Origin of the sequence: Rhodohalobacter sp. 8-1 (assembly GCF_038150125.1) — a bacterium.
Classification (GTDB): domain Bacteria; phylum Bacteroidota; class Rhodothermia; order Balneolales; family Balneolaceae; genus SW132.
Window position 1 is genome coordinate 1 of sequence record NZ_JBBVMF010000025.1, and the last position, 57,671, is coordinate 57,671.

Consider the following 57,671-nt stretch of genomic DNA (forward strand, 5'->3'; position numbering starts at 1 on the left):
ACCGATCGTACCGATATTCACGTGTGGCTTGGTACGTTGAAATGTCTCCTTTGCCATGACTATATATAATTAAATATTAAAATTTTTATTACCCTTGCTCTTCAATAATCTCTTTCGCTTTCGACTCTGGTACTTCAACATATTCGCTGAATTCCATTGAGTAAGAAGCTCGTCCCTGGGTAAGAGACCTGAGTTCTGTTGAATACCCAAACATTTCAGACAGCGGCACATTAGCTTTTACAAGAGCGCCATCATTTTGGTTATCCATTTTTGAGATGATTCCACGTCGTCCGTTCAAATCGCCAATAACATCACCCATGTGTTCTTCAGGCGTAATGACTTCTACTTTCATCACAGGCTCAAGAATTTTCGGGTTTGCTTTACGAGCGGACTGACGAAATGCGATTTTAGCACATAATTCAAAGCTAAAGGCATCGGAATCAACGTCGTGATACGATCCGTCAAAAAGTCTTACACCAATATTTTGCACGGGATAATTTGCCTGGATACCGCCTTTCATTGCTTCACGGAATCCTTTTTCAACTGAAGGGATAAATTCACGAGGAATATTACCACCTACAATTTCATTCACAAATTTGAAACCTTCACTAACGGTTACTTTTTTGTCGTCATCAGCATACTCTTCGAAGTGCTCAATCGGACCGATCTCAAACTCCATGTCCGCAAACTTACCACGCCCACCGGTCTGTTTCTTGTAAATTTCCCGGTGATCAATAGGTTTCGAAATTGTTTCTCGGTACGATACCTGAGGCTGACCTACATTAGCTTCAACCTTAAACTCACGCTTGAGACGATCCACAATAATTTCGAGGTGAAGTTCTCCCATACCGGCAATAGTCGTCTGGCCGGTCTCTTCATCCGTTTTGACCTGAAAAGTAGGATCTTCTTCAGCAAGCTTGATAAGTCCTGTCGTCAGCTTTTCAGCATCCGCTTTAGACTTAGGCTCAACTGCAAGTTTAATTACCGGCTCTGGGAATGTAATCTTCTCAAGTAAAATTGGGCTTTCAAGATCACAAAATGTATCACCCGTATTTACTTTCTTCACACCTACTGCTGCCGCAATATCACCTGCGCGAACAATGTCGATATCTTTTTTGTCATTGGCGTGCATCTCAAGGATTCGGCCAATTCGTTCTTTATCTCCGGTTGTGGAGTTCAGAATGTAAGATCCTTTTTCAAGCGTTCCGGAATACACGCGGAAAAATGTCAATTTACCGACATAAGGGTCGGTCATAATCTTAAATGCAAGAGCAGAAAACGGCTCGTCTACATCGGGACTACGCTTCATTTTTGTGGTCTCATCTTTGGGATCAACACCGTTTACCGCTTCAACTTCAAGCGGGCTTGGGAGATATTCAATCACTTTATCAAGCAGGATTTGAACACCTTTATTTTTGAGTGCTGTACCACAAAGAACCGGCGTTATGTCGCGTGCAAGTGTCGCCATGCGGATAGCATTGTTAATTTCTTCTTCAGAAATTTCTTCTTCCATCAGGTATTTCTCCATCAGGGCATCGTCATGATCAGCGATGTTTTCAAGCATAAGCTTGCGGTATTCCTGCGCTTTCTCTTTCAAATCTTCAGGAATCTCAACAACATCATATTTGGCACCCAGAGATTCATCATCCCATATTATGCCATTCATGTTAATCAGGTCAACAACACCCTGGAAATTCTCTTCAGCCCCGATTGGAATCTGAATAGGAATTGGGTTAGCGCTTAACTTCTCGCGCATCTGTTCAACAACATTGTAAAAGTCAGCACCGGTACGGTCCATCTTATTTACGAATGCCATACGAGGCACTTTATATTTATTGGCCTGACGCCAAACTGTTTCTGACTGAGGCTGAACGGCGCCTACTGAACAAAATACGCCAATTGCACCATCAAGTACGCGCAACGAGCGCTCTACTTCCACGGTAAAATCAACGTGGCCGGGTGTATCGATAATATTAATACGGTGATCGTTCCAGATACAGTGAGTTGCAGCAGACTGAATTGTTATTCCTCTCTCCTGCTCTTGCTCCATCCAGTCCATGGTAGCTGCGCCATCATGAACTTCGCCCATTCGGTGACTTCGCCCTGTGTAGAACAAAATCCGTTCAGTAACGGTTGTCTTGCCCGCGTCAATGTGGGCCATAATACCGATGTTTCGCGTTCTGCGAATACGGTCTATAATTTTTGGGTCTGCTTTTGTCGTCGCTTCTGACATTTTCTTGTGTGTTTAAAATATTTTTTAGAATCGGAAATGAGCGAAAGCTTTGTTTGCTTCAGCCATTCGGTGGGTTTCATCTTTCTTTCGGACCGCCCCACCTTCATTTTTAGCGGCATCCATCAATTCCCTGCCCAAACGCAGTGCCATTGATTTGTCATTTCGCTGAGTAGACGCCTTGATTATCCACCTCATACCCAGCGCAGTTCCCCGTGCTGATCGCACTTCTATAGGAACCTGGTAAGTAGCGCCACCTACACGGCGACTCTTAACTTCAACAACCGGGGTCGCATTTGAAAGTGCGCTTTTAAACACTTCAATTGGCTCTTCACCGGTCTTTTCTTCAATAATTTCAAATGCCTGATACAAAATCTTTCGTGCAACGCCTTTTTTTCCGTCACGCATCAGGCTATTCACAAATCTGGTAACCGTTTTATCCTGAAATATAGGATCTGGTTGTACTTCTCTTTTTTCTGCCGTTTTTCTTCGCATAATATCAACTATTAAAAGATCTCAGTGTTACCCTTTTGGCTTCTTAGTACCATAATGACTTCTGCCCTGCTTGCGGTCATCCACACCGGCAGTATCTAAAGTACCCCTCACAATGTGATATCGCACACCGGGAAGATCCTTTACTCGCCCACCCCTGATCAGCACAATACTATGTTCCTGGAGGTTATGGCCTTCACCCGGGATGTAAGCAGAAACTTCCATTCCGTTGGTCAAACGAACCCTTGCTACTTTCCGCAATGCCGAGTTTGGCTTTTTGGGAGTTGTTGTATAAACTCGTACGCAAACTCCGCGCTTTTGCGGGCAGTTCTGAAGAGCAGGCGCTGTGGTTTTGCTCTTCTTGCTTTTTCTTCCTTTACGGATTAATTGGTTTATTGTAGGCACGTATTCACTGTTTGTTTTTTCGTATAATCAAGAGCTGACTAAGATAGGATTTTTAATATTTTATTACCAACTTTTTTGACAAATTATTTCTTGAATATATGGGGACCATCCCTGATTTGTGTTAAATGCAGCATGAGTATAGAAATAAATTCAAATTCTGAATCAATTGTTATATATCATTATATCAGATGAAGCTGACTGATCTTTCAAAACTAAACACAAAACGACGTGATGCCTTGAATTCATTCGGAATATCATCTGTAATGGATCTCCTCTACCTGTTTCCCCGGCGTTATATCGATAAATCAAACATCAAACCCATTCAAATGGTGACCGAATCGGCCGACCCGGTTTCTATCGTGGGAAAAGTAGATTCTAAAGAGGTGCAGGGTTATGGCCATAAACGCAGGCTTGAGGTGTATGTGTCTGATCAAACCGGAACGTTAAAAGTAGTTTGGTTTAAAGGCTGGAAATATTTTATGTCTAAGTTTAAAGAGGGGCAGCTCGTTTCGCTGTTTGGGAAACCAAAACGCTTTGGCCGTTCCATTAGCATGGCGCATCCCGATGTTGAAGTGCTCCAGAGCAGAGATGATATCGAAAAGTATAATACACTCCTGCCTATCTATCCATCCGGCAAGCCGCTCTCCAAAGCGTATATCACCCACAAGATGATTGCAGAGTGGGTTGATGAAGCCCTCAATAAACTTGATGTCCCTGAATTTCTACCTCAGGCTATCATCGAACAACACACATTCAAACCACGCCACGAGGCGCTTCAGTCCATCCACCGCCCGGAATCACAACAGGAGGCATCCCACGCTCTTGAGCGTTTTAAATACGAAGAGCTGTTTTTGTTTGAGCTGAGCATGGCCAAGATCAAGCAGATGCAACGAGCCAAAGCGGAAGGGCCCGCTCTAAAACCCGGGCCACTTACCTCTGCTTTTTTTAAAAAAATCCTTCCTTTTGAACTTACCAAGGGACAGATTTCAGCCCTGTCTGATATTCGCAGTGATGTTGAAAGCCAGACCCAAATGAACCGTCTGCTGCAGGGAGATGTGGGAGCAGGAAAAACGGTAGTGGCAATTGGAGCCGCATTGATGGCGATCGATTCCGGTTACCAGGCCACGCTGATGGCACCCACTGAAATATTGGCTGAACAACACTTTCATACCATCAAAAAGTACCTTGAGCCGCTGGGCATCAATTATCGGCTGCTGGTCGGCGGGCAGAAAAAATCACTTCGGGATGATGTGCTGTCTGATATCGCCGGCGGAACCTGCAATATGGTTGTTGGAACCCACGCCATTATCCAGGACCAGGTTCAGTTTCATAAACTCGGCCTTGCGATCATTGATGAGCAGCACCGCTTTGGTGTGAAACAGCGAACCGAAATGCTTCAGAAAGGCGATCATCCGCACCTGTTAGTCATGTCGGCTACGCCTATTCCCCGCTCTCTCGCTATGACGGTCTATAGCGATCTTGATATTTCACTCATCAAAGAACTGCCCGGCGGACGAAAACCGGTCAAAACCGCGGTCCGCACGGATAAAGACCAGGAGACCATCCACAATTTTATGGCAGAAACAGTTGCTGACGGCGGCCAGATTTACGTGGTATATCCTTTAATTGAAGAATCGGAAGCACTCGATCTGAAAGATGCCACTATGGGATTCGAGAAACTGAAGCGCCGGTTTCCGGACATCCCGATGGGTTTGCTGCACGGGCAGATGAAAAGCGAGGAGAAAGAGTCCATCATGAGTTCGTTTGCCGATGGAAAACTTAAAATACTTGTTTCAACGACTGTGATCGAAGTTGGCGTGGATGTGCCCAATGCCAACGTGATGATAATTGAGCACGCCGAGCGATTTGGGCTGTCACAGCTACATCAGCTACGCGGACGTATCGGGCGGGGATCGCGGCAAAGTTACTGTATATTGAAACCGGGACAAAAACTTAGTGAATCCGGGCGATACAGGCTCAAGAAAATGGTAGAAACCACTGACGGTTTTGAGATTGCGGAAGCAGATTTAAAACTGCGCGGTCCAGGAGATTTCCTGGGAACCAAACAGAGCGGTCTCCCTGAATTTCAGTACGCCGATATCGTGGAAGACAGATTGCTTTTAGAGCAGGCAAAGTCTGATGCCTGGAAAATCATCTCGCGTGATCCACAATTGAAACTGAGCGAACACGAGTCATTGAAGAAGATATTTACTCCTTATTTCAAACAGCGAGCGGAGTATTTTGGAATTGGGTGATAGTTGATTAGCTATTTTGGGAATTTGAGAATTAGGTGACGCTATCAATACCATCCCGCACTTGATGCGGGATCTCCCATTTCTGCAACGGGAAATGATCACCAATGGCTAAATCTACTCATCGAACAAAAATGGGAGTTCTCGGCTCGATGGCCGTGATGACTTAAAAAGTGACCTACTGACTAAAACAAAGTCATGAACATGCTTTTTGTTGTTACTAAAACAACCCTATCCCCCAATTCTCAAATCAACCAATCAACTAATTACCTTCGGCAAGTTTCAGGATTTTTTTATACTCCGACTCCCTAACCTCGGTAATGGACAAGCGATTTCGCTTAAATAGCTGCATTTCAAGGAGGTCATCGTGTTTTTTGAGTTCATCGCGCGTCACCGGGGTATCGAATTTCTGAATGAATTTCACATCAACCAGCTGCCACCGGGGATCGCTCTCGCTGCTTTTTTCATCAAAGTACTTGCTGTCAGGATCAAATTGCAGCGGATCGGGATAGGGTTCTGAGCAGACTTCCATCACACCTACTATGGCCGGCGGTTTTACATTGGAGTGATAAAACAGGGCCCGGTCGCCGATGTTCATATCGTCGCGCATGGTATTGCGGGCTTCATAATTTCGGATGCCACTCCAGCGAATTTGCCCGTCGCGTTCCAGGTCATCAATGCTATAGGCGTCCGGTTCCGATTTCATCAGCCAGTATTGTCGCTCACTCATAATAAGATATGTTTAATTTATTACTTTAAGATTAATGCAGCTCAAACGGCTGCACTCTTTTTTCCATTCCAAAAAGATACAAATTCATGGCGCAATCAACAGAAAAACCAAGCCGCGATATCCTCTTCTGGAGCGGCGGAAAAGATTCGTTTCTTGCGCTCCGCTATTTGCAGGATGATGGATACAATGATCCTGTCCTGCTCACAACATTTGATGATGAAAGCGGCCGTGTTCCCCACCAAAACATTCCAATTGAAGCGGTTCGGCAACAAGCTGTAGATCTTGGCCTCATATCTTACACAATCTCGTTGTCCTATCCTGCCTCAAACAGGAAATACCTTAATACACTTAAGGCTCATCTTGAAGAATTTCCATTTGGTGTGAATCAGCTTGTCTTTGGTGATCTCCATCTGCAGGACATCCGGGAGTGGCGTGAGGAGCAGTTTGGTGCGATGGGATTCGATCTTGCCTTTCCAATCTGGCAGAAATCGTACGATGAACTGTTTAATTGTCTGGAACAAGAAAAAGTGTCCATTAGAATATCTGCCGTAATGGATGCATATAAGAATATTATTCAGCCTGGCCTACAATTCAATCGTGCATTTACAGAGTCGCTTCCCGAAGAGATCGACAGAATGGGTGAGAATGGAGAGTTTCATACGGAGATTACTGTTGTGTCGTAGATGAGGCATTTAATTTTAGTTCGATTCTTTGCACTGAAAATTAAATGTCTCCTTTCCTAAAAGGATGGTACGGAGAGAAACGGGGATAAAGTAAGTTGTTCATAATATATTGAAAAACTCCGATGGACCCCCTCTTTGTCTACCCTTGTTGTGGGTGAATTTAAAAAAAAATTCAGTTTATAAACTAAGGTTAAGAAGAACGCTTCTGCGAATACCGATCAACATACCACTCCACCGTCTGAGACAGCAGCGCATCAAAATCCTGAGTCGGGCTCCAGCCAAGTTCGGTTTTAATTTTTGATGCATCTACGGAATAGCGGAAATCATGGCCCGGACGATCGGTGACAAAAGAGATGAGATTTTTGTAGTCGCCATCGGGCCCGTTACCAACTTTTTCGTTCAGGATATCACAAATATTATGAACAAGCTCAAGGTTTTTCCACTCATTATCACCGCCAATGTTATACTGCTCACCAGTTGATCCATCATAAAAAACGGTGGCCAGCGCACGGCAATGATCATCAACGTGCAGCCAGTCGCGCACGTTGTCTCCTTTTCCATAAACAGGGATTGGCTCGTACTTCAGCGCTTTCCGAATTACGGTGGGAATCAGTTTTTCATCGTGCTGATGACGGCCGTAATTGTTGGAGCAGTTGGTAATTACGGTATTCAAACCATACGTATGAAAGTAGGACCGTACCAGCATATCGCTGCCTGCCTTTGTTGCGGAGTAGGGAGAGTTTGGCGCATAGGGTGTCTGTTCTGTAAAAGATCCGGTCTCACCCAGCGTACCATACACTTCATCGGTAGACACGTGCAAAAACCGATGGTGATGAATGGGCTCTTGTTCATCAAACCAAAGCTGCCGGCACTCCTCAATCAGGTTAAATGTGCCGATTACATTCGACAGTACGAATGGCTCCGGCCCTTTGATGGAATTATCCACGTGCGATTCAGCCGCCAAATGAAACACTCCTTCCGGCTTCCAGTTTTGAACGGCTTTCCGTACATCCTTTCGATCCACCAAGTCCATCTTTTTGAAATGGTAACGACGGTCGAGCTTTAGGGAATCCAGGTGAGAAATATCCGACGCGTATGTTAGTTTGTCGATATTCAGGATCTCTGCATCCGGGTAGTGGTTGTGCAGGTGCAATATTAAATTTGAGCCTATAAATCCGGCACCACCGGTGACTATTAATCGCATGATGTCAATGTTTAGAACAAGTTTTTTTCGTCTATATCTTTAAGCAGCGGCAGTTCGCTGTCTTTATCAGACAGCACCGGGTCAGATAAGTTCCAGTCTATATCCAATTCCGGATCATCCCACCGCACACCGCGCTCAAGATCCTTGCTATAATAATCGTTGCACTTATAGTAAACGGTGGCTTCATCAGACAGCACAGAGAACCCGTGAGCAAACCCAGTGGGTACGTACAGCATATGGCGGTTCTCATCACTTAGTATGGTGGAGTAATGCTGTTTAAATGTCGGTGAATTCTGGCGTATATCAACGACTACATCCATAATGGTGCCATGTGGAACCATCACGAGTTTTACCTGCGACGATGGAGGAAGCTGATAGTGCAAGCCGCGCAGGGAATTTTTCTTAGAACGTGAAATATTATCCTGTACAAAAGACACATAGATGCCTGCCTCTCTGAAAATGTGCTCCCTGAAAACTTCTACAAACTCGCCGCGTTCATCTCGATGAGGAGTAGGTTTAATTAATAGTACCGGTTCAAGTTCAGTTTTTTTAATGATCATGATTCAGTTCATTTAATTGATTCATTAATCGCTTAAGTCCATCTTTCCAGCTGATTGGTTCAAGCCCCAGGTTCTCAATTTTTTGTGTATTCAGCAACGAATAGGCGGGGCGCTCTGCCTTCATCGGATAGTCTGCAGAAGTTACGGCTTCCAAAGCCGTATTGCTTCCTGACAAGCGAATTATTTCTTGTGTTAAGTTATACCAGGTTATTGCGCCTTTTGAACTTACGTGAAAAATTCCGGTCTGATCCAACTCCACCAGCTTCATTGTTTTTTCTACTACATCGAAGCAGTAGCTGGGCGATCCAGTTTGATCATCAACTATCTGAAGTCGGTCTTTTTCCTGTGAAAGGCGCAGCATTGTTTTTATAAAGTTTTCCCCAAACTGCCCGCAAAGCCACGAAACTCGTATAATCATCCAGCGATCGGCAAATTTTTCAATGGCGATTTCTCCACCGCGCTTCGACTTTCCATACACATTGTTGGGCGACGGTGGAAACTCTTCATCGTAGCCATCCGGTAGTTTCTTCTTATCCTCAACACTCCCGGCAAATACGTAATCCGTGCTGTAATGTATCAGAAGCACCTGGTGCCGATTGCATGCGTGAGCCAGGTTTTGAACGCCAATTTCATTTACACTATAAGCCATTTCAGGATTATCCTCAGCCCCATCTACATCGGTATAAGCCGCACAGTTAATCAGCATGTCCGGTTCTTCTGTTTGTAAGACGCTGTGAACGGCTTCACGATCGGTAATGTCGAGTGCGGTAGAATCGCACGCCGAAACCTCGTGGTCTGAATCCTCTAAATAACGAACCCATTCCCGGCCAAGCTGTCCGCTTGCACCGGTGATTAAAATCTTCATATATCACTCCAGTTTATATGCCAGCCGGTTTGCTATTTTGTACGATTCGGGAGTTCCCGCATCCGTCCACCAGCCATCCAGGACCGAGAATCTCATTTTCCCATTGTTAATATAGTGATTGTTTACATCGGTAATTTCGAGCTCTCCCCTTCCCGATGGTTTGAGTGTTTTGATGAGATCGAACACGGCGGCATCAAACATGTAGATGCCGGTAACCGCGTACTCCGATTTGGGGTGATCCGGTTTCTCTTCAATGCCTACAATTTTGTCGTCTTCCAGCTCCGCGACGCCAAACCGCTCGGGATCTTCAACTTTTTGTAGCATAATCTGTCCGCCGGAACCCGGATAACTTTTAAGTGCCTTCTCCAGAGAGGCTTCAAAAATGTTGTCTGCAAGAATGACGGTCATGGTGTCGCTGCCGACAAAATTTTCAGCCAGGCCGAGCGCCTGTGCGATTCCGCCGGCTTCATCCTGAACTTTATAGGTGAACCGGCATCCAAAATCTTTACCGGACCCCAGCAAATTCACCACGTCTCCCATGTGATCCGTTCCCGTTACAATTAAAATCTCTTCAATGCCTGCATCAATCAGCTTTCCAATAGGATAGTAGATCATCGGTTTATTACCCACCGGAAGCAGATGTTTATTTGTGACTTTCGTGAGCGGGAACAGGCGTGAACCGGTTCCGCCTGCAAGTATGATACCTTTCATTTTTTATAAAATTGATTTAGCCATGATCATTATCAGACATTGATCAAAATATAAAAAATACACCAGATCCTAAGGAAGTTTCTCCACATACCTACAAGGTTTCAGAAACCTTGTAGGTCCTCATTAAAGCCATTGCCTCACTGCATTCAATTCTGCAGTCGTTCATACGAAGAAGAGTGAGAGGGATCTACATCACGCAAGATATTGTACGCTTCCAGGCGGGTTTGGATATCAGCTGCCTGCAACATAGCAACAATCTCGGTGTATTTTGTGTCGAAGAAGATATCGAACAGGTAATTATTACTGGTTCGGCGTTTAGCCTCTTCCATGGTACTCAGCGCATCGATCACCTCGCTGATGGCACTTTGGGAATCAAGCGTGAACTGGTCCAGGCCATAGCGGTGATACCTGTAATAAGCTTCCCTCAACGGCTGGTAGTTGGGATTTGTGAGGTCTGATATCAAGCCGTTGCGGTTTCTCTGAGCACCGATGGAACGCCCCCAGCCTGAGGCTCCGCTGTTTCGACCGAGTTCGAAAATGTCCTGCGCCTGGCTGTAAAACCTGCTACCGCCAAGCTCTTCAAAACTGTCGTAATCATATCCCAAAATAACATATATATAAAAGTCGATTAAGCTGGTGAGATCATCAAACTGAAGTTCATCGAACACCAGGTTTTTATTTCTCGGGTATCCAAACGCCCAGTTGTTGTCGCTGAGCACAAGCGCAGCCGACTCCTGGATTGTATTATAAATAGGGCGCCTGACGCTAAAAACTGCCTCCGCTGTATAATTAAACTGGTCGTCCACACTGGTGAGTGCAATCTGAATCTGGCATTTAATTCGTTCAAACTCTTCAAACGTATCGTCTGTCCAGCGGTTTCTGTTGATGTAGTTTTCAAGCTCGTCCTCTAAATCAGAAACGTACTCGTAAGCCGATCCGCTGATCTGCCTTGAGTTCACGGTTACCTCACAATTAAATTCCTGCGCCGATGACCATTCAGGCAGTAAAGCCAAAACTATCAAGCCAAAAACAAGAATAGACTTCAATTTTTGAATTTTATTCCACATATTAGTTCTAAATCCAAGAGAAAATTCAGGGGAGTTGTCATGATACAAAGGAATTTATTCTTTTGCGTAGTCGTGATTTCTTGTGTTTGTTTATTTGAAATCTCATACTGCCAAACCACAATCGGTGCACGATCTATTGGCATCGGACAAACGGGAGTTGCCCTTCCCGGTCATCAATGGGCCATCTTTTCTAACAGTTCGCTTATATCAACGAATGAACGCCGCATTTCATTTTATGGCTTTCGTTACGTTGGCATCAGTGAAATTTCGGATCTCGCCGCATCGGTACAGGTTCCCGCACAATTTGGTTCAATCGGCGCCGGATTTCACCGGTATGGGTTCGATTTGTTCAGTCAAACGCAACTAAGGCTGGGATATAAAAAACAGTTTAAACAGTTTCATGCCGGGCTTTCTATAAACTATTCGCATGTTCAGCAGGGCGGCGGATATGGCTCAGCGGGTGCATTAGGCCTGAATTTAGGCCTTGCTGCCCAAATACTGGAGTCACTTTGGTTTGGAGCCCGAGCTACTAACATCAATCAGCCTGCATACGGACCCACCGATGAATACCTGTCCAGAGACCTGGCCATTGGGCTGAGCTACTTTCCATCTCCTCGTGTAATGATCACAGTAGATGCCGTTAAAGATGTTCGGTTTCCAATGTCACTTCGGGCCGGTGCTGAAGTTGAGTTGATAAGCGGATTTCGAACAAGAGCGGGCATCACAACTCATCCGGAAACGTACGGCGGCGGTTTGGGATATGATACGGACCTATGGCAAATCAATATCGGGTTTCAGCAGCATATACCGCTTGGCCTTAGCCCCGCTATTGATATTGGTGTTTCATTTTAACGAGAGAGGCGATGGAAATTCAAAAAATATCAGGCAATGCTCAGGGCGGTATCGTTTCATGCAAATGGTATAATAAAATAGGTTTAACTCTGATAATCCTATTCTGTTTTTTCAGGCCGGTGTGGAGTCAAACAACTGAATCGTCACGCGAAAGAATTGAGGAGATCATTGAACGGGTTGTCGCTGAATTGGACCCGGAAGATTCAGAACAGCGGATTCTGGAGATAATTGAACGCCTTGAAGAACTTGCGGCAAACCCGGTAAACATTAACCGTGCCGGAATTGATGAGCTCTCAGGCGTGCCCGGGCTGAATCTTCAGCTTGCACAATCCATTATTCAGTACAGAAAATCCATCAAACCGTTTGAGCATATAGAAGAACTGCTCGACGTTGATGGAATTGGCGGTGTGACACTCGATAATCTATTGCCGTTTGTGACCATTGGCAGATCTTTTGAATTGGGTAAGGATTTGTACCTGAATCCCAACTACTGGACCTATAACAGTTCGTTTGAGAATCTTACGCGATACCAGCGGGTGGTGAATGCCCAAGAAGGATATAGCCGCCCAGATACACTTGGCGGATATCTTGGCAGTCCAGTAAAATACAACCACCGGTTTCGCTATAGAAGTGATCGCCTGTCGGTGAATCTCACGCAGGACAAAGATCCCGGTGAACCGCTAAGCGGGCCAACCGGTTTCGATTTCACCTCCTGGCACGCAGCTATTCAGAATGCAGGCAGATTGAAAAACTTAATTATTGGGGATTTCAGGGTTTCCTACGGCCAGGGACTCACATTATGGAACGGCGGGGCGTTCGGGAAAAGCAGCCAGGTGATAGGCTCGGCCGTTAAGAATGATCCCGGAATACGCCCCTATACATCTTACCAGGAGACGAACGGCTTCAGGGGCGTTGCGGCAACATATGGCGAACAACTCCAGGTGAGCGGCTTCTACTCTAAACGAAAACGCACCGCAAGTGACGCGTCAGCCGGACGCGTTCGGTCACCTACCGCCTCCGGCCTGCACCGGACACTCTCCGAAAATGATCGCAGGCTGAATTTACAACAGGAAACGTTTGGCGGCCGGATTCGCTACCAGTTTCGTCACGGAATTATCGGAGCCAGCGGCTATCATCAGCAGTACGATCGCAAGATTGAAAAAGGTACCCAGCCGTACCAGCTCTATGGATTTGAAGGAGACCGGTTTTCAGTAGCCGGTACCGACTATCGTTTAACAGCTGGTCCGGCAATGATATTCGGAGAGCTCGCATGGTCATCTAATAACAGCCTTGGATTTATTACCGGGTCCGAGGTAAATCTGCCATCGGGTACAGATCTTGCTGTCGCTTACCGCAATTACGAGAAGGATTTTCAATCAGCATCCGGTTCGGGATTCGGAGAGCAGTCTAACCCGCAGAATGAGGAGGGATTTTTTACAGGTATCCGTCAGCGTTTCGGTGAAATTTTAGAATTCAACGCCTACATCGATTTTTTTCACACACATGTAGCTCGTTTTCGCAATACCCGGCCCACATCGGGCTTCGACTGGCTGGCCCGGCTTCAGTTTGAACCTCTCGACAACCTCTCATTTTATGGTCAGCTGCGATCAAAAACCTGGGAACAGCAAATGGACGCATCAGACTCGTTTGGCCGCGAAACGATTACCATGGGAACCGAAACGCGGTCCAATGCCCGCCTTCATATAGAATACCAGGCGCTCGACGTTCTCCGCCTGCGTACCCGGTTTGATGTTGTCAGATGGAGCGCCACGTCCTCTCCCTCCTCTTTCGGATATCTTGTGTACCAGGATGTTCGACTCACGCCCACATCAACCCTTACCATCGATGCGAGAATTACATTGTTTGAAACAGATGATTTCAATTCGCGTGTCTTTCAGTTTGAGAATGACCTGCTCTATGTGATGTCAAACGCCATGCTGTTCGACCAGGGCCAGCGAACGTACATCGTGATTCGGTATCAGCCCGCGGACTTCCTGGTCTTAAGAATGAAAGCATCCACGACCCTTTATGAGAACAAACAATTTATTGGCAGCGGCCTTAATATGATTGAGGGAAGCAGAAGGTCTGATATAGGATTGCAAATTCAGCTTAAAATTTGATTTACCTGAAGTGGATGAGTGAGGCTTGAGTACCGGCTCATTACTCGTCAAACGAGGCACCATCTTCGGCTGTCGATTGTTGTTGATCGACTGCCGAATTGCAAAGGTTTCAAAGCCTTCCTCAACGAATATCTAAACTTGGCTTACGGTCATAATTACTCGTCAGTCGAAAAATGCCACAAAGTGACCCCTTCCGAACAATCGTCAAGGCGAGAAAACTGAAGTGTAAAGAACATCAACCCGTGCTTTCTAAAAATTATATTTTAACCCCGCTCCAAACCCTATACCGGCACCGTAAAATGAGTGGTCTGTTCCGTATCTCTTAACGTTTGATGGCTCTCCACTCGAACTGATTTCGGTTACCACCTCTTCGTATTCAACGATACTATACATTAACCTGTAATCTGTCCGGAAGAAAATCGAGACGGGATCTGAAATGCTTATTTCTGCCGTCAACTGTGGAGTAAAGGATGTGTGCTGATCGTCATCACACTTATTGTCGTCCACGTCAAATACCGCGCGAAACATCGATTTCATGAACGATTTACACTTTCTGTCCTTAAGCTTAAAGGCGTCGAAACTAATACCGGGTTTCAGTACTACATCATCTGCAATTGATATCACGTAGGCTGCCGAAAGCCCAAAAGAGTAGGCTACAAATTCATCGTATCCCCTGGTGTGATGGAGGCTGTACTCGATATTTGTGTAATTGTTTTCGAAAAATGAAAACCTGATTGTATAGGATCTGCTCTCGTTAAACGTTCGGTTATCGATACGGAAATTGCGTAGCTGATCTCTCTCAAAACTTAAACCAAACCGGGATTTCTCCTGAGCGTGTGCCATACAGGTTATTGTTAACAACAATAAAAGAAAAGTAAAAACAAAGTTTTTTTGCATCACCAGAAAGCGTTAACTCCATTGACTACTAACACTTAAAAAGATGTAAATTAGCGTGATATTTATCAACGGTTAAATTAAAGATTCACTTCAATCATCAGGCCGGCTTATACAAGGTGTATAAACCGGGCACTATTGCGCTATCAATCACTCGAAACAATTCCCGGCGGTAACTGCGAGTTCCCGAGGCGCCATTCCGTGTTGTCACTGCGATGATCGCCTCAATTTCGGGAATTATTAGGATGTATTGTCCGCCATTGCCATATGCATACACTGTTTCCAGGCCGGCTGATTCCCGTCTGAACCACAGGTATCCATAGTTTATCACGCCGGGCCGCCGGCCGGTCACCGGTTTTACCGACTCTACAACCCATTCCGGCGATACAAGCTGCTCGCCATTATAAATGCCCATATTCATCATCAGCTCCCCGATTTTGACCATATCCCGCGGTCTGAGCGCCATGTTATTCCCGCCCATGTAGTATCCCTGCGGGTCGCGATCCCAGCCGCCGAGCCGGATATCCATCGGGTTGAACAGGTATCGGTTGGCAAAGGCACGGGTCGACATCCCTGAAGCCCGGGTGAGAATGACAGAGAGCAGATGCGTATTACCGGTGCTGTAATCCCGATCGATTCCAGGATGGCCGGACATGGGCCGACTAAGCTTGTACTCGATCCAGTTATCGCTGATTACCCAGCGCCCGTATCTGCTCCGGCTGGTTGATGTCAGGCCGCTTCGCATGGTGAGAAGATCACCAATGGTAATCGCCTCTTTCAGCGAATCGGGATTGCTCTTGAAATACTTAGGAAAAAATTCGCCGATCGGCTGATCAACACCTTTGAGATACCCCTTATCAATGGCTATACCCACAAGAATAGACAAAATACTTTTTGATGCAGACTTGATATTATGCGTTCTGCCAGCATTCATTCGACCGAAATACTCTTCTGTAACCAGGTCACCTTTTTGAGCGATGACGATGCTGCTGATGGGACCAATCTCATCAAGCGAAGCCGTTACGGAGAGCAGAGAATCGCGGTTAACAGCCGGAGACATCGATTGCAATACTCTAAATCGATTATCATTTTCAGCAGATTCTACCTTATCCGGTGTGTCATCGGACGAATCCAAAAACACCGCCCAGCCAACACCAAGCAGTATGCCTGCGGTCACCGATAGAATCCAAAGTTTCATAGTCATGACTCGTTTATTTTTCGTCCTGATCCCACTCAAGAGCATCATGAGCACAAATCAAATAAACCAACATTTTTTAGTTGTGATCCTCTTACACTACGTAATTATTAATTTGATTTTCCAGGCAAACATTCAACTCTTGGAATATTTTTCTCTTTAAAGATCAGTCTTTATCGGTTTGATGCACTCTTACATTAACTATTTGAAGTCTTTCATCAATCCAGAACGACTTCTGATACAACCGGAAGGTGATCTGACGGAAAACGCCCGTCATATCGATCAGCTGCGATGCGGTGTGACAAAACGCCAACCTCATCACTCACGAAGATATAATCAATTCTTGACTCTTCTGGCCGAAGCGTTTCCCAATCGCTGAAAGATGCCGTCGGGCCTGAATGGCCGCTTTCCGACTCATACCTTGCATCGCTGAGCCGTTTCGATTCTGTCAGAACAGAATACGCTTCTGAGCTTTCGGGAATGTTAAAATCGCCGGTTACGATCACCGGGAGGTTCTCCTCAAGGTCATCCACAAACTGAGTGATCAATTTAGCGCTTTCTACCCGTGCCACTTCACCAACATGATCGAAATGTGTGTTAATAACATAAAATTCCTGATCGTTCATACGATCCCTGAACTTTGCCCAGGTTGCTACGCGTGTAATTGCTGCATCCCACGATTTGCTCCCCGGCCGGTGCGGGGTTTCTGATAGCCAAAACGTATTTGTTACAATAAGTTCAACGCGTTCAGTCTTATAAAAAATGGGCGAGAACTCACCGGTATTTTTTCCGTCATCGCGGCCAACGCCTACCCACGAATAGCCTGGCATGCGAGCCTGTAAATCATCCAGCTGACCTTTCAAAGCTTCCTGAACCCCGATAACATCGGCATCATACACTGAATTCATCATATCAGTCACATGGTTTTTCCTGTTGGGCCATGCGTTTTCACCGTCATCCGGGTTGTTATACCGGATATTATAGGACATGACGGTCATCGCATTTTGATTCTGATTCATCGTGTTATTGGTTTGATGAGCCACTACCGTAACTATTGAACTTGCAAACGTTAATAAGATTAGAACAGCTTTCATAAAGTGTAAGTTTGATGGTTATCATGGCCCGGCGATAAATATTTCTTCGTAACGCAATTTATCTTCATTCTGAACCACCATCGAGAGTTGCCAGGAATTCGACAAGATCCCGAAGTTCGTCACGGCTTAATATATTGCCCATTGCCGGCATTCCGGATGGTGAGTTTTTTCTTTCTTCAATATCAGTTTTATCTACGACCCGTTCACCATCTCTGTTTTCAATCGTGATACGGGAGGCAGACTCTGCAGTGAGCATCCCCCGAACTATAGAACCATCCGAAAGCGTGAGCGTCACCGAGCCATAACCGGGAGCAATTCGCGCACCGGGATTCACCATGGATTCCAGCAGTTGTCTGCGTGACAGTTTGTTGCCCACATCAGAAAGATCGGGCCCAACATTACTACCGTTACCATCAACCACGTGGCACCGAATGCACTGGGCGGCCGCGTTCCGATAAAACACACGCCGGCCTGAATCTGCACTTCCTCCATACAGTAATTCCCGGTAAACAGAAACGGAATCTGACCTGTCTTTTTCGGCCTGATACAATCGCAGCTTTTCATTCACAGATGAACCATCTGACGATTCTGCTGCAAGAACAAGATCAAGCTCAACTTCACTGTCAAGATCATCAGATATCAACATATCCATTTGAGCACTGAGTATTGAATTGGCTTCGGCACTTTTCATTGTACCGAGTATCTGGTAGGCCACCTGGCGTTCTTCAACAGTTCCGCTTTCCAGAACACTTCCCATAATCGCCGCTTTTGATTCTGGCGGAATTTCAAGTCCCGGAACACTTTCAAGTGCACGGCCTCGTACGCGGTCATTTTCATCATCAAGTGCAAGATACACCGCGTTTTCGATGTCGTCATAGCTTAGGGTGGCGAGTGTTTGAAGCGATGCAATCCGAACGTCAGGTGATGGATCATGCTGCAGCAGCGGAAGAATCATTGATATGGCTGATGTCAACTTTAATCCACTGGCTGCGTTCAGCGCTGAAATTCTTATCTGCGGATCACCGTCAGTAAGTATCTCTTCAAAATTGGGCTCTACTACCTGAACAGCTAACTCAGGATCGTTTTTTACGACTCCTCTCGGGTCGCCTGTGACGCGGTCGAGCAGCGATGGTTCAGGCCAGACGGCGAGTGTTTCAAGGGCTTCGACTCTTAATTCAACCGGAACATCCCTACTCAAAGAAAACGCCGTTAGCCTGTCAGCTGCGTCTTGAGTGCCTAAATAGAGTGATGCATTAATAGCACGCCTCAGTAAAGGCTCATTCATAAAACTATCCTGATTAAGAAAAGCCGACAATTCGTCGAGGCCGTCTTCAATCATGGTATCATCATTGATAGCCCGGGCCGCATTTGTGACGATAAATTCATCATCATCACTCAAAAATTCTATTACGCCTGGACTTTCGAGCCTGTTCAAGGCAACAACAGCTGCAATTCTCACCGCTTTCGACGAGTGATCTGAAAGAGCCATTAGCTTCTCCTCGTTTCCAAGTCGCTCAAGCGCGATTGCCCCGCCGTGGCGCAGATACACATCTTCATCTTTGTTGTCTTCCAGCATGTTGATGATGGGTACAAACGCCGGCTCCCAGGCAAGGCGTCCCAGTGCTTCAGTGGCAAAAAAGCGCACGCGTAACTGTTCATCTTCAAGAAGAGGAATCAGCGCTTCGGCTGCCGGTTCATATCGAACATCTCCAAGCATTTTCGCAGACTGCGCCCTGATTTCAGAATCTTCATCTTTCAGATATGGAATAAGCAACTCTGCTGCGCCGGTTGATCGGCGGGCGACCTGTGCTACTCCCCAAATACCGTGAATACGTGCCAGCTGGTGACCTGTTTGTGAAATTGATTCAAGCAGCGCATCCGTGTCATCACGGGAGGCGAGTTCAAACTGAGATTTTTGCCGGACTCTCATGTCGGCGTGCTGCAACAGATCCCTGAGCCTGTTTGCGGATTCATCGGAAAAATCATCCGCCAATAACGTTTCAGTTTCCTGGCGGAGCGAACGGTAGGTTTCATCTGAGCTCTGAGAATCGAGTTTCCATATTCGTCCCTTTTGTTTTAAGGCCCATCCCTCGATCCAATCAGGGAAGTAAAGTGAACCATCCGGGCCAAAATCGAGGCTTGTTGGAAGCAGGCCTTCCAGTATCTGCTGTTCACTTTTGAGTGAAAATGCAGCGCCGTCTTCCTCAAGCGTAAATGCATGAATACCGGAATTGGCGGGTGACCCCACGAATTTCCCGATAAAAAATGTGTCTCTGTATTTTTCACTGAGCGCTGTTCCCGAGTTATATGCTACACCTGAATGACCACTTTCATAGCTATCGAGCGGCGGCAAAATATGCGCCGCCTGATTTTCAAACCGCGGTTTAAAATATTCCTCATCCATCAATACTTTGTAGTCGTTGTTTTTTGGATCGCCGTACTTTCCGAACTGCCAGTTGAGACGCCATCCGCTATCGGATCCGTTCACCAAGTACACCAATCGCTCGTGCTCTCCGGCATGATCGCCATCATTGTCAACAGTGATAAGATTTCCATACTTATCGAAAACGAACTCATGGGTATTTCTTAAACCTGCCGCAAAAACTTCAAAATTGCTTCCATCCGTCTCAGACCGCACAATCACACCCTGCCGCGGATAGTGCCATCGTTTACCATTTTGATCAACCACGCTCATTCCTACATCTCCAATCGACCAGTAAATCCGACCATCCGGCCCTGTTGTGAGTCCCGACATTCCATGTCCGCCAAACCCAATATTGGTTCCAAATCCATGAGCAATCGACTCTTTTTGATCCCAATACCCATCGCCATTCGTATCTCGAATTCGCCACATATCCGGGGATACGCCAAGAAACAGATCGCCACCATGAAATAGCACAGCACCTGCCACGTCTGTGTTAACTTTATGAAAATCCCGAATGAGCTCTATAGATTGATTTGCGTGCCCGTTGCCTGAGGTATCTTCAAGTCGTAAAACAGATTCTTTATTAACGGCAAGATCGCGGTAATCATGACTTCCATCACCATTGAAATCAGTTATCCATTCATTTTGATCACTGTTTTCCGGTGCCAGTTTTCGATGTAAAAACTCTTTTTTGTCTTCGTCTGTCTCAAGGGTGATAGATTCAATCATCCAGTCGCTATGACCGCGAATATCGATCTCAGAAGTTCGCCGGCGTTCAGTAATAGAAACATACACACGCCCCAGGTCGTCCACATCCAGTCCAATGGCATCATTCAGGAGATCTTCTGACGCCCAAAGTGAAACATCAAACCCTTCGGCAACCGTGGGAGACATTTCCATTTCTATTCTTTCAGCTAAATCTTCCGCCTCGCTATCGGTCACCGTCTGGACAATCGGCTCACGAGTGTCCTCACCGCACCCACTTAAAATCAGACCGCCTAAGAACACAACCTTTAAAAGTAATTTGATCATATAATAGTGAAGCTATTACCGTTATTCGTCAATTAGAGCTTGCCCGCCGCCCATCTTATTCCATTTGCAAGGGTATCGAGGAAGATATCCGTTTCAAAGACTTGATTTGTGTGTCCCATCGTGGTTGCAAATATTCTCGTATCATCAATTTCATGAGACCAGGTAACGGTGTGATACTCTTCCGTTTCTACGCCATAGGCTCTCGCAAGCGGCGTGATGTCGCCCCAAGCCTCTTCTACCACATAGAGCTCATCATCGGGATTCTGCCATGTTTCGGGAAAATCCTGCATGATGGGGTGATCAACTGCCACATTTTCAACCTCAAAACCACGCTGTTCTTCGTGCCACATCGATTGCTGCCCCATAAACTGAAACCATGGATCGGCAGGTTCTGAATACCGGTAGCTTTGAACGGCTGAATGAATGAGCACTGCCGGTGTCCCGTAATGATCTTCCACAAACGATTTCACAAATTCTGCATTATTCACCCGGCCAAAACCGGTATTATGAACTACCAGGTCGTACCCTTCCGTCCAATTGTCTTCCTGCATAATCGAGACAAGATGGTCGGGCTCTTTATTACCTTCATGCACAATCGTCCATTCAAAATCCGAACCTAGTCGCTCATTCATTCCCTTGACAAACAGGTCTTCCTGCGTTTCATAATCATGCCAGCCGCCGCCAGTTATATAGAGAGCTTTGATGGAATTCTGCTCCTCTGACGTGCATGAGAGCGTGGTCACTGAAATAAGAAGAATCAGCAGAAAAAATTTGAGGTAAAGGGAATATGTCATAAATGAATTTTTAATTTTTTGTAGATATATAAAATAAAAGAAGGAATCAAAAGGGTGTAGCGAATTATCGATTATTTACAACTGTCAAATGAAACATAAATGTTGGATACCGGCTCGGGGCCGGCATGACTTCAATAGATTCAATATTCATTTCCGGTCACCGCGGAATTCTATCCGCGATCTCCCATCATCGGAAAACGAAAGATGAGCCAAATACTGCATGAACTGTTTGAGCTCAATCGGGAGATGCTGGCAGTACATCATATTGTATTATATCATATCATCATCCTTCTTTGCTATCGGGCACTACACCTTCTGACCAGTACTTTTGCAGAAAGTAGCCGATCAAAAGCAGCATTGCGCCAAAGCCCATAAAAAGCGGGATTCTTAGCAAGGCGCTGGTCTGGCTGAGATCGACGAAAAAGAGCTTTCCAACCACGAGAAGAAGTGTGGCCATGCCCACTCCTCTGAGTTTCGGCCGTTTGACCCAAAAACCGGCAATAAGAACTATCACCGCATAAATCCCCCACGCTACGGATGTAATCATCTGTCCATTATCAAGCGGTGTAAGTTCTTTTGCCAGCCAGGCGAGCATCCCTATATGTGCCAGCAGCTGATAGAATCCCGACGTCTTAGAGTTTTTAAGATATATCGGGATAAACACCCCGGTTGATATCAAAACAAGCATTTCAGACATCGCCTGCATATTTAAAATGGCGGTGGACTCCCCGAGTGAAAATAACGTTTCACCTGCCATCAAAAGCCACGCTATCATAACGAGCAGGTGCGACCCCAGGGAGAGTATTTGACCTCGGAACCGTGTTGATGCATATCTAAGTGCCAGGGCTTCAAGTATCACAACAATCAACAGCATGTTGCCTTGAAAAAACAGGAACATAGCCTGGGTAAAGAGAACGAGAGCGCTGAACATGTGGGTAGCCGACAAATCCCGAAACCCTGCTCGCCTCAAAGGAAAACAGAAGCTTGCCGTTATCGATGAACCAATAATGGCAAGAAAACCAAGATTGGGCTCAGAAAGCGACCAAACCCCATGCGTAAACTGAACGGCCAAAACGGGAATTAACAGTGCAAGCGCCTGAATGTGTGGATTTTCTCTGATCCGTATTTTATCTGTAGCCGGTGGTGTGCCATCCTCCATCGTCCGACCTTGGTAAGATCCTTTTTTTAGTTCTTTGACAACAGGCAGCACCCAGACAAGCCCCAGCATGTAAATCAGGCTGCTCTGTAATATCCACCGGTCAGCAAACAGCGGATCATCTACATCTAAAACACTGGTGACGAGTGCAACAAGCAGGACCAGGCTGCCACCAATAAATTTACTCCAAAGTAGTGATCCCCACTCTTTAAACTGGTAAATAGCCGCGGCCCCGGTCATGATGATGCAGCAGTAGATCATCAGCATTAACAACGAGCCGTCTCCCCTGTACAGCATAAACGGTGTTGCAAGACCACCCAGCGTTCCGATAAGTGCAAGAGTCGAGGAATTCTGACGAATGGACGTGCCAAATGAGAGTACCGTCACAGCAATCATGAAACTAAATGCGAGAGGGTAAGAGATAAAACTATAAAGCTGAAACGTAGCAAAACCGGTGATGTAAAACGCGCCAATACCGGCTCCCATCAGAAACGGTCTGATTTTATCTCCGGCAAACCTGGTGAATCCCAGCCAGAACAGGGTTCCGCCAATAAGCAGCCCAAATGCGCTTCTGACCGGCGGGATAAGCCATCCTTGCTCTACGGAATAGTTGAAAAGGAATATGACGCCAAGCAGAAGCAACCCCACGCCAATCCAGTACAGCCAGTTATCCTTCAAAATAGCCGGCATGCTAAATACATCAATAAACCGTTCCCCAATTCCCGGTTTCTCCGTTTGAGCTGACGCTTTCTCCCGAGTCTCCCTTTGTGATGATTCATAAGCGGATGCCTGCTCCCGATCGCTGTTGCGAATAACGCTTTCAAGATACTCGACTCGTTTCTCGAGTTGCTCGATACGATCCAGATCCGAATCTTCAGGTGTTTCACTTGTCATTTACACCGGCACTTTACGTTCAGGGTTAAGATGCTTCAGCCCATTTGCCTGCGTAGTTTAAAGCAAGGGCCAAAACTTCGATCAAGTTACATAAATAGGTGAGACATCAAAATTGGGGCAGTTTTACTCAATTAGACTAGTGTTAAGTCAAATATGAAATGTCGTAAGCAACCTGTCAGCACCTACCGGATCTGACAGCGTTGGTTTTTGTCGCTGACAGAAACTCTGCAAAGCTCCGGGAATAATGTCAGCTATTTATGCGACAAATGAGAATTGACATAACACTAGTTTTTCTTCACTAATCCTGCAAGGTTACGGAAACCTTGGATGTTTACCTTACCTGCCTAAGCACACCCCTCAAATGAAAAGCTAAACGCTTTTCATTATCTCCCCTCCGAGGGGAGATCTTTTATCTACAAGAAAATCATTACTTATTTTCACACAATTGTTGATCCATTACTATTTTTCGATAGCAATAATTCTTTCTAGCTCTTTAAAATTATTTGGCAATTCTTCTCTAATTATTTTCCAGATATTTTCGAAGTCAATTCCAAAATATTCATGTACCACGTAATTTCGGAGCCCATACATCGAGCGCCAGGGTATCTCAGGATATTTATTTTTGAGGTTATCAGGAACGTTTTTAGAAGCTTCACCGATGATCTCAAGATTTCTGATAACAGCATCCATTTTCAGCGTGCTTGATGTGAATTCTTCAAATGTTAAACCATCTGTATAGTTTTGAATCCTCCGCATGGATTCAAGCATATCTTCAAGATAATGAATGTAACTCCGACTCTCCCTCGTCATACGTAAATAGTGTCGCTAAGTATCGACTCTCGGAGCTGTTCTTTCAACGCATTCCTTGTAACTAGATCAACCGGTTTGCCAAGTTGCTCTTCAAGAAAATCCTTCAACTCAAAAAATTTCCAACCAAGCGGCTCCTCAAATTCAACCAAAATATCAATATCACTCGACTCCCTCTCTTCTCCGGAAGCATAAGATCCAAAATAACCAATATCTTTCACTTTATACTCTTTCGCCAAGACCGGTTTTAAGTCTTCAAGTTTTTTCGTGAGTTTTTCTGTGTTAAAATTTGAGTCATTCATTAGAGGACATTTTAATATGCTTCAATTCAAAGTAAGTAAATGGATAAGATTTTTAAATAGATATTGAACCCTCGGGTTACCTGGTAAAGAAAACCCCTCAAGTTTAAAAACTGAACGCTTTCCATTATCTCCCCACGGAGGGGAGATCTTTTATCTCCCATCTAACATCTACTATCTAAGACGTTCTCATCAGCTGAACTGCATCTTTGCCGACGATATTTCGAAGCCCGTTGAGCAGATCATTGTTTGGCTCCACCACAAACTTTCTTACGTTCATTCTGAGCGGACCATTGGCATGTTCGCTTTCCACTCTCAGTGTGACCGGTGTTTCACCTTTATGAATGCTCATGAGGGTCGCCATGTCTTTGAGATCGTCGTGCGAAAGCAAGCTGGTTTGCAGCTGCAGCTTCAGCATCAATTGATTCTGGAACTTTTCCCGGAGGTTTTCAACACGTTCCAGGGTATTTGCCATGATTTTGGCTGGACCGCGCCTGCTAAGCGTTCCATCAAGAAGAACAATTGTATCGGCAGATAACAATCCCTGGTGACGATCAAATACTTCACTGAAGACCAGGACTTCCATCGCACCATGGAGGTCTTCAATCTGAACAAACGCCATCGGCCGCCCTTTTTTATCGGTCACCTGTTTCACGTTGGTTATGATCCCCACGATTTTTATCTGTTCGCGGTCATTCATCTCCGAGAGTTTATCTTCGGCAAGCGTATGAGACGCAAATAGGCGGATGTCCTCTCGATACCGGTCCAGGGGATGCCCGCTCAGGTAAAAACCAATCAGTTCCCGCTCACGGTTCAGACGCTCAATGTTCGTCCATTTCGGACAGTCTCTGAGTTTGGGTTCATCCAGAGAAATTCCGTCGGCCGTTTCACCGCCAAAAAGGCTCGCCTGGTTCATCCGCTCCTCTTCCTGCTTTCGTGAGGCGTAGCTGATCACATCTTCCACGCTGGCCAGAAGCTGCGCCCGGTTTTCGTGCAGGGTATCAAACGCGCCGGCCTGCACCAGGCTTTCGATTGTGCGCCGGTTACAGACGCGCGTATCTATTCGGGAAGCAAAATCGAAAATCGTTCGGAACTCGCCTCTCTCCTTTCGTTCTTCGGCAATCTGCTCGATGGCATTACTTCCCACGCCTTTAATCGCCGACATCCCATACTGCACGCGGCCATTTCGAACTACAAATTTACCTTCGGCTGTGTTGATGTTGGGCGGATCCACGGGAATCTCCAACCGCTGACACTCCTCAATAAAAAACGACACTTTTTTGATGTCGCCCATATTATGGCTCAAGACCGAGGCCATGTATTCAGCCGTGTAGTTCGCTTTGAAAAACATCGTCTGGTACGCAACGACCGAATACGCCGCGGAGTGCGACTTGTTAAACCCGTAGCCGGCAAACAACGCCATTTTATCGAATACATCCTTGGCGACCTCTTTACTGTAGCCCAGCTCCTGAGCCTGCGTCATAAACTTTTTCTCTTCCGGTGGCAGGAGATCAGCTTTCTTCTTACCCATAATTCGACGCAGCACATCCGCTTCACCGAGTGAATAACCCCCCATTTTTTGCGCTACCTGCATGATCTGTTCCTGGTAGACCATAATTCCGTGAGTTGGCTTTAGAATGCCTTTCAAATCATCATGCGGATACTCAACAGATTCCTTCCCATGTTTTCGGTTGATGTAATCCGGGATGAACTGCATCGGGCCGGGACGATAGAGTGCGTTCATGGCGATCAGGTCATTAATCGTTTCCGACTTTAGATCTTTCAGGTGCTTGCGCATCCCTTCCGATTCAAACTGAAACACGCCAACGGTCAGCCCCTTTTTGAAAAACTCGAAGGTTTTTTCATCATCCAGCGGAATATCATCCAGATTGTATTCCGTGCCATGATTGTCTTTAACCTGCTGGATCGCTGTCTTTAAGATCGACAGCGTTTTAAGACCCAGGAAATCCATCTTCAGCATCCCGGCATCTTCAATCACTTTCCCATCAAACTGCGTGACGTAGAGATCGGCATCTTTAGCCGTGGCAATGGGAATATAATTAGTGAGCTTATCTGGAGCGATAATCACACCGGCCGCGTGAATACCTGTATTACGAACCGATCCTTCCAGCGTCTCAGCCATCTGAAGAGTTTGTCCTTCAAGATCATCCTTCTTTTTGATGTCGCTAAGCTCACGAACTTCTTTAAATGCATCTGCCAGGGAAATCCCTATGGTTTCAGGAATGAGTTTGGCAAGGCGATCTGCATCGGGCAGCGGCAGATCCAGCACCCGGGCCACATCACGAACTGACGATCGCGCAGCCATCGAGCCGAACGTAATAATATGTGCCACCTGCGATTTTCCATATTTGTCCACCACGTAATCAATCACGCGCTGGCGACCGTCATCGTCAAAGTCGATATCAATATCAGGCATCGACACACGCTCCGGGTTCAGAAACCGCTCAAAGAGCAGGTCGTACATCAGCGGATCAATATTGGTGATGCCGGTGCAATACGCTACCACCGACCCCGCGGCTGACCCACGACCGGGCCCCACAAACACGTCCATCTCCCGCGCTTTGGCGATAAAATCCTGTACAATCAAAAAGTAACCGGCAAACCCCATCGTCTTGATGATATTCAGCTCATGATCAATCCGGTTCGTAACCTCATCAGTCAGCTCGCCATAGTGATTTTTTGCTCCCTCAAGCGTAAGATGGCGCAGATAATCATCTTCCGTTTCGAACGGGTCTGGCAGCGCAAAGTTGGGCAGAATCACATCGCGTTTCAGCTCAATCGGATCCACCTTATCCACAATCTCCTGCGTATTGGTGATCGCTTCCGGTACATCCGCAAAGAGCGCCTTCATCTCCTCCTGCGTCTTGAAATAGAACTTGTCGTTTGGAAATCCAAACCGGTAGCCGCGTCCTCGCCCGATCGGCGTACTCATCAGCTCGCCATTATCGATACAGAGCAGGGCATCGTGGGCTTTGGCATCCTCCTGCTCCATATAAAACACATTGTTGCTCGCAATGACTTTAATGCCATATTTCTTAGCAAATCTGAGCAGCACCGAGTTCACACGCTCTTCCTCTTCAAGGCCGTGACGCATCAGTTCAATGTAGAGATCGTCACCAAACAGCTCGTGCCACCATTTAAGAGCCTCTTCCGCCTGTTCTTCACCTTTGTTGAGAATCAGGTCGGGAACTTCACCCTGGAGTCCGCCGGTTGTGGCCATCAATCCGGATCGGTATTTCTTTACCAGCTCACGATCGATTCGCGGAAATTTGTAATAATAGCCTTCAATAAACCCGAGAGAACAAAGTTCTGAAATATTCTGGTAGCCCTCCCGATTTTTAGCCAAGAACACCTGCTGATATCGTTTGTCGCGGTGATCCCGGGTAAACTTTTTCTGATGGCGGTCTTCCACAAAATAGCACTCGCATCCAATAATCGGCTTAATGCCTGCATCATGTGCTTTCTGGACAAAACTGAAGGTTCCATACATATTCCCCAAATCTGTAAGGGCAACAGCGGGCATGCCATCTTTTTTGGCCTTATCAATCAGGTCATTTATTCCGGCGGCGGCTTCAAGCACCGAGTATTTTGAATGGGTATGAAGATGACTGAACGAGCCGGTAATTTTTGCTGTATCGGCATCAGCTACCGGCAGATCGATTGTGGAATCATCACTGCCTTCGTCTCCTGTTACGCCGCGCCGTTTCAGCTCTTCAACTTTGGGCATGTAGTGATCCTGGTCAATCAGCTCAAACGCCTTCTTTTCCAATTCAAGATCGGCAGACATCTGCGGTTTGATGACCCTAAGACGCACAAGCTCCAGAAACGCACGGGCTGTGGCATCCACATCAGCGGCGGCGTTGTGAGCCTCTTCAAAGCCCACATCAAACAGCTTATCGTGAAGTTCGGCAAGGGTCGGCCATTTGTAACGGCCGCGTCCGCCCGGAATGGCACAGAATTCGGTGGACTCATCCTTAGTGTCGATGTCAATTTTTTTATCCAGCGGATTGTCCCTTTCCATCCGCAGGTACTCAGCCCCCATGATGTTCAGGTCGAACTCCAGGTTGTGGCCGATCACGAATGTGGACCGCTCCACATCTTTGTTGAACGCATCCATCACATCGTTCAGCGGAATGCCCTCTTTTCGCGCCCGCTCGGTAGAGATACCGTGTACTTTCTCAGAGTTGAACGGAATCGTAAACCCATCGGGCTGAACGATATAATCGCCCTCTGAAATCAGTTTCCCGGTGTGATCGTGCAGCTGCCAGGCGAGCTGCACACAGCGTGGCCAGTTGTCGAAATCACTGCGCGGAGCCGAATAGTTCTGAGGCAAACCGGTCGTTTCTGTATCAAAAATCAGGTACATAAAAAGGGAGTTGCTGATGGATTTTTTTTGCTAAATCGAGGATGAAATATAAATCAGATTTGAACCAATCACAGACAAAGTTCAGTAAATTTTACTCTCCAATTATCGAGCAGATTACAAATTTGAGGCTGCCAAAAAAATTTTAAATAAGAACATTAATCATCAATATCGTTATATCGAAATCAAATCAAACTAAAACCGATTAGCGAATATCAATTTGCATCAATCCCTAAAACTCCTTAAATCTGTTTCAACTAATACTTCTGACACTTAACCATTTTAATTTTTTTGAAGACTATTGATTACAAAACAGTCATCCAGGACCTGGTAGACTATTGCCGTGAGCTCCTCCATGAGTTTGTACCTGTTGAAGAGGAAGATATACAAGCTCCGGCGATTACCGGTATATGGATCGCCGCTGGAAACTCTTACCCCAATCGCTGGATATTTAAGACCGAAGGGATAGTTGAGAAATACTATAATAACGAACTGTATAAAATCTATTATTGGGACATCCGCCCCCCGTCCGATCCATCCGAATCGAACTTAAGGGAGCTAATACTTGCGAACGTCAATAATCCGGGCACAGAAATTGGATTTCAAATAAGTGTACTTACCGGTGAGCAGCTGGTCCTTCAGTACAGCACGGGGATTGATGAGTCGGAACGGGTGTTTGATCGGTATTAGTATGATAAGACACCACCATGAAACCTGATACCGCAACAAACACGGTGACCCTGCCACATCTGTGGAGCATGTCATCAAAAATAAATTCTAAAAAAAATTTGTACTACATACATCAAATGAGTTAATTCTGTGAACGTTCATCCAGAATTACACGACTAAACTATGCAATTCTACCCGTCATATTTATCTGGTCTATTGTTGCTTTCAGTATTTTTTATTGCAGGATGTGATCTCATAACCCCCCCATCAGTCTAAACAAAACGAATTAGAAAACGCGGACCCGGAATCTTTACTCATGTCCCCAATGCAGACCAGTGCCTCGCTTATCGCGGATGGAAAAGCAAAGTCCGCCGGTTCCCAATCCTCTTTTGGCTGTTACCTGAGCTCTTTATCTGACAGTAACAATGCGCCATACGCGTTTTGGAGCGTGTATCTGCACTACCCCGAAGTAATTGTTTCTGATGCGGGAGAGGCTAAAGCAGCCTATAAATACCGGCTAAAAGATGATGATGGTAAGATTTATCTACTTGCTAACTGCGTGATTCCTGCAACCAGAGAAGCCGCATCTATGGTGGACGATCTCCTGCGGGAGTCTATTCGTATGTATGAAAAATCTAACATTACGCAAGGTACGATGACTGCATCACTTCAGAAATCATCTAATCCATTTTGTGACCTCCCCAACAGCGAGGGGTTTTCGTGCTCGCCAGGAAAATGCTGGTATAGTCTTAATATGAATACCTGCTGTGAAACTGATCCTCTAACAGGTGAATATATAAATTGCGGAACAGCAGAGGTAGAAGTAGTTGCAGAAATTGATGACTGTACAGATTGTGGCGACGGAGGCGGAGGTTCATTGCCACCACCTGACGACCCCGACGATCCATGGCTCCCACCCCCAAACGGTGGAGGCGGCGGCGCATGCACTACCTGCAACCCGGGCGATAACCCCGATGGCGACGACGAATCCTGCCCGCTTGGCACGATTGCCGATGAGAATGGGGGATGTATTGGGGAGGAGGATCCGAAGCCGTGTGTGGGGAATCCTGTGAAGAATCCAAGGATTGCACCTCAAGCTAACAGTGGAATAGAGGGAGGAAGGTTTAGGGCTGGCGCACGTAAAAAGTTCAATAATCAGGGCATATTAGTAGATAAACCTCATTGGGCAACAGATTTGGCGAACAATAAAGGTGATATGATTCATTCTCTTTATGATGGTACTTTATTCGCAACAGGATATGACGAATCTGGGTGGGGTCATTTTGTAATCATAAAATCAATTGTAGATGGTATCGAGTATTATTTCTTGTATGCTCACTTACAGCAAAGTGATTTTAACTTTGATCAAGTTTCAGCAGGTTTTCCCATTGGAATAGCAAGCGATTCAGGAAATTTGAGCCAAGCAATATCAGATAGTTTAGCCGTTCAGCATGTACATCTTGAGGTTAGAAAAGTAGTTGCTGGGGTAAGTTTTAACAGCTCCCCCAAATTAGATCCGGAAGATTTCCTGACAACAAAATTCGATAGTTTTGGGAATCCAATTACAAGTACTGATTGCTAACCTAAACTTTTTATTAAATTATTATGAAAAATTTAAAGCTAATACTCACTCTTTTTTTCCTTTTATTAACAAATTGCATCCAAGGACAAAACAAAGTTGACTATCCATTTGAAGTTTTTAGTGAAATAACGCTCAATGATAAATTATCTATCGTTGAATTATCAAATACCAAACTCAGTTCAGAGAATTTAACAACCTATATGGGAACCCCTAATAATGAAGAGTGTAATGATTTTACAGCATATTCGAGATGTACTCTTTTTTATGATGGGTTAATCTTGAAATATACAGATCGTTACGGCTCTTTCGATTTTGATTCTGCAAGATTGACTAATTCAATCCCTAACATTTCTTATGAGGGCACAAACATAAAAGTGGGGGATAATATCAACCTTTTAAGTTCAATTTTTCAGGAAGCTTACCATCAGAGAGGCACGAATGCTGAGGAAGAACACTCCGTACGATTAGGACTGATCGATACATCTCTTGTTTTAGAATTTATATACAATGTATCGTCAGATTTGATTAAAGAGATCAACATAAGCCAAAGTAATATTTAAAGATGATTGAGAAGATTTGGATTGTATTGTTCTTTACTTTTTTACCTATTGGTTTTACCCAAGCACAGATAGCTGAGAAAATAGATTATGAACAATTCAAAAATTTCTCAATACACGATCAAATCACAATAGAAAGACTCGTCAACCTTGAGGGTAACTGGGAATTTCTTAAAGATTCTTTAGGCGAACCTGTAAGTGAAGATTGTAAGGAAGGAGATTCATTTATGGGAATTGAGTCCTATTGCAGCTTTACATATGACGGATTGGAAATCAACTACACAAGCGTTGGAAACGGTGTTGAACTATCTTCAGTCAAGATTACTAATGATAATGCCTTTTTAATGTATGAGAATATTGAACTTCGAGTGGATGATTCCATCTCAAAAATAGCCCCTCTTTTCCCTGAAGCCTATGATAACCGGGGGCTAATAGACACAAATCATGTGATCAAGTTAAATGTAGCTGGTTCTGTTGCGAATATTTCTTTTCTATATGATCCGATCGATGAAAAAATTACGGAAATCCGGTTTGTACAGGTTTTAACTTAGTCTTAAACCATCCGATAAATCAATAAGTGAATTTTGATAGACTATCACGGGAGATCCCTGGAATCCACCCCGGATAACGGAGGCGGCGGCATATGCACTACCTGCAACCCGGTGATGACCTCGATGACGACGGAGAGGAGGATTGCCTACTGGGCGAGATTGTTGAAAAAAAGGATAAACTAAATTGTGATGTTTAAAACAAAAATTATTTTATTTCTTGGCATCATACCTCTTTTAGGGATGGTATACTCATTCAATTCAAACAGTGACGTACCTCAAGATTCAGACTTAATCGGTTATTATTTCATAGATGAGGAAGGAGTACTTTTTACTTTACGAATTGTAAAAGAAGATGGTGAATTGAAAGGGCGACACTGCTGGACTGATCAACTAAGTGTGGGCGAAGATTGCACACCAAGAAACGGCCGCTCATTAACAAACCCTGAAATAATTAATGAAGATACGGTTCAATTCACCTTCCGAACATAATATGCGATGGGTGCTGAAACTGAATCCGATTACTACGGAAAGGTTAAGCTAACCCTTCAGGATGAAAACATACTCCTATGGGAAATCACCGAACAACCAGAAGGCCACACGGTTATTCCCGATGAACTTTCGCTTGAGAGGTATCAGGAATAATTAATATTTCCATAATACTATTTCAATTGTTGCACTACTCACCTCAAATTCGCAGGACTGATGCAGCCTTCCCAACAGCGAAGGATACTCATGCATGGAGGGAACCTGTTGGCATAGCATTGATATGAACACCTGTTGCGGACCGGATGGATGTGGCCTGCCGGAAGTGGAAGTGGTTTCAGAGATATACGATTGCACAGATTGTGGCGAAGGAGGCGGAGGTTCATTGCCACCACCTGAAGACCCCGACGATCCATGGCTCCCACCCCCAAACGGTGGAGGCGGCAGGGTATGCACGACCTGCAACCCGGGCGATAACCCCGATGGCGACGACGAATCCTGCCCGCTTGGCACGATTGCCGATGGGAATGGGGGATGTATTGGGGAAGAGGAAACTGAAGACTGCATGGGTGTTGAAGGTGGCTTGGCGTATCTGGATAGTTGCGGAATTTGCGTAGAGGGGACATCCACTAATGTAGATTGTTGTGCTACCCTCCAAAAGATATTAGATACAATTTCTGATTCCGAAGGAACAGCATATACAGATGATCCCGATGATTCCGGTGGGAAAACCAAACATGGTATCGCATGGAATACTTGGCAGAATTATTCGCATTTGGTAGGCAAAAGCCCAACCGCAAGTAACCTGCAGAACTTAACAAGGGCTAATGAAGATATTATTTATGAAAACACTTATTGGATTTGGTCTCAGGCTGACAGAATTGAAGATGGTGATCTGAGGAAAATGTATTTTGACTTCTTCGTGAACGCACCAAGTGCAGCAGTAAGAGCCTTACAGCAAGCGTTGTATGATAACGGTTATTTAGTTTCAATAGATGGTAAACTAGGATCTGAGACATGGAGCAACATTGACCAGGCATTTTATGATGGCAAGATAATGTCTTTATATAATTCTTTTAAGTCTGCGAGAATAGAACACTACTATAACAGATCAGAATATAAAAACAATCAGAAGTATTTAAATGGGTGGTTAAATCGAGCAAATAAATTCGAAAATAAAACAACAGAAAACCTTAGAGGAGTAACTTGTGATGTTTAAATTAAATTCAACTAAACTTTTAACGATCGTCATATTACTATTAACTCTCATTAGTTATTCAATTGGCGGCGAAAGTAATGAACAATTTGATTGGACAGGCCGGTGGGAAATTCCCGATATGGAAAATGCCTCGACAGATTTTTTTATTGTCCTGAACAATAATAGTGGGCAAATTGAAGGGCAGCATTGCTTTATATCTTCATATGCAGACGAATGCGCATCCCCCGATATTGTTTCATTGAACAATTTTGATGTAATTGATTCCAATACAATTGAACTGGACTTTATCTCGCAGTACAGTATGGGGTCATTATCTGAAACTACCGGAAGAGTTCGACTAACCGTTATAAATCCTGACAGAATCAAATGGGAAGTCATTGAGATGCCCGCATCAAAACGGCCTCCAACTCCTATCCCTGCTGAAAAAGAATTAGTACGGGTGAATTGATACTTTTCAGTTATAAAAGAATCTGATTTTTTTAATTCTATTTATCCAATTAACAACCCGCAACGCCTCCAGAGACGAAAACTCACCACTGGATAAGATTGCCGGTGGAAATGGGGATGGTATTGAGGCGAAAAGTAACTCGCTGAACTTTTAATGTTAGATCAGCGAGCTCTCTATTCGCGGCTATCAACCACAGAAATAAACTCAGCCCATTTCCGGGCGTATATCTCCCTTGATTGGGAAAAACCTGTGTTATGGCCGCCGCGGAGTTCCACAAATGTTACGTAATTTGCCGGATCTTCTGTTGCGATACGTCGCAGTTCTTTGCCGTGCCGGTAGGGCACAATCCTGTCATTTCTTGAATGCATGATCATGATGCGTTCTGTTTTTGCCTGCCGCAGATCTTCATTCACCGGGAAATCGGCCGATACCAGGAACCGTGGAATAAACGGATAAATATCTGTAGCAACTTCTTTTCCGCTCAAAAACGCTGAATGTAAAACAAGTCCTGAGCTTTCAAATTCAGCCGCCTGACGGGCGGCCACCGCACCACCAAGGGACTGCCCGTAGAAAATCATACGGTTTAGCGGTATCTCTAATTCATCTCTCAGATAGTCTACGACTGCTTTCCCATCAACATAGATTCCTTCTTCCGTCGGGGATCCGTCACTTTTTCCGTAACCTCGATAATCATACAAAAAAACGGCGGCCCCCTGGTTTGCGATCACACCCGCAATCTCCACCCTGCCGCTGATGTTGCCAGCATTTCCATGAGAATAGACAACAACAGGTTTATCTTCAGATTCATATTCGCCAATCATCCAGCCGTGAAGCAACAAACCATCAGGCGCTTCAACACGGTGTTCCGACCACGGCACATCCAGTCTTTCGGGAGTGTCCCAAATGTCGTCTGACGGATGGAATATCATCTGATTTTGAAGAAGTGTAATGAGCCCCACGATAAACAGATATCCGATTAATAAAAATGCTATAAATTTAAGCAGCGTCTTCCACACAGGTGTGTACTCAGTTATTATTCATGAATGAACGTAACTCAAATTTATATAAATCTTATAAAAAATTCTGTTCAGCCAGAGTTAGGGTTTAAAATTAGCACTTAGATTGGAGATCCCGGCTCGGAGGCCGGGATGACCTTTTTCCTGGCTCAGTCTCGTCTCACTGTCATCGCGGGCGTTGACCCGCGATCTCCCATTCTCGTAAAAAAAGTTCTTCATGACAGTTTTAGGGTTCAAAATTCACACCGAGATTGGAGATCCCGGCTCGGGCGCCAGGATGACTCAGATGACTTGAATTTTGAACAAGGAATGACGATTAGTGAAAGGAGACTTTGGGCTTGAAAAAATGGGACATCCTGTAAAGTTTACCTAACAACTGAAAGACTGATGTCTGTAGTCCATCAACTATCTATTATATACCATTTCCCAACCCCCCATGCGAGACGCTTCAAGGTCCTGCGGACGCTTGGAGGTCTCTCATAACTCAGATCTTAAATCTCTCATCTCACTGAGACATCTCGGCGCGAATCGTGAATTCCTGCTGCCACTCATCGTAGAAAACATTCAGCAAATTGGGACGGCAGCACACCTGGCAATCTTCGACGTACTGCTGTGAGGTTCCCTGAGACGGATCTACAAATGTACTGTTCACTTCTCCGCAGTACGCGCAGGCGTAGTCACAGCTTTGGGTTGTGGTAGTATATTTATTTTTCATAGGTCTTTAGAAATTGGGGTAAAAAGGGAAAAGGCAAAAGTGAGAAGTGAAAAGATAGATCTGAGTCGTGAGTCGTGAGAATTCTAAGACCTCATTCCCTATTTCGCTTCAAATTAAGGGGCGTTTACAGCTTTTCACTTTTGCCTTTTCACTTCTCACTCTGATATAACAATTAATGCCGAACAGAAAATCCCGAAAATGTTTCATCCAGTTTATCGCTGGATTCATCAACCGACAAATCATCCACTCTTGCACTTCGCGGGCCTTTTTTCATCTCTTCGAGCATTTTATTTACGTTATCTTCTTCTCCGACAAACACAGCCTCCACATCACCGTCTGGCAGATTCTTCACCCATCCGTTAATATTAAGCCGTTGTGCATTCTGTTTTGTAAAATGCCGGAACCCAACACCCTGAACCCGGCCTGAAAGTCGTACATGTTTTTTTGATTGATCCATAATGGTTGAATCTTTTAATTCTTATTATCTTGATACCTGAATTCGATTCAAAATATGGAAAAAATGTCTAAAGTAGTCCTGGAAGAGCGGTTATTTAGCTAATTCATTATCAATAATGTCATACCACGCCATGGTGTGGTATCTCCTGCCTTTTTAGGGTGGGAGATTCCCGCTTCAGGCGCGTGATGACGCCCTTGCCGGACTACTTCACATGTAATTCAGTAATGATAACAATCGAACTCAGGTTTGATGGCTAACTTTGAATATATTCATTCATGACTCTTACACAACTTAAATATATTGTTGCAGTCGACAAATATCGACATTTTGCCACGGCGGCAGAAAAAAGTTTTGTCACACAGCCTACGCTCAGCATGCAAATCCATAAGCTTGAAGACGAGCTCAACGTCGTATTGTTCGATCGGTCGAAATCTCCGGTAGTTCCAACAGAAATAGGTGAAAAAGTATTGGAGCAGGCGCGCATCATCCTGCAGGATGCCCGCCGAATTACAGATATCGTTCAGTACCAGGAGACGTCACTCAGCGGCACATTCCGGGTTGGCGTCATTCCAACGGTAGCTCCTTATCTTGTACCTCGCTTTTTGCATGCATTCCTGACGGATTACCCCGATGTAGAGCTTGTATTCGAAGAGGCCCTCACCAATGATGTCATCGAGGGACTTGAAAACGACGAGCTTGATGCGGGTATCATTGCAACTCCCGTAAAAGCTGCTCATATCTACACAGAAGATCTTTACGTTGAACCTTTTGCAGGTTATTTATCCACCAGCCACCCGCTTGTGCAGAAAGAAAAGCTTACGGTTGATGATCTCGATCAAACTAATATCTGGCTTTTAAATGAGGGACATTGCTTTCGGGATCAGACTGTGAAAATCTGTAAGGAATCAGCAAAAAAGAGTAATTCTGCCATTGAGTTTCGAAGCGGCAATCTGGAAACTCTCAAGAAGCTGGTGGAACAAAATTACGGCATGACGCTCCTGCCCTGGACCGCCACTCAGCATTTCGATGGCAACTGTTCAAATGCTGTGCTTAAAGATTTCGAAGAGCCGGTTCCCTCTCGGAAAGTGCGCCTGGCCTATGGCCGGAAGCATCTTAAACAAAGCATTCTCAAAGCGTTCCGAGAGTCTATTATGGCGTCTGTGCCAGAGGAGCTGATGAAAACCGATCAGAGAATGGTCATTGAATAATCTCTATTCATTTTAAAACAGAGTGTATTTATGCTCACCTCCTTTTCGGTTCAGTGGTTTACCGCTTATTATGTTTCACTGGGCACCCTGCTTATTGGCTATGGCATTTATTTGATTGTGAAACGGCATCAGATGGCAGATTATTTGCATGATGTTGCCTCAACTTACGATGAGCCGCCACAGGCATTTAAATCTGTGCTTAAATATTTACTGCTCTTTACACTCCCCGGTTTGATTCTCTCCTTTTTCCCATTTTCCTGGATTGAACTCATCTTCACCATATGGAGCCTTATCATCATTTATACTGTGGGGCAGATGCTGTTACAGTGGCCTGTGGTGTCACAACAAATTTTGGCTTCTAAAAGTAGTCTCCACAAAAAAATCCGGTTCGCAGGAATCAATATGGTTTCTATAGGCGTTGTATTGTTTCTGTTATGCTTTATACTGATTTCTAAATACTGATTTTTTATGCGCCTCAAGAAAGCCGGCTACCAGGGAATTTTTCTTCCTGAACTCGGCATCGCCATGGATGGCACCCACACCGATGCTGAATACACATTTGTTACTCACGCCCATGCCGATCACATGCACCGCAATCGATCGGCCTATACTCACGCAAGTAAACCGACGCTTCAATTGATGAAGCTGCGTGGATTTAACGGAAGTTCGGAAGCTTTGGAATTCGGCCAGCCACTTGAAACAGACCAGTTCTCGGTCACATTATATCCGGCCGGCCATATCCTGGGATCAGCCATGATTTACGTACAGTCAGATCTTGGATCTCTTCTCTATACAGGTGATTACCGCACACCACCCTCGCCGGCAACGGAAGGGTTTGAAGCACCTCCCCAAGCTGACTACCTGATTACAGAGGCCACATTCGGTCTGCCAATTTATCGCTGGAAATCTAATGCACAGCTTGCCGGTGAGGTACAGCAGTTTGCCCGTAAAACACTTGAAGAAAACTATACTCCTGTGTTCCTGGCATATAATCTTGGAAAAGCACAGGAAATAATGCATCTCTGTTCCAGTCTTGATCACCCGATTATGATTCACGGGGCCGGCCATAAACTCTGTCCGGTGTACGACGACGCAGGAATTGACCTCGGGCCCTATCAAGCCTACGACAGGGACACATGTGAAGGCAAGATCCTTGTTTGCCCGTCATCGGCTTTATCGGGCGGATTTGCATCTAACGTGAGAAAAAAACGAATTGCATACTGCAGCGGTTGGGCAGCACTTGAATCGCGCCGGACCCAGCTCACCGTCGATAAACTGATCCCGATATCCGATCACCTCGATTTCTATGAGCTGATTGATTTCTGCGAAAATCTTAATCCAAAAAAAGTCTACATCACACATACCCCAAACCCTGATGTGGTGAAACATTTCCTTGATGAGAGAGACATCAACTCGTCATTTTTGAATCTTGAAATGGAAGCCGATGACTAAATCGACCACTTTTCACGACCTTTGCAGCACCATTCAGACGATTCGCGAAACTCGCGGAAGCAACGCCAAAATTTCTACCTGTGCCAGCTATTTATCGAAATTGTCTGATGATGAGCTTAGCCTGGCAAGCCGCTTCATCGGAGAAGGCGCATTCGAAAATGTAAGCGGGAAACGTGCATCTGTCGGCAGCCGGACATCAGGGCTTGCCGCTGCTGATTTTTGTGAAATTGATTACGACCACGTGTTTAAACCATGCCGAACGGCAACAGGCAGCAGTTCCGAAACTATTGAAAAACTCATGTTTGCCACACCGGGAGCCCGCAGAAAAAGAGAGCCAAGACCATGGTCACTGCCGGAAGTTGAGCAGGTGTTTGAAAATCTTTTTGATGTGTCAGGCCGGGCGGACAAGCAGCAGATTCTGCTTAACGCTTGGCGGGAAATGACGCCCGTTGAAATCAAATATTTCATCCGCATGCTGGGGCAAGGTTCTCTTAGAATCGGGTTTGAAACACGATCACTGGTTTCGGCCATCGCCAAAGCGTTTGACCACGATTCAGAAACCGTTCGTTATGCCCATATGATTACGGGATCAACCGGCAAAACAGCACTACTGGCAAAGAAGAACCGGCTTGATGAAGCCACGTTCAAATTATTTCATCCATTATCATTCATGCTCGCATCGCCAATAGAAAGCCGGGCGCTGGAAACGCTTAACGGCTACATCTGCGAGGAGAAATTCGACGGCATGCGGTGCCAGCTTCATGCGGAGGGCAATCAGGTCAAACTCTTTAGCAGAGACCTGAATGATATCACAACATCGTTTCCGGACATTTTATCTGATTTCCGTGAGAAACAGCTGCCTCCCACCGTTTTGGATGGCGAAATTTGTGTATTCAAAGAGAATACTATCCAGCCGTTTCAGCTGCTGCAGAAGCGCATGGGTGTTAAAAAGCCGGGAAAGAAGATTCTTGAAAAATATCCGGTCATTTTTATCGCTTATGATCTTTTGTATAACGGACGTCAGCCTATTTTTGATGAAACTCTCAACGAGCGCCGCGCACAGCTCCGTGATATCTCCGAGACATATAATATACCCATGACTCTACAATTTCCCGTTGACGACAGGGAGCACCTGCAGGAGTTGTTTGATGAAGCACTGTCGCACGGAAACGAAGGATTGATGCTGAAAAAAGAGGACAGCACCTACGAATATGGTCAGCGCAGAAAATCTTGGCTAAAGGTGAAAAAACCGGGCGGCACATTCGATACAGTCATGATGTACGCGCACGCCGGAAGCGGAAAGCGCGGGGGCACGTATTCTGACTTTACGCTCGGTATTTCGGTAAAAGATGATGAACGCTACGAGGAAGAATTCATCCCGATTGGGAAAGCATACGGCGGCTATACGGATGAGGAGCTCAAACGAATGAATAAAAAAATAAAAGAGCTTACGGTTGAAAAATATGGACCTACCCTTGGCCTTCTGCCACAACTGGTTATTGAAATTGAGTTCGATGACGTACAGGTTAATAAGCGCACCAAAGCCGGCTATACCCTGCGTCTGCCCCGGTTTAAAGCCATTCGATGGGATCTTGGGCCCGATGATGTTGATACGCTGAAGGATGTGGAGCGGTACTATCAGCAGAAAATTGATGCCGAACGCACAGATCAGTCTGAGAATCCGAGCTTTATTCGTCCGTCCCTAACATCTCAATAGACCAATAAATGAGTGCTCAATTCTTTAAGCAATTTGCAAAACTCCATCAATCGTCATTCCATGCTCCGGTACTGGATCTCTTAACCAACGTATACTTGTTTCCTGTCAAAATTTAAAACCAACCGGAATATAGGCGTATAAATTCTGAAATCGGGATTAATTACGTATCATCAGCCTACCGAAAAATTGATTAAATCATACTTATTTGAAGTAATCTTCTTAAGATTTATCAGCTTAAGATTTACTCAGTTTTACCGATAACAGTTTTATAGACTCCCTCCCATTTTCTCGCCATGGAATTTTCAAAAGCATTGCTTCTTTTTTTTGCCTTATCTGCGCCAGTTTTGCCCCCGGCAATTCAGGCCATTGATATGTCGCAGAAAGACGTTTCTGAAGAGGGTCCCGGGCAAAATTCCGCCACGCAAGACAGCTCAGAGCTTGATATCATTAAGGCAAATATTGAGAGCTTAATGCGCAGCAACCAGTTATCAAAAGCGTACGAATTAAGTCACCAGGGGCTGAAAAAGGCTGAACAGTCTGGTGATACCGGAAGCATTTTTGATATATCCCTCGCACTCGCAGGCCAGTTTCTGGATCGTAACATCCCTGATTCAACTATTTACTACTCAAAAAAGGCGCGGGATCTCGCCGATTCAAACGAGAAGCTTAAACAGGCCTTGAATAGTCTCGGCAACGGCCACGCCAAAGCTGGACGCAGCATCATCGCCATTGATCTGTATGAGAACGTATTGTCTATTGCAGACAGCCTGGATAATGATCGATACTCTGTTGGTGTGCTCATCAATCTTGCAACGGCGTACTCCTCTCAGGGTGACCATAATAAAGGTCTGCAGTATTATTTTGAAGCGCTGGAACGGTCTGAAGAGCTGGGGAATAATGAATTTATCGCTATTATTACAAATAATTTGGGTGACAAATATAATGAGCTGGAAAACTATGATCAGGCAGAATATTATCTAAACCGTTCAAAAGAGGTAAGTGAAGCCGAAGGGTTGCAGACAAACTTAGTTCGGGTACTGCTCAATCTCGGCAACACGTACATGGCTACCGAACGATATGATGACGCTGAAGACGCCTATTCGAAAGTGTTGAGTTTTCATAAGAAATCCGGCAATGTTACCGGTGAGATACAGGTTATCTACAATCTGGGCATGCTCCATCTTGCAAGAGACAATTATGGAAAAGCTCGCGATTATCTAAATGAATCTTTTGAGCGCAGCAGAGAGGTGAATATTCTTCCCGGGATGTTTTACAGTACGAATGGGCTGGGTGAGCTCGCACTTGAAACAGAAAATATTAATGAAGCCATTGAGCGCTATCAAATGGGGGTGTCTCTCACGGAAGAGACAGATAACCCCTCGATGAAAATCGCCTCCTATCATAATATGTACACCGCTTATAAACAAGCCGGCAATGCTTCTGAAGCCCTGGCATGGCTTGAGAAAGGAAATGAGCTGGAAGAAGATATGAGATCACTTGAAAGTGACCGGCTTCGGGCGCAGTATGAAACCAAGTTCGATCTTCGGCGGTCTGAACAGGAAAAGCAGCTTGTTGAACTCCAGCGAGAACAGCAGCAGGCACAGCTCCAGCAGCAGCGATGGATAATTATTTTGGCTCTATCGGGTATAACCATTTTATTGATTGCAGGCTTGATACTGCTCCGCATCAATCAAAAAAGAAAAAACGCAAATTTGAAGCTTATTGATACCAACCGGCAGCTTAAAGATCTGAATCAAACAGTGCAGGATCAAAAAGAAGAGCTTGAACGCCTCAATAATATCAAGACCAAGCTGTTTGCTATTATCGCTCATGATCTCCGTGGACCACTCGGCTCTCTTCAAAGTCTTTTGTACCTGCTTCGCGAACACGATCTTTCTGAGAAAGAGACGAACGAACTAACCGCCAATCTTGAAAAGAATATGCTTGAAAACTCAAGTATGATGGACAACCTGCTTGGATGGGCTCAATCACAAATGAATGGCCTTTCGATAAACAAGCGAGTATTTGATCTGCACCTTGCCGTGCAGTCAGTTCTGGATCAATTTACGCTTCAGCTCGAAACCAAAGGTATAAATCTTGTCACCGAAGTTCCTGAAAACACCATGATTTACGCGGATTACGACCTGATGAAACTTGTACTCAGGAACCTGATCGCAAATGCCATAAAATTCAGTAATTCCGGGTCTGCCATCTACATTAAATCTGAAAAATCAGGCAACGGAATGTATAAAGTTGCCATTGAAGACCATGGAATAGGAATTCCCGAGAAAGACCGGGCAAAAATATTTTCTGATGAACATTTTACAAGTACGGGCACCAATAAAGAGAAAGGCAGCGGCCTTGGCCTGAACCTCTGTAAGGAGTATGTTGAGAAACATGGCGGTTCAATTTGGTTCAATACAGAAGTTAACGAAGGCACCACATTCTACTTCACTATCGATGCCGCTGAAGAACAAGAGCTTATTAACGCCTGACTTTAGAATATTCTTTCCAAAGCTGACTTAAAATCACATCCTTCAAACGGTAGACTTTAGCTGATTTTAACACAACTAAATTACCAGATTCTATCTGATCTGAATAGATGTCAGCCTCCATACAATACTGAACTTCTTTTTTTGTATTTTATGGCATCAATTTTCGCGCAAGTCATCCGGTACCGCTCATTCAGGATTACACACCTGGCCTGAGACTACCATTATTTTCATTTACCGGCTGATTTTGTTGAACTATATCGCACCATAGTAAACGTCTGTATGTCTTTTAAATCCATCCGATTACTGCTTATTATATTAGTACCTCTCGTTCTTCTGTCTATTTCCTCGAGCTGGATTTTAGAATGGCTTTGGCTTTCAGAACTTGGCTATTCTCAATTATTTGTGACACTGCGAACCACGCAGATCATTTTAATTACAGCCGCTTCGCTGGTAATAGGCGGCTACCTGATTCCAAATTTCCGGTATCTTGCCGGTCAGCTCCAGCGTATCTCGTTTAGCGGTACACCGCTCCAGGGATTAAATATCGACATACAGAGTTCTGAGCAACAAAAACGTATCAAACAGTTTTTCACCCTCGGGGCTATTGTAATTACGGCAATGTTTGCATTCGGCTTTTATATCCGATGGGATGAATCACTCCAATTTATCTGGAACGAACCCTTTGGAGAGATTGACCCTTTGTTTGGCAAAGACATCGGGTTTTATATTTTCCAGCTGCCCTTTCTGGAGCTCCTCCAGTCATCTCTGGTTATACTCACGTTTTTAACGACGGCCATTCTCGCTATCGTTTATCTATTTACGGGTTTACTTGGTTTTCAACCCGGTAAAAGCTTCTCGGCTTCCAAATCCGTTCTGAATCATCTGTCAATTAATGGCGGGCTCTGGCTGCTGTTTCTTTCATGGGGATTTTACCTTGATCGCTACGGACTGCTGCTAAAACCCGGGGGCATTGTTTTTGGTGCTACCTATACAGATGTTGTCATTGAACTTCCCGCATTATGGATTCTTTTATTCATTTCCCTGGCGCTTTCAATAATGGTGATTGCCAGCCGCTGGATCTCTTTTGGAAAAGTTCTTCCGGGAGTTGCCATTCTTGGTGTTCTGGTATTCGCCGGCGGTCGTGTTGTCCTTCCCGGTATGGTTCAAAATTTCAGCGTCAATCCCAACGAACTTGAGCTTGAAAGGCCACATCTTGAAAAAAATATTGAGATGACCCGTCTCGCGTTCGGTATCAACAATGTCAGGGAAGTTGAGTACCAGGCCGATGATACGCTTGATATTGAAGATATTCGCAATAACCAGGATGCCGTTGATAACATCCGGCTTTGGGATCCGCGCCTTCTTATTCAAACATACAAGCAGCTTCAGGAGATTCGGTCGTATTATGAATTTTACTCAGTTGACAATGACCGCTACATGATCGACGGACAAATGACACAGGTGATGCTTTCAGCTCGGGAGATTGCCCGTACACTACCCAGTCAGTCGGATACCTGGGTAAACAGGCATCTGCAATATACACACGGATTCGGTCTCACCATGAGCCCGGTCACGGAAATTACCCGACAAGGTGAACCTGAACTGGTTATCCGCGATCTCCCTCCTATTTACGACTATCCCGAACTCAGTGTCGACAATCCTGCTATATATTATGGTGAGAATAGCACCGGATACTATATTGTAAATTCGGGCGTGGAAGAACTTCATTATCCTGCTGGTGATGATAACGTATATATTAACTACTCAGGACAGGGCGGCATTCAGTTTAGCAGCTTTTTTCGGAAGCTACTGTTTGCATGGGAGCTTGGTGATATTAACTTTCTGCTGTCCGACTATATTCTTGATGAAAGCCGGCTTCAAATCTGGCGTAGTGTGCAGGAAAGAGTACGTAAAATCACTCCGTTTCTCAAGCTCGATAGTGATCCCTACCTGGTTAAACTCTCTGGCAAACTATATTGGATTCAGGACGCTTACACAACGTCGTCGTTTTTTCCTTACTCAGAAAGCTACCAAGGCCTTAATTATATCAGGAATTCTGTCAAAATTGTAATTGATGCTTATGAAGGCTCTGTAGACTATTACAAAGTTGATGACAACGACCCTATATTAAATGTATATGAGTCTATATTTCCCGACCTTCTCAAACCCATTTCGGACATGCCGGAAGGACTCATAAATCACCTTAGATACCCGCAGGATCTCTTTGAAATTCAGATAGAGCTCTTTAATCGCTATCACATGACTCAGCCACAGGTATTCTATAACCAGGAAGACCTTTGGACACGCCCAAATGAAAAATACGGTGGACAGCGGATTTTGATGGAGCCTTACTATGTTCTGGCGCGGCTTCCTGGGGAAGATAAGCTTGAATTTATGCAGATCAGCCCGCTCACGCCCGAAAATCGTGATAATATGATTGCGTGGCTGGCAGCAAAATCAGACCCTGAAAACTATGGTGAACTTGTAGCTTTCAAACTTCCAAAAGACCGGCTGATATACGGGCCTGCTCAGATTGAGGCCCGCATCGATCAGGATCCCGAAATTTCGCGGCAAATTGCCCTTTGGGACCAAAGAGGCTCCCGGGTTATTCGGGGTAACCTGGTTGTAATTCCCATTGAAAACTCATTTATGTATGTTGAGCCCGTGTTTCTTCTTGCCGAAGGTGTCGACATTCCTCAGCTTCAGCGGGTGATTGTAGCGATTGGCGACGATATTTCAATGCAGCCAACCATTGGCGGAGCCATACTGGATCTCTATGGTGAACGTGCCGGTTTTGAAGCCCAAAGAATTGCTGCTCAGGCTACCGATCCCGAAGTAACACCAGAGACCCTTGCGATTCAGCAGGATCTTGAATCAGAAGAACTTCAGGAGCTGCGCGGACTTTGGGAAGACATGCGTAACGCTCTTCAGGAAGGCAATTGGGTGCGTTATGGTGAGATTCTCGCAGATATCGATGATTTGCTGGGAAGCTAAGCAGATCAAGCTTTCAGATCGGCAGTGAGTGGGACTAAATATCAATTACCCCGAGGTTATCCCGGTTGTTAATAAAACGACGGATAACCGCTTCCAGGTTTTGAAACCCCACTTTTTCCATAGCTTTTTTAACCGGCACCCATTTCACATCTGTGATACCTTCTGCTTTCTGAGGCTTGAAATTCTCAACGGTTTCAGCCAGATGCATCAAGAACCAGAAGGTTTCTTTTTCAACCGGTTGTCCTTTAAGAGTATAGGTATGGCGCGTTGACCCAAGATCGGCCAGGATGTCAGCCCGGCTCGACAGGCCAATCTCTTCACTGACTTCTCGGGTAGCGCACTCCGGGATGCTTTCGCCTTTTTCAAGTTTCCCTTTAGGCAGATCCCAAACACCATTTCTGAAAATTAAAAGCGCCTCGTGAGTATCAGAATCTTTAATAAATCGAATAACTAATCCCCCGGCTGCTTTTATTTGAACGGCGTCAGGATTTATCATCGGCCTCACTACTGTCACCTTTTGATGAAGTCTCCTTTTTCTTTTCGTCTGCATAGCTCAGACGCAGTTTATTCAATGTCTCGGTAACGTAGTTTGAAATCTCTTTCGGTAAATTTCCTTTGGTATATTTTTCCAGCATTACAATTGTATCGATGGCAAACTTGGCTGATTTCAAATCCCTTGCAGTTTCACCTGTCTGTGGATTTTCAATTTTCCCGAGCCCCATCTGTGCAATCTGTTCATGTTGCTGAATGAGCATAACGAATAAAATTTGCTGTTGCTGATCGGAATTTAATTTTTCCCCGTCTTGCTTCTCCTCGTGAGACATATAATTCTAATTTTATTATATTTAATGGTTTATGTGACTAAAAAATGTGATTCTTCGAAATCTTTCTGAAAAAAGTAAAAACCTATAACAGATCCTATCAAACCTCAATATACAATACGTGGTTGTAGGAAAGGTTTTGTATACTTGAACTGAACTAAAAATACAAAATATCAGACTTAATCATGGCGATCATTCAACCTTTTAAAGGCTGGCTTCCAAAACCTGAAAACGTTTCCGATGTGGCTTGTCCACCTTACGATGTGCTTAGCACAAAGGAAGCAAGAGAATTGGCTGAGGGTAAACCAAATAGCTTTTTGCATGTTATACGTCCTGAAATCGATCTACCGGAAGGGACACCTTATTATGATGATGCCGTATATCAAAAAGGAGCTTCAAATTTAAAGGAACTGCTCAATTCTGAAATTTACACCCAGGATGAAAAACCTGCGATCTACATCTACCAGCTGGAGTCGGAATCTCATACACAAACCGGCGTTTTTACCTGTGCATCAGTCCAGGATTACGATAATGATGTGATTTTAAAACATGAGCTCACGCGCCCCGATAAAGAGAACGATCGAACAAAGCATATCCAAATGCAGCAAGCGCATGCCGAACCGGTGATGCTCACATTTAAAGATTCAGAAGACGTAAAATTTCAAATTGAAAAAACTATTGCAACGAATCCGCCACACATCGAGCATACTGATGAGAGAGGTGTTGTCCACAAAATCTGGAAACAGTTCACAACCGCTGACCTGGCAAAAGCATTTGCCGAGGTAGATAATTTTTACATTGCTGACGGGCATCACCGCTGCAAAGCTGCTTCAAGAGTTTCCGAAAACCTCAGGGAACGAGATCGCTCCTTTCCCGGAGAAGCAGAGTACGACTATTTTCCGGTTGTTCTGTTTCCCATGAGCCAAATGAAAATTCTACCCTACAACCGGGTTCTGATAACGGTTAGAAAATCACAGGCCGAACAGCTTTTCGATAAGTTTAATGCAAAAATAACAGAGGAAAAAACACCGCAGAAAAAGGGAGATTTATCTATCTACTATAAAGGTGACTGGTGGGCTCTAACTCTACCCAAGGCATCAAGCAAGGATGTTGTGGCTAACCTTGATGCGACCAGATTACAAAGTTCAATCTTGAAACCTATTTTTAGCATTGAAAATCCGCGCATCAATAAAAACATTGAGTTTGTAGGCGGTGTACGCGGTACAGAAGAACTCGAACGGCTCGTTGATGAAGGTGAAGCAGATCTGGCAATCAGTATGTACCCGACGAGTATTGAAGAGCTTGTTGAAGTTTCCGATAAAGGAGAGCTGATGCCGCCTAAATCTACATGGTTCGAGCCAAAACTACAGTCAGGAATCATCATTCATACGTTTTAACTGATGGATAGAGCTCATAATTTTTGTGCCGGGCCTGCTACTTTACCTCTGCCGGTGTTACAAAAAGTTCAGAATGAACTGACAAATTACCGAGGTAAAGGCACCTCTATACTGGAAATGAGTCATCGCAGCAGGGAATACACTGAAATCGACAGGCAAGCTACTGAACGGCTAAAAAAACTGCTCGGAGCCGGTGATGAATGGAGTGTACTTTTTCTCCAGGGCGGGGCAAGTTCACAGTTTATGATGGTGCCGCAAAATTTTCTGTCTTCTGATCGGACGGCGGACTATATCGATACCGGAACCTGGTCGGATAATGCTATTCACGAGGCAAAACTATTTGGGAATGTACATGTACCGTTCTCAAGCAAATCGGAAAACTACACACGCATTCCATCTAACAGTGAATTGGAGCTATCCGATAATGCCAGCTACCTGCATTTTACCAGCAACAATACTATTTATGGAACTCAGTTTCCAACAGAACCCCATGTAAGTGTGCCACTCGTCTGTGACGCTTCTTCAGATTTTCTGTCACGGCCAATAAATTTAGACCGTTACGGCTTGATTTACGCCGGTGCTCAAAAGAATCTTGGACCGGCCGGCGTGACGGTTGTCCTCATAAAAGACTCTTTTGCAGATAGGCAGGTAAATATCGACATCCCCACTATTCTGGACTATAAGACCCATATGAAAAAAATATTCAACACCCCCCCGGTGTTTGCGGTCTATATGGTAAATTATGTTCTGGAGTGGCTTGAACAAAATGGTGGTATTGAGCACTTTCAATCTCTCAATCAAAAGAAGTCAGAAAAACTGTACACCGAGATCGATAGAGATGACTTTTATAACGGAACGGTTCAAAAGGAATCGCGTTCTAAAATGAATGTTACCTTCAGGCTGAATGACAATCATCTGGAAGAAAAGTTCCTGACTGAAGCGAAAGCCAGTGGGTTACTTGCTCTTAAAGGCCATCGGTCGGTTGGCGGTATACGCGCCAGTATCTACAATGCCTGCCCGATGGAAAGCGTGAACGCACTAGTTGATTTCATGAAGGATTTCAGACAATCCAATGGTTAAGCTACAAATCTTCCTCAAGCTGTAATCTCTTAATATCATAAATCATACAGCAAACCTTTACGGACTGTTAAAGTGCTTTGCAAAACAGCTCAGAAAAGTGTTGATCTATGGATAGCCGGGAATACTCACTGCTTACCTTGCATCATTACAAGGATTACATTTACAGTAAACCCATGACGGTCAAAATATGATCGAGGCTATTCGGCACAAAGAATAAAAGATAAAGAACGCCCCAAATCGCTCCGGCAATATGCGCTTCGTGGTTGATATTGCCACGACCTTTCTTGCTTTCGTAGACGCTGTATGCCAAAAATGCGAGGCCAAAAATCCAGGCCGGAATAGGGATGGGTAATAAGATAAAATAGATACTTTCAGTTGGGTAGAGAAATATAAAACCAAACAGAACACTTTCTACTCCCCCCGACGCCCCCAGTGTAGCGAATTGCGGATCTTCTCGGTGGTTTAGCATCGACGGCAGAGACGATACCAACAAGCCGCTGATGTAAAGCGATGCAAACTGAGCGCTGCCGAGATTCTGTTCCAACACGATACCGAAAAAGAAAAGAACAAACATATTAACCGCAAGATGGCCGAAGTTTGCATGTAAAAATCCGGCCGTAAGCAATTCATACCAGCTTTGCTGGTTAATCACCCGGTATGGAATAAGCATTCCGGTATTTAAAATTCGCTGATCAACGTATAGTGCAGCCAGGGAAATAGCTGATGTTAAACCAATGAGTACGTATGTAACCGCCATAAAACAGGATCTGATAGATTTTTTTATAAGATAGTAAAACTGGATTTCTAATACGACTTCCTATTGCCTTCTTACCATAAAAGTGGATATATTTAAAGCTATTGAAAAGCCGAAGTAGCTCAGGGGTAGAGCAATTCTCTCGTAAAGAATAGGTCGTCGGTTCAAATCCGATCTTCGGCTCATTACTATTGCGATTCGGCATCAAATGATGCTCAATGTCTTCTTGAAACCCCTATGACAAATATCCCATCTAACAACAAGCGCAAAAGTATCTCATCTGATTATCTTCTTATTTTGGTTTTGATGCTGATGACGATGATTTTTCAATCATGTGGCATTGTCCGTGTCGGATCTGTCCGCTCTCCTTCAGTATCTTCAACTTCATCAGCTGATGAAGGCCGAATACTTCAGTCTGGCGTTGCAAGCTGGTACGGTCCGAATTTTCATGGAAAAGCGACCGCCAATGGAGAAACATTTAACATGAACGACTTCACAGCTGCCCATCGCACACTGCCATTTAACACGATTGTTCAAGTTCTGAATAATGACAACGGTCAATCCGTTAGAGTTCGCATTAATGACCGCGGCCCATATGTTGACGACAGAATTATTGACCTGTCCCGCCGGGCAGCAAGGGAAATTGAGATGGAAGACACCGGGACAGCAAACGTCCAAATTATTCTTTTAGAAGAAGGCGACAGACCTGTTGCATCTGGCTTAGTTACAAACCAAGAAACATTCACCATACAGCTTGCTTCGTACAATACAGAAGCGGAAGCCCTTGCATTTGCCCGCCGAACCAACGGCACCCGAGTTGAACAGGTCACGCTTTCGGGCCGGCAGGTATACAGAGTCTATTATGGAACTTATGATACGGCAATTGACGCAAGAGACGACCAGCGTAGACTCGCACGGCAAGGGCTTGATGGATTTGTTAAACAGGCTGAAAATTAATTCCCGACTCTCTTTCTTCCTTAATCCTTGAAATATTCTCCATATCCCGGATTGATTCCGACCTATTTTCAGTTATCACCCCAACAATAAATTATAGGTTCTATGAAGAAAGATATTATCGTTATTGGCACGGGATTTGGCGGACTGGCTACCGCATCACGACTCTTATCGCAGGGACATAATGTTACGATGTTTGAAAAGCGTGATAAACCTGGAGGTCGTGCTTATGTCTATGAAATCAACGGGTTCAAGTTTGATGGAGGTCCCACTGTTATTACTGCGCCTTTTATGTTTGATGACATTTTCGAGGCAGCCGGGAAAAAACGTGAAGACTATATTGAATTTGTTCCGTGTAACCCCTTTTACAGGATCTTTGATGCTGACGGCAAAAGTTTCGACTACAATAACGATCATGAATTTACGCTGAATGAAATCCGAAAACGTAATCCGGATGACGTTGAAGGTTATGAAAAATTCCTGGGCACAACGAAAGCAATATTTGACAAAGGATTTGTAGAATTGGCTGACAAGCCGTTTCTGAAATTTACTGACATGCTAAAGGTTGCTCCTGACCTGATCAAGCTTCAGTCATACAAATCGGTATACAAATATGTATCCCAATATATTAAAGATGATTTTCTGCGTCGATGTTTCTCTTTTCATCCGCTTCTTGTTGGCGGCAATCCATTTGACACAACCTCTATTTATGCGATGATCCATTACCTCGAGCGTGAGTGGGGAGTGCACTACGCAATGGGTGGTACCGGAGCCATCGTTAATGCCATGGTGGATCTGATTGAAGACCAGGGCGGTACGATTCATCTGAATTCAGAAATTGATGAGATCCTCGTTAATAATGGGGAAGCAAAAGGAATTCGCTTGAAAAACGGTGACGAGATTAAAGCTGACGTTGTGGTATCCAATGCGGATGTAGCCTTTACTTATAAAAACCTGATCAATAAAAAGCACCGGAAAAAATATACCGACCGCAAAATTGAACGTACAAAATACAGCATGTCCCTTTTTGTGATCTATTTCGGCACAAAAAAACGGTACACAGACTCTGGCCTTGCGCACCACAACATAATACTCGGTGAGAGGTATAAAGGCTTACTCAGCGATATCTTTCACAAAAAAGAGTTATCAGATGATTTCTCACTTTACCTGCACATGCCTACAATTACTGATCCATCGATGGCACCTGAAGGCCATGAAGGGTTTTACGTGCTCTCTCCTGTACCCCATCTGGATAGCGGAACCGACTGGACCGAAATGGCTCCAAAATATCGCGACGCAATTATCCAGTTTCTTGAAGATAACTACCTGCCCGATTTGAATGAAAATATCGTAGCCGAGCACTATATCGATCCTCTTCACTTTCAGGATACGCTGAACAGTTATAAAGGCTCGGCATTTTCCGTTGAACCAATCCTTACACAATCAGCTTGGTTTCGACCACACAACCGAAGTGAAGATGTAGACGATCTCTATTTTGTTGGAGCAGGAACACATCCGGGAGCAGGTCTGCCCGGGGTACTTTCATCAGCTAAGATTGCAGAAAATTTAATTCAGGAAAAGTTATAATTTTGCACCGTTAAGGAGAAACTTGAAATAAAAGAGTAATTTGGCGTATTAAGTAACGCAAATCTGCGCACTATGCCTCAAGAAAATGTGTATTCCGCGTATCCCTCAGAGTCAAAAGATGATAATATTGTATCAGAACCATATGTAGCTTGGGATCTGGATACAGCAGCATCAAAAATATCCGAAGGCTTAGCAACAAGTATATTAGTAACCATACAGTCTCGACTGCAAATTTCAAACAGCCAGATCTCCAAGCTATTCATGGTCTTGCCAAGAACACTTGATCGCCGAAAAAAAAGAAACCTCGTCGCCTCCCGATGAGTCCGAGCATGGCTACCGAATTGCACGCCTTACCGATCCTGATCATGCTTATCAGGTATTTGAAGATGCAGATAAAGTGGCCCGGTGGTTTTCACAGCCAAATCATTCATTGGGCAATAAAAAACCACTCGATCTGGCCAAAACCGAACCAGATGCGCGCCTTGTAGAACAGCTTTTAGGTCGCATCAAGCATGGAATAACCGTTTAATCGGTGATGAGATCAATACGGGTTTGGCGAATCACAAATAAAGGATACGCTGAAAGTGCGTTTACCAGTGAAAATGCAAGACTTTGGGACGGCCGGTTTAATTCAATAGGAACACCGGCTGTATATACATCAGGAACTCTTTCGCTGGCTTTGCTCGAAATTCTGGTGCAAGCTCTTGATCGGTCAGAACTGAAGAAAAATATTCTGTTTCAAGATGAGATTCCAGAGCATCCTATCAAATTCCCGTCTTTGAACCAGCTTCCAGATCAATGGAACCAAATTTCTGTTTCAAAAGCCTCACAATTTTCTGGTGATCAATGGATAAACGAAACGATTTATTCCGTACTTCAAGTACCAAGTGTTGTAGTTGCAGTGGAGTATAATTTCATAATCAATCCGAAGCACAATTTATCCAGACAAATTGAAATATCCACAGTAATGTCCCTTCCCATCGATTCTCGATTTTTTGAACTGCACCGATGAAATTGAACAATTTCATAACCTACATATTACCCTTTACCTATCTAACAAAATAAAGCCGGCCTGTTTTTATACAAGCCGGCTTACATATTTTTTTCAGAAAACGATCAGTCTTTAAGAGACTCCTGGAGTTTATCCCAATCGGCCAGAAAGCGTTCTAAACCGCTATCTGTCAATGGATGCTTCAGTAGTTGCTCGATGACGTTAAGCGGCATTGTGGCTACATCAGCGCCCATTCTAGCAGATTCAAGGAAGTGCATGGGATGCCGGATACTTGCCGCAAGTATTTCCGTTTCGATTGCGTAATTATCAAAAATCAACCGAATATCCGCGATTAGCTGCATACCATCAGTTGAAATGTCGTCAAGTCTTCCAATAAATGGAGAGATATATGTTGCACCCGCTTTAGCTGCAATCAGTGCCTGTGACGCGGAAAAGCAGAGAGTGCAATTCGTTTTTATCCCTTCTTCGCTAAAGGTTTTTATTGCCTTTATACCATCTTTAATAAGCGGAACCTTCACAACTACATTATCAGCAATAGCAGCTAGTTTACGACCTTCCTCAACAATTTCGTCATATTCTGTTGATATTACTTCTGCTGATACATCACCTTCAATCATGTTACAAATTTTGGCAATGTGGCCTTCAAAATCACTAACGCCAACTTTCATGCACAGGCTCGGGTTTGTTGTTACCCCGTCTAAAACACCAAGATCATTTGCTTCTTTAATTTCATCTAAATTAGCTGTGTCAATAAAAAATTTCATATGAAGTAATATAAGTTTGGTTATAGTTAATAGTTTAAAAAATACAATAATATAGACGGAATATCTTTACCAATTTTGATACATTATTTTTTCAAGCGGACACATGAATTTGTATTTTCAACTAAACAAAAACAATAGACGAGGTTATTATGAGTAAATCAGGCAAAGGATTTTCAATTGGACTGTTAACCGGTGTTGCAGCAGGTACGGTATTAGCACTATTGTATGCGCCTGACACAGGAAAGAATACCAGGGGTAAAATTTCCTATCAGCTAAATACCTATCTGGATGAACTACGATCATTAATTGAGCAGCTCAAGAATGAAAAGGAAAACATTTCATCCCAGGCAAAACAAGACAGTGATAAAGTTATTGAAGATGCAAAACAGCGGGCAGACGGACTCATCAAGGAAGCTGAGTCACTTCTCGAAAATATAGAGAAGTCCGGTAAATAACACTCCTTCTCCTTTCATATAGATATAAAAAAAGCCGCGTTGTTTTCACAACGCGGCTTTTTTTTTAACAGTTAGCTTTTACTCTTCGGATGTTTCAGATTCTGACTCATCGGCCCCAAGTGTTTCGAACACTTTTTCGACCTCTTCATCTCCTTCATCATACTCAGCTTTAGAGCCTACAATTAGCTCATCGTACTGGAGTAATCCGGTTCCGGCAGGTACTTTATGACCCACAACCACATTCTCTTTGAGGCCTCGAAGCAGATCTTTCTTCGCTTCGATGGAAGCCTGTGTAAGAACTTTCGTGGTTTCCTGGAATGATGCCGCTGAAAGCCAGCTCTCTGTTGAGAGGGCTGCACGTGTAATCCCAAGCAGAATCGGCTTAGAAATTGCGGGTTCCGCTTCACGAGTTTGAAGCTCTTCTTTCCCTTCGCCGATCAATTCGTTGTTAATCTCACGAATTTTACGCCGGTCGAGGATAGCCCCAAGCTTCTGGTCGCTGCCTCCGGGATCGGTAACAACAAATTTACCAATCAATTCGTCATTTCGGTTATTGAGCTCAAAACGGTCCACTTTATCTCCTTCGAGATACATGGTGTCTCCGGGATCAGTTACTTCAACTTTCTGCATCATTGTACGAACAATCACTTCAATGTGCTTATCGTTGATCTTCACGCCCTGAAGACGGTAGACCTCCTGGATCTCATTCACAAGATATGACTGAACAGCATAAGGGCCGAGGATATTTAGAATTTCCTGGGCGGGTATTGTTCCGTCAGACAAAGCCTGACCTGCTTTTACAAAGTCATTTTCCTGTACAAGAATATGCTTGGAAAGCGAAATCAGGTACGTCTTCTCATCTGTACCATCTTTACTTTCAACAATCACTTCCTGTGATCCACGCTTACGGCCGCCCATTCGGACAATACCGTCAATTTCTGTCACAGCAGCGGGATCGCTTGGTGATCTTGCTTCAAACAGCTCAGTTACTCGCGGCAGACCTGCAGTAATATCTTTCGATTTAGAAGCAGCTCTTGGAATTTTAGCAAGTATCTGACCTGCACTCACTTTTTCACCGTCATCAACGGTGATGTGTGTTTCTACCGGCAGTGTGCTTTCACGAATTCTGTCATCGTCACCTTTTACTACAATTGTAGGAACAAGTGAACGATCACGAGAATCGATAATCACTTTCTCCCGGTGACCTGTTTGGGCATCGGTATCAGCTGTGTAGGTTACTTCTTCAATGATATCTTTGTACTCAATCGTACCATCAATTTCACTGAAGATCAGGGCGTTATAAGGATCCCACTTACAAAGCGGCATACCCTTCATAACTTTATCGCCCTCTTCTACCATCATTTCTGAACCGTAAGGCACGTTGTAGGTGTTCAGTATTTTTCCATCCTCACCCACAATTTTCATTTCACCGGCACGGCTGAGAACAACATTGTGAACTTCTTCACCGTCATCATATTCGACAACACGAACATTATCGAACTCAACGGTTCCGTCGAATTTCGCTTTGTGCTGGGAGTCTGCCTCCATACGAGACGCTGTACCACCCACGTGGAAAGTACGAAGTGTCAGCTGAGTACCCGGTTCACCGATAGACTGAGCAGCAATAACACCAACAGCCTCACCTACCTGTACCATACCCGTTTTTGACATGTCTCGTCCGTAGCATTTAGCACACACACCGCGTTCGGTTTCGCATGTAAGTACTGAACGGATTTCAACTTCTTCGATGGATGTCTCTGCAATTTTCTTGGCGATAGAGTCTGTAATCAACTCGTTTGCGTCGCAGATAGGCTCATCAGAAATTGGATCGATAATTTCATGCATTGACACTCGGCCAATAATTCGATCCTCAAGACTTTCGATAACGTCTTCATTGTCTTTGAGTGCCTGCATTTTAATACCACGAAGCGTTCCGCAATCCTTCTCATTGATAATAATATCCTGAGAAACATCAACGAGACGACGGGTCAGATAACCGGCATCGGCCGTTTTCAGCGCTGTATCGGCAAGACCTTTACGCGCACCGTGAGTAGAGATAAAGTATTCAAGAACCGTAAGACCCTCACGGAAACTTGAGAGAATAGGATTCTCAATTACCTCGTTACCCTGTTGCATGGA

General features: G+C 44.7%; 51 protein-coding genes and 1 tRNA gene (1 of these 52 running past the window's edge). 26 read left to right on the forward strand and 26 right to left on the reverse strand.

Translation table 11 applies throughout. From position 1 onward, the window contains the following. Nucleotides 1-88: 88 nt before the first annotated feature. The 3 genes from fusA to rpsL are packed head-to-tail and all read right to left on the reverse strand — an operon-like array spanning nucleotide 89 to nucleotide 3,127. Nucleotides 89-2,233, reverse strand: a complete 2,145-nt coding sequence (fusA, locus tag AABW11_RS17720) for an elongation factor G (RefSeq protein ID WP_340106542.1) — start codon at nucleotides 2,231-2,233, stop codon at nucleotides 89-91. Between the two features lie 24 nt (nucleotides 2,234-2,257). Continuing rightward, nucleotides 2,258-2,725 (reverse strand): 30S ribosomal protein S7, encoded by a 468-nt coding sequence (gene rpsG / locus AABW11_RS17725; protein WP_340106544.1) that lies wholly within the window; start codon nucleotides 2,723-2,725, stop codon nucleotides 2,258-2,260. A gap of 27 nt (nucleotides 2,726-2,752) precedes the next feature. Next, nucleotides 2,753-3,127: a 30S ribosomal protein S12 gene (gene rpsL, locus AABW11_RS17730; RefSeq protein WP_116038253.1), complete on the reverse strand. Its 375-nt coding sequence runs from the start codon at nucleotides 3,125-3,127 to the stop codon at nucleotides 2,753-2,755. Between the two features lie 188 nt (nucleotides 3,128-3,315). Between rpsL and recG the strand changes: the two genes are divergently transcribed. Beyond that, a complete protein-coding gene (recG, locus tag AABW11_RS17735; RefSeq protein WP_340106551.1) occupies nucleotides 3,316-5,382 on the forward strand; it encodes an ATP-dependent DNA helicase RecG in 2,067 nt (688 codons plus the stop codon). Between the two features lie 259 nt (nucleotides 5,383-5,641). Here the strand turns inward: recG and AABW11_RS17740 are convergent, their stop codons facing one another. Further along, nucleotides 5,642-6,109 carry an EVE domain-containing protein gene (locus tag AABW11_RS17740; RefSeq protein WP_340106553.1) on the reverse strand — a complete coding sequence of 156 codons (468 nt, stop codon included), beginning with the start codon at nucleotides 6,107-6,109 and terminating at the stop codon, nucleotides 5,642-5,644. Nucleotides 6,110-6,195: 86 nt separating this feature from the next. On the opposite strand from AABW11_RS17740, the gene AABW11_RS17745 reads away from it, so the two are divergent. Continuing rightward, entirely contained in the window at nucleotides 6,196-6,792 is a 597-nt protein-coding gene (locus AABW11_RS17745) for a Dph6-related ATP pyrophosphatase (RefSeq protein ID WP_340106555.1), read from the forward strand. A 190-nt stretch (nucleotides 6,793-6,982) separates the two neighbouring features. Here AABW11_RS17745 and rfbB read toward each other — a convergent pair whose 3' ends face one another. The 5 genes from rfbB to porD form a co-directional block, all read right to left on the reverse strand. Beyond that, complete coding sequence (rfbB, locus tag AABW11_RS17750) at nucleotides 6,983-7,996, reverse strand: dTDP-glucose 4,6-dehydratase (protein WP_340106557.1); 1,014 nt, start codon at nucleotides 7,994-7,996, stop codon at nucleotides 6,983-6,985. A gap of 11 nt (nucleotides 7,997-8,007) precedes the next feature. Continuing rightward, nucleotides 8,008-8,556 carry a dTDP-4-dehydrorhamnose 3,5-epimerase gene (gene rfbC, locus AABW11_RS17755; RefSeq protein WP_340106559.1) on the reverse strand — a complete coding sequence of 183 codons (549 nt, stop codon included), beginning with the start codon at nucleotides 8,554-8,556 and terminating at the stop codon, nucleotides 8,008-8,010. Further along, complete coding sequence (rfbD, locus tag AABW11_RS17760) at nucleotides 8,546-9,421, reverse strand: dTDP-4-dehydrorhamnose reductase (protein WP_340106561.1); 876 nt, start codon at nucleotides 9,419-9,421, stop codon at nucleotides 8,546-8,548. Before rfbD ends, rfbC begins: the two co-directional genes overlap by 11 nt. Nucleotides 9,422-9,424: 3 nt before the next feature. Further along, the gene (locus AABW11_RS17765; RefSeq protein WP_340106563.1) at nucleotides 9,425-10,132 is read right to left on the reverse strand and encodes a sugar phosphate nucleotidyltransferase; all 708 of its coding nucleotides are present in this window, start codon (nucleotides 10,130-10,132) and stop codon (nucleotides 9,425-9,427) included. 146 nt (nucleotides 10,133-10,278) lie between these two features. Continuing rightward, on the reverse strand, nucleotides 10,279-11,199 hold the full coding sequence (porD, locus tag AABW11_RS17770; protein WP_340106565.1) for a type IX secretion system protein PorD: 921 nt from the start codon (nucleotides 11,197-11,199) through the stop codon (nucleotides 10,279-10,281). A gap of 39 nt (nucleotides 11,200-11,238) precedes the next feature. On the opposite strand from porD, the gene AABW11_RS17775 reads away from it, so the two are divergent. Both AABW11_RS17775 and AABW11_RS17780 read left to right on the forward strand, forming a co-directional pair. Beyond that, nucleotides 11,239-12,051 carry a hypothetical protein gene (locus tag AABW11_RS17775; RefSeq protein ID WP_340106567.1) on the forward strand — a complete coding sequence of 271 codons (813 nt, stop codon included), beginning with the start codon at nucleotides 11,239-11,241 and terminating at the stop codon, nucleotides 12,049-12,051. Between the two features lie 11 nt (nucleotides 12,052-12,062). Next, nucleotides 12,063-14,171 (forward strand): ComEA family DNA-binding protein, encoded by a 2,109-nt coding sequence (locus tag AABW11_RS17780; protein WP_340106569.1) that lies wholly within the window; start codon nucleotides 12,063-12,065, stop codon nucleotides 14,169-14,171. Nucleotides 14,172-14,420: 249 nt separating this feature from the next. On the opposite strand, the gene AABW11_RS17785 is transcribed toward AABW11_RS17780, so the two are convergent. The 9 genes from AABW11_RS17785 to dnaE all read right to left on the reverse strand — a co-directional run bounded on the left by AABW11_RS17785 (nucleotide 14,421) and on the right by dnaE (nucleotide 29,148). Next, nucleotides 14,421-15,014, reverse strand: coding sequence for a hypothetical protein (locus AABW11_RS17785; protein ID WP_340106571.1), 594 nt, complete (start codon nucleotides 15,012-15,014; stop codon nucleotides 14,421-14,423). Between the two features lie 151 nt (nucleotides 15,015-15,165). After that, entirely contained in the window at nucleotides 15,166-16,263 is a 1,098-nt protein-coding gene (locus AABW11_RS17790) for a serine hydrolase domain-containing protein (protein WP_340106573.1), read from the reverse strand. A 215-nt stretch (nucleotides 16,264-16,478) separates the two neighbouring features. After that, nucleotides 16,479-17,354, reverse strand: coding sequence for an endonuclease/exonuclease/phosphatase family protein (locus AABW11_RS17795; protein ID WP_340106575.1), 876 nt, complete (start codon nucleotides 17,352-17,354; stop codon nucleotides 16,479-16,481). Between the two features lie 64 nt (nucleotides 17,355-17,418). Further along, the gene (locus tag AABW11_RS17800) at nucleotides 17,419-20,811 is read right to left on the reverse strand and encodes a HEAT repeat domain-containing protein (RefSeq protein ID WP_340106577.1); all 3,393 of its coding nucleotides are present in this window, start codon (nucleotides 20,809-20,811) and stop codon (nucleotides 17,419-17,421) included. 32 nt (nucleotides 20,812-20,843) lie between these two features. Next, nucleotides 20,844-21,605: a ThuA domain-containing protein gene (locus AABW11_RS17805; protein ID WP_340106579.1), complete on the reverse strand. Its 762-nt coding sequence runs from the start codon at nucleotides 21,603-21,605 to the stop codon at nucleotides 20,844-20,846. A 283-nt stretch (nucleotides 21,606-21,888) separates the two neighbouring features. Further along, the gene (locus tag AABW11_RS17810) at nucleotides 21,889-23,655 is read right to left on the reverse strand and encodes a DUF2339 domain-containing protein (RefSeq protein ID WP_340106581.1); all 1,767 of its coding nucleotides are present in this window, start codon (nucleotides 23,653-23,655) and stop codon (nucleotides 21,889-21,891) included. A 459-nt stretch (nucleotides 23,656-24,114) separates the two neighbouring features. Beyond that, the gene (locus AABW11_RS17815; protein WP_340106583.1) at nucleotides 24,115-24,465 is read right to left on the reverse strand and encodes a HepT-like ribonuclease domain-containing protein; all 351 of its coding nucleotides are present in this window, start codon (nucleotides 24,463-24,465) and stop codon (nucleotides 24,115-24,117) included. Next, nucleotides 24,462-24,764, reverse strand: a complete 303-nt coding sequence (locus AABW11_RS17820; protein WP_340106585.1) for a nucleotidyltransferase family protein — start codon at nucleotides 24,762-24,764, stop codon at nucleotides 24,462-24,464. Before AABW11_RS17820 ends, AABW11_RS17815 begins: the two co-directional genes overlap by 4 nt. 175 nt (nucleotides 24,765-24,939) lie before the next feature. Then, nucleotides 24,940-29,148: a DNA polymerase III subunit alpha gene (gene dnaE / locus AABW11_RS17825; RefSeq protein WP_340106587.1), complete on the reverse strand. Its 4,209-nt coding sequence runs from the start codon at nucleotides 29,146-29,148 to the stop codon at nucleotides 24,940-24,942. Between the two features lie 288 nt (nucleotides 29,149-29,436). Between dnaE and AABW11_RS17830 the strand changes: the two genes are divergently transcribed. The 8 genes from AABW11_RS17830 (at nucleotide 29,437) to AABW11_RS17865 (ending at nucleotide 34,654) form a co-directional block, all read left to right on the forward strand. After that, nucleotides 29,437-29,835, forward strand: coding sequence for a hypothetical protein (locus AABW11_RS17830; protein ID WP_340106589.1), 399 nt, complete (start codon nucleotides 29,437-29,439; stop codon nucleotides 29,833-29,835). Between the two features lie 304 nt (nucleotides 29,836-30,139). Continuing rightward, nucleotides 30,140-31,396 (forward strand): M23 family metallopeptidase, encoded by a 1,257-nt coding sequence (locus AABW11_RS17835; RefSeq protein WP_340106591.1) that lies wholly within the window; start codon nucleotides 30,140-30,142, stop codon nucleotides 31,394-31,396. A gap of 23 nt (nucleotides 31,397-31,419) precedes the next feature. Further along, nucleotides 31,420-31,956 carry a hypothetical protein gene (locus AABW11_RS17840; protein WP_340106593.1) on the forward strand — a complete coding sequence of 179 codons (537 nt, stop codon included), beginning with the start codon at nucleotides 31,420-31,422 and terminating at the stop codon, nucleotides 31,954-31,956. A 2-nt stretch (nucleotides 31,957-31,958) separates the two neighbouring features. After that, nucleotides 31,959-32,504 carry a hypothetical protein gene (locus tag AABW11_RS17845; protein ID WP_340106595.1) on the forward strand — a complete coding sequence of 182 codons (546 nt, stop codon included), beginning with the start codon at nucleotides 31,959-31,961 and terminating at the stop codon, nucleotides 32,502-32,504. A 189-nt stretch (nucleotides 32,505-32,693) separates the two neighbouring features. Beyond that, nucleotides 32,694-32,993 (forward strand): hypothetical protein, encoded by a 300-nt coding sequence (locus tag AABW11_RS17850; protein WP_340106597.1) that lies wholly within the window; start codon nucleotides 32,694-32,696, stop codon nucleotides 32,991-32,993. Nucleotides 32,994-32,999: 6 nt separating this feature from the next. Then, entirely contained in the window at nucleotides 33,000-33,146 is a 147-nt protein-coding gene (locus AABW11_RS17855) for a hypothetical protein (RefSeq protein WP_340106599.1), read from the forward strand. Between the two features lie 124 nt (nucleotides 33,147-33,270). Beyond that, complete coding sequence (locus tag AABW11_RS17860) at nucleotides 33,271-34,206, forward strand: glycosyl hydrolase 108 family protein (RefSeq protein WP_340106601.1); 936 nt, start codon at nucleotides 33,271-33,273, stop codon at nucleotides 34,204-34,206. After that, complete coding sequence (locus AABW11_RS17865) at nucleotides 34,199-34,654, forward strand: hypothetical protein (RefSeq protein ID WP_340106603.1); 456 nt, start codon at nucleotides 34,199-34,201, stop codon at nucleotides 34,652-34,654. The genes AABW11_RS17860 and AABW11_RS17865 overlap by 8 nt, the downstream gene beginning before the upstream one ends. Nucleotides 34,655-34,827: 173 nt before the next feature. On the opposite strand, the gene AABW11_RS17870 is transcribed toward AABW11_RS17865, so the two are convergent. From AABW11_RS17870 to AABW11_RS17880, 3 genes are all read right to left on the reverse strand, one after another. Then, nucleotides 34,828-35,670, reverse strand: a complete 843-nt coding sequence (locus tag AABW11_RS17870; RefSeq protein WP_340106605.1) for an alpha/beta hydrolase — start codon at nucleotides 35,668-35,670, stop codon at nucleotides 34,828-34,830. A gap of 505 nt (nucleotides 35,671-36,175) precedes the next feature. Continuing rightward, complete coding sequence (locus AABW11_RS17875; RefSeq protein WP_340106607.1) at nucleotides 36,176-36,385, reverse strand: CPXCG motif-containing cysteine-rich protein; 210 nt, start codon at nucleotides 36,383-36,385, stop codon at nucleotides 36,176-36,178. Between the two features lie 172 nt (nucleotides 36,386-36,557). Next, nucleotides 36,558-36,842 (reverse strand): acylphosphatase, encoded by a 285-nt coding sequence (locus AABW11_RS17880; protein ID WP_340106609.1) that lies wholly within the window; start codon nucleotides 36,840-36,842, stop codon nucleotides 36,558-36,560. A 275-nt stretch (nucleotides 36,843-37,117) separates the two neighbouring features. Between AABW11_RS17880 and AABW11_RS17885 the strand changes: the two genes are divergently transcribed. The 6 genes from AABW11_RS17885 (at nucleotide 37,118) to AABW11_RS17910 (ending at nucleotide 46,708) form a co-directional block, all read left to right on the forward strand. After that, on the forward strand, nucleotides 37,118-38,050 hold the full coding sequence (locus AABW11_RS17885; protein WP_340106611.1) for a hydrogen peroxide-inducible genes activator: 933 nt from the start codon (nucleotides 37,118-37,120) through the stop codon (nucleotides 38,048-38,050). A gap of 30 nt (nucleotides 38,051-38,080) precedes the next feature. Further along, nucleotides 38,081-38,512: a hypothetical protein gene (locus AABW11_RS17890; protein WP_340106613.1), complete on the forward strand. Its 432-nt coding sequence runs from the start codon at nucleotides 38,081-38,083 to the stop codon at nucleotides 38,510-38,512. Nucleotides 38,513-38,518: 6 nt separating this feature from the next. Continuing rightward, nucleotides 38,519-39,502 (forward strand): hypothetical protein, encoded by a 984-nt coding sequence (locus AABW11_RS17895; protein ID WP_340106615.1) that lies wholly within the window; start codon nucleotides 38,519-38,521, stop codon nucleotides 39,500-39,502. After that, nucleotides 39,495-41,219 (forward strand): ATP-dependent DNA ligase, encoded by a 1,725-nt coding sequence (locus AABW11_RS17900; RefSeq protein ID WP_340106617.1) that lies wholly within the window; start codon nucleotides 39,495-39,497, stop codon nucleotides 41,217-41,219. Before AABW11_RS17895 ends, AABW11_RS17900 begins: the two co-directional genes overlap by 8 nt. Nucleotides 41,220-41,590: 371 nt before the next feature. Then, nucleotides 41,591-43,714: a tetratricopeptide repeat-containing sensor histidine kinase gene (locus AABW11_RS17905; RefSeq protein WP_340106619.1), complete on the forward strand. Its 2,124-nt coding sequence runs from the start codon at nucleotides 41,591-41,593 to the stop codon at nucleotides 43,712-43,714. 279 nt (nucleotides 43,715-43,993) lie between these two features. Further along, nucleotides 43,994-46,708 carry a UPF0182 family membrane protein gene (locus AABW11_RS17910; RefSeq protein WP_340106621.1) on the forward strand — a complete coding sequence of 905 codons (2,715 nt, stop codon included), beginning with the start codon at nucleotides 43,994-43,996 and terminating at the stop codon, nucleotides 46,706-46,708. Between the two features lie 34 nt (nucleotides 46,709-46,742). On the opposite strand, the gene AABW11_RS17915 is transcribed toward AABW11_RS17910, so the two are convergent. Together AABW11_RS17915 and AABW11_RS17920 are read right to left on the reverse strand one after the other, a co-directional pair. After that, entirely contained in the window at nucleotides 46,743-47,204 is a 462-nt protein-coding gene (locus AABW11_RS17915; protein WP_340106623.1) for an NUDIX hydrolase, read from the reverse strand. Beyond that, a complete protein-coding gene (locus tag AABW11_RS17920; RefSeq protein WP_340106625.1) occupies nucleotides 47,191-47,532 on the reverse strand; it encodes a DUF1844 domain-containing protein in 342 nt (113 codons plus the stop codon). Before AABW11_RS17920 ends, AABW11_RS17915 begins: the two co-directional genes overlap by 14 nt. 182 nt (nucleotides 47,533-47,714) lie before the next feature. Here AABW11_RS17920 and AABW11_RS17925 point away from each other — a divergent pair, with 182 nt between their 5' ends. Together AABW11_RS17925 and serC are read left to right on the forward strand one after the other, a co-directional pair. Beyond that, the gene (locus AABW11_RS17925; protein WP_340106627.1) at nucleotides 47,715-48,926 is read left to right on the forward strand and encodes a DUF1015 domain-containing protein; all 1,212 of its coding nucleotides are present in this window, start codon (nucleotides 47,715-47,717) and stop codon (nucleotides 48,924-48,926) included. A 3-nt stretch (nucleotides 48,927-48,929) separates the two neighbouring features. After that, nucleotides 48,930-50,006 (forward strand): 3-phosphoserine/phosphohydroxythreonine transaminase, encoded by a 1,077-nt coding sequence (gene serC, locus AABW11_RS17930; protein WP_340106629.1) that lies wholly within the window; start codon nucleotides 48,930-48,932, stop codon nucleotides 50,004-50,006. Nucleotides 50,007-50,166: 160 nt separating this feature from the next. Here the strand turns inward: serC and AABW11_RS17935 are convergent, their stop codons facing one another. Next, nucleotides 50,167-50,763 (reverse strand): rhomboid family intramembrane serine protease, encoded by a 597-nt coding sequence (locus AABW11_RS17935; RefSeq protein WP_340106631.1) that lies wholly within the window; start codon nucleotides 50,761-50,763, stop codon nucleotides 50,167-50,169. Nucleotides 50,764-50,871: 108 nt separating this feature from the next. Here AABW11_RS17935 and AABW11_RS17940 point away from each other — a divergent pair. The 5 genes from AABW11_RS17940 to AABW11_RS17960 all read left to right on the forward strand — a co-directional run bounded on the left by AABW11_RS17940 (nucleotide 50,872) and on the right by AABW11_RS17960 (nucleotide 54,313). Continuing rightward, a tRNA-Thr gene (locus tag AABW11_RS17940) sits at nucleotides 50,872-50,943 on the forward strand. A gap of 54 nt (nucleotides 50,944-50,997) precedes the next feature. Then, nucleotides 50,998-51,717, forward strand: coding sequence for a septal ring lytic transglycosylase RlpA family protein (locus AABW11_RS17945; protein ID WP_340106633.1), 720 nt, complete (start codon nucleotides 50,998-51,000; stop codon nucleotides 51,715-51,717). A gap of 102 nt (nucleotides 51,718-51,819) precedes the next feature. Continuing rightward, nucleotides 51,820-53,301, forward strand: coding sequence for a phytoene desaturase (locus AABW11_RS17950; protein WP_340106635.1), 1,482 nt, complete (start codon nucleotides 51,820-51,822; stop codon nucleotides 53,299-53,301). Between the two features lie 280 nt (nucleotides 53,302-53,581). Then, nucleotides 53,582-53,830, forward strand: a complete 249-nt coding sequence (locus AABW11_RS17955) for an MbcA/ParS/Xre antitoxin family protein (RefSeq protein WP_340106637.1) — start codon at nucleotides 53,582-53,584, stop codon at nucleotides 53,828-53,830. Nucleotides 53,831-53,836: 6 nt separating this feature from the next. Beyond that, on the forward strand, nucleotides 53,837-54,313 hold the full coding sequence (locus AABW11_RS17960) for an RES family NAD+ phosphorylase (RefSeq protein ID WP_340106639.1): 477 nt from the start codon (nucleotides 53,837-53,839) through the stop codon (nucleotides 54,311-54,313). A gap of 104 nt (nucleotides 54,314-54,417) precedes the next feature. Here AABW11_RS17960 and fsa read toward each other — a convergent pair whose 3' ends face one another. Continuing rightward, a complete protein-coding gene (fsa, locus tag AABW11_RS17965) occupies nucleotides 54,418-55,077 on the reverse strand; it encodes a fructose-6-phosphate aldolase (protein ID WP_340106641.1) in 660 nt (219 codons plus the stop codon). 149 nt (nucleotides 55,078-55,226) lie between these two features. Here fsa and AABW11_RS17970 point away from each other — a divergent pair, with 149 nt between their 5' ends. Next, on the forward strand, nucleotides 55,227-55,532 hold the full coding sequence (locus tag AABW11_RS17970; protein ID WP_340106643.1) for a YtxH domain-containing protein: 306 nt from the start codon (nucleotides 55,227-55,229) through the stop codon (nucleotides 55,530-55,532). Nucleotides 55,533-55,610: 78 nt separating this feature from the next. Here AABW11_RS17970 and rpoC read toward each other — a convergent pair whose 3' ends face one another. After that, a protein-coding gene (rpoC, locus tag AABW11_RS17975) for a DNA-directed RNA polymerase subunit beta' (protein ID WP_340106645.1) crosses the window boundary here: on the reverse strand, nucleotides 55,611-57,671 show its end. It continues 2,247 nt past the right edge of the window; only the last 2,061 of its 4,308 coding nucleotides appear in the window; its start codon lies off the right edge, out of view; it ends in the stop codon at nucleotides 55,611-55,613.

Excerpts from the sequence above, each read along its gene's own strand:
- fusA (WP_340106542.1), bottom strand. The coding sequence starts at position 2,233 with ATGTCAGAAGCGACGACAAAAGCAGACCCAAAAATTATAGACCGTATT.
- rpsG (WP_340106544.1), bottom strand. The coding sequence starts at position 2,725 with ATGCGAAGAAAAACGGCAGAAAAAAGAGAAGTACAACCAGATCCTATA.
- recG (WP_340106551.1), top strand. The coding sequence starts at position 3,316 with ATGAAGCTGACTGATCTTTCAAAACTAAACACAAAACGACGTGATGCC.
- AABW11_RS17740 (WP_340106553.1), bottom strand. The coding sequence starts at position 6,109 with ATGAGTGAGCGACAATACTGGCTGATGAAATCGGAACCGGACGCCTAT.
- AABW11_RS17745 (WP_340106555.1), top strand. The coding sequence starts at position 6,196 with ATGGCGCAATCAACAGAAAAACCAAGCCGCGATATCCTCTTCTGGAGC.
- rfbB (WP_340106557.1), bottom strand. The coding sequence starts at position 7,996 with ATGCGATTAATAGTCACCGGTGGTGCCGGATTTATAGGCTCAAATTTA.
- rfbC (WP_340106559.1), bottom strand. The coding sequence starts at position 8,556 with ATGATCATTAAAAAAACTGAACTTGAACCGGTACTATTAATTAAACCT.
- rfbD (WP_340106561.1), bottom strand. The coding sequence starts at position 9,421 with ATGAAGATTTTAATCACCGGTGCAAGCGGACAGCTTGGCCGGGAATGG.
- AABW11_RS17765 (WP_340106563.1), bottom strand. The coding sequence starts at position 10,132 with ATGAAAGGTATCATACTTGCAGGCGGAACCGGTTCACGCCTGTTCCCG.
- porD (WP_340106565.1), bottom strand. The coding sequence starts at position 11,199 with ATGTGGAATAAAATTCAAAAATTGAAGTCTATTCTTGTTTTTGGCTTG.
- AABW11_RS17775 (WP_340106567.1), top strand. The coding sequence starts at position 11,239 with ATGATACAAAGGAATTTATTCTTTTGCGTAGTCGTGATTTCTTGTGTT.
- AABW11_RS17780 (WP_340106569.1), top strand. The coding sequence starts at position 12,063 with ATGGAAATTCAAAAAATATCAGGCAATGCTCAGGGCGGTATCGTTTCA.
- AABW11_RS17785 (WP_340106571.1), bottom strand. The coding sequence starts at position 15,014 with ATGGCACACGCTCAGGAGAAATCCCGGTTTGGTTTAAGTTTTGAGAGA.
- AABW11_RS17790 (WP_340106573.1), bottom strand. The coding sequence starts at position 16,263 with ATGAAACTTTGGATTCTATCGGTGACCGCAGGCATACTGCTTGGTGTT.
- AABW11_RS17795 (WP_340106575.1), bottom strand. The coding sequence starts at position 17,354 with ATGAAAGCTGTTCTAATCTTATTAACGTTTGCAAGTTCAATAGTTACG.
- AABW11_RS17800 (WP_340106577.1), bottom strand. The coding sequence starts at position 20,811 with ATGATCAAATTACTTTTAAAGGTTGTGTTCTTAGGCGGTCTGATTTTA.
- AABW11_RS17805 (WP_340106579.1), bottom strand. The coding sequence starts at position 21,605 with ATGACATATTCCCTTTACCTCAAATTTTTTCTGCTGATTCTTCTTATT.
- AABW11_RS17810 (WP_340106581.1), bottom strand. The coding sequence starts at position 23,655 with ATGACAAGTGAAACACCTGAAGATTCGGATCTGGATCGTATCGAGCAA.
- AABW11_RS17815 (WP_340106583.1), bottom strand. The coding sequence starts at position 24,465 with ATGACGAGGGAGAGTCGGAGTTACATTCATTATCTTGAAGATATGCTT.
- AABW11_RS17820 (WP_340106585.1), bottom strand. The coding sequence starts at position 24,764 with ATGAATGACTCAAATTTTAACACAGAAAAACTCACGAAAAAACTTGAA.
- dnaE (WP_340106587.1), bottom strand. The coding sequence starts at position 29,148 with ATGTACCTGATTTTTGATACAGAAACGACCGGTTTGCCTCAGAACTAT.
- AABW11_RS17835 (WP_340106591.1), top strand. The coding sequence starts at position 30,140 with ATGCAGACCAGTGCCTCGCTTATCGCGGATGGAAAAGCAAAGTCCGCC.
- AABW11_RS17840 (WP_340106593.1), top strand. The coding sequence starts at position 31,420 with ATGAAAAATTTAAAGCTAATACTCACTCTTTTTTTCCTTTTATTAACA.
- AABW11_RS17845 (WP_340106595.1), top strand. The coding sequence starts at position 31,959 with ATGATTGAGAAGATTTGGATTGTATTGTTCTTTACTTTTTTACCTATT.
- AABW11_RS17850 (WP_340106597.1), top strand. The coding sequence starts at position 32,694 with ATGTTTAAAACAAAAATTATTTTATTTCTTGGCATCATACCTCTTTTA.
- AABW11_RS17855 (WP_340106599.1), top strand. The coding sequence starts at position 33,000 with ATGGGTGCTGAAACTGAATCCGATTACTACGGAAAGGTTAAGCTAACC.
- AABW11_RS17860 (WP_340106601.1), top strand. The coding sequence starts at position 33,271 with ATGAACACCTGTTGCGGACCGGATGGATGTGGCCTGCCGGAAGTGGAA.
- AABW11_RS17865 (WP_340106603.1), top strand. The coding sequence starts at position 34,199 with ATGTTTAAATTAAATTCAACTAAACTTTTAACGATCGTCATATTACTA.
- AABW11_RS17875 (WP_340106607.1), bottom strand. The coding sequence starts at position 36,385 with ATGAAAAATAAATATACTACCACAACCCAAAGCTGTGACTACGCCTGC.
- AABW11_RS17880 (WP_340106609.1), bottom strand. The coding sequence starts at position 36,842 with ATGGATCAATCAAAAAAACATGTACGACTTTCAGGCCGGGTTCAGGGT.
- AABW11_RS17885 (WP_340106611.1), top strand. The coding sequence starts at position 37,118 with ATGACTCTTACACAACTTAAATATATTGTTGCAGTCGACAAATATCGA.
- AABW11_RS17890 (WP_340106613.1), top strand. The coding sequence starts at position 38,081 with ATGCTCACCTCCTTTTCGGTTCAGTGGTTTACCGCTTATTATGTTTCA.
- AABW11_RS17895 (WP_340106615.1), top strand. The coding sequence starts at position 38,519 with ATGCGCCTCAAGAAAGCCGGCTACCAGGGAATTTTTCTTCCTGAACTC.
- AABW11_RS17900 (WP_340106617.1), top strand. The coding sequence starts at position 39,495 with ATGACTAAATCGACCACTTTTCACGACCTTTGCAGCACCATTCAGACG.
- AABW11_RS17905 (WP_340106619.1), top strand. The coding sequence starts at position 41,591 with ATGTCGCAGAAAGACGTTTCTGAAGAGGGTCCCGGGCAAAATTCCGCC.
- AABW11_RS17910 (WP_340106621.1), top strand. The coding sequence starts at position 43,994 with ATGTCTTTTAAATCCATCCGATTACTGCTTATTATATTAGTACCTCTC.
- AABW11_RS17915 (WP_340106623.1), bottom strand. The coding sequence starts at position 47,204 with ATGATAAATCCTGACGCCGTTCAAATAAAAGCAGCCGGGGGATTAGTT.
- AABW11_RS17920 (WP_340106625.1), bottom strand. The coding sequence starts at position 47,532 with ATGTCTCACGAGGAGAAGCAAGACGGGGAAAAATTAAATTCCGATCAG.
- AABW11_RS17925 (WP_340106627.1), top strand. The coding sequence starts at position 47,715 with ATGGCGATCATTCAACCTTTTAAAGGCTGGCTTCCAAAACCTGAAAAC.
- serC (WP_340106629.1), top strand. The coding sequence starts at position 48,930 with ATGGATAGAGCTCATAATTTTTGTGCCGGGCCTGCTACTTTACCTCTG.
- AABW11_RS17935 (WP_340106631.1), bottom strand. The coding sequence starts at position 50,763 with ATGGCGGTTACATACGTACTCATTGGTTTAACATCAGCTATTTCCCTG.
- AABW11_RS17945 (WP_340106633.1), top strand. The coding sequence starts at position 50,998 with ATGACAAATATCCCATCTAACAACAAGCGCAAAAGTATCTCATCTGAT.
- AABW11_RS17950 (WP_340106635.1), top strand. The coding sequence starts at position 51,820 with ATGAAGAAAGATATTATCGTTATTGGCACGGGATTTGGCGGACTGGCT.
- AABW11_RS17960 (WP_340106639.1), top strand. The coding sequence starts at position 53,837 with ATGAGATCAATACGGGTTTGGCGAATCACAAATAAAGGATACGCTGAA.
- fsa (WP_340106641.1), bottom strand. The coding sequence starts at position 55,077 with ATGAAATTTTTTATTGACACAGCTAATTTAGATGAAATTAAAGAAGCA.
- AABW11_RS17970 (WP_340106643.1), top strand. The coding sequence starts at position 55,227 with ATGAGTAAATCAGGCAAAGGATTTTCAATTGGACTGTTAACCGGTGTT.